The organism is Mesorhizobium sp. WSM4841, from assembly GCF_055811515.1.
The window spans coordinates 115,343-170,834 of sequence record NZ_JBVVQC010000011.1; the positions used below are offsets into that span (position 1 = coordinate 115,343).

The following is a 55,492-nucleotide window of genomic DNA, read 5'->3' on the forward strand; positions in this document are numbered from 1 at the left end:
CGGCCTGTCCGGGCTCGTTCGCCGCGATCACACCGTCGATGATGAAATGCGCGACATGGATGTTTTTCGGCGCAAGTTCGCGGGCCATGGATTGGGCCAGTCCGCGCAGGCCGAACTTTGGCATGGCAAAGCCGGCCGAACCCGGAAACCCTTTGACGCTGGCGGTGGCGCCGGTGAACAGGATCGAGCCGGAGCCGCGGGAAAGCAACCGGCGCGCGGCCTGCTGGCCGACCAGGAACCCGCCATAGGCGCCGACCAGTAATGCCTGTCTGACCGCTTCGGGTTCGAGGTCGGCGATCGGTCCGCGGGCGCGGCCGCTGGCGTTGAAAACCACAAGCGACAGCGGACCGGCCTTGTCGGCGACGTCGAACAGGTTTTCGACCGACGCAACATCGGCAACGTCCGTCTCGACCGCCAGCGCGCCCGTCTCGTCAACCAGCGCGCTCAGCTTGCCGACGTCGCGGGCAGCCAGGACCACGCGAAAGCCCTCCTTGGCGAGAAGACGTGCAAGCGAGGCGCTCAGCCCCGGCCCTGCTCCAGCGATAATTGCCACGTCCGATGTCATGGAGCTTCTCCTTTACGGATTCTGGTGTGGTACGGATTCTAGTGCGGCGATTCAGGTCCTACCACTCGTGTTTCTGAGGTAGACCATCGGTCAGATCGTAAAAATCGGATTTCGAGCCGACATACATTTGTCCGCCGAGACGAAGGCCGGTCGGCCGATCAAGGGTCGACTTGCAGCCCGCCATGACGGCAAAGTTGCCGCTTGGTGCGCGCACATTGAGCAATGCCAGGCGATCGGCTGAGCAAGCTCGCCTGCAATCTCGTAGCGCACGCCGCCGCAGAGACAACGTCCCGTCGCCATCCGGTCCTCCGTGATCCGCCGCAATCGAGTAGTGCGGTTGGATTGTTATGACATCGAGGGTTTCGGCGCCAGCACAGCCGCTGGTGTGGTGAATGGCCCCTGCGTAGCGAAAAGGACAATGCCCGCATCGCGCACGAGGTCGATGCGGACCGCTTCTTCAAACTGATGTCCGATCTGCTGCGGGATTAGGGCGAATTCGAACGGCACCCTCCTGATCTTGCGTGGATCGCAGAGGGGCGGCGCTACCGACTTGAAGGATCGGTGCGCGCACCCGCCGACGGCGCGCGATTTCGACGCCATCGGCGGCTTCCTGTGCCTCACCCCACTGCCCTCTTCCTTCGGATCAGGAAGGCGTGAATGATCTTGGGAAAGTCTTCCACGCTGCGAGCCCAACTCTATGCGTGCCGGCGGGTACGCAAATCGGTGCCATCACCCATTTTTGGGCGGCCGGTTTCCCAGTTTTCGCGGGCGTGTTCTTGCTTTTGCGGGAATTACCTACTTTTCGTGCGGTTCCAGGCGATAGGCGCCCGTCGGGAACGACGCGTTTTTGTATGCAGCGGTATCGCCATGCAGTCCGCGGTGGCTCCGATGCCCACGGCGCTTATGAAACCGAGCAGGATGATGGAAATGCAGCAAACAGCGTTGATCGCGAGCGCCGTCACCATCTGCCAGTCCCGCACCGCTACGAGGGTGTAGGCGACAATGGAAAGATACGATGCGGCGAAAAGGCTCCAGGTCCAATAAGAGACCGCAGTCGCACCGAGCGGCCGCCCATTACCGGCTCACCGGTCGAGAGCATCCTGGATCGATGCTTGTTCCATCGGATCGGCCATCGGAGTGGCAGCGGGCTCGCTCACGAGAACCGTGGCGCCGTCTCGCATAATCTCGAAATCGAGAGATGGCTGGCCGACGGCTTGAGGCAAGGAGATCACCATGTTTTGCCCCGGTCCGAGCGTGGAGACGAACCGCATCGGCTGCGCATCGGCCCCTGAAGCCAGGGTCGCAACGACCCGGTAGCCGTCCTGCTCGACCGTGTAGTAGACGACGCCTTTGACGTGGCCGAAATGGATGCTGTGGCCGTTCCCCGGCGCAAGTTCCGAAGCCGCGGCCACGATCGTGGTGGCGAGCAAGACCGTCGCAAATGCGGTAGAATATCTGATCATTGCTATTCTCTCCGATTGGCGAGCTCATGGACTGCTTCGCAGTCTGTTCCAAACTCACAAGCGCAACCTATGCGCGGGGGCATTCGCGCACATCGGTACGGTCACCTAGTTTCCCGGCAGCTGATCTCCTAGTTTTTCACGGGCTTGCCTAGTTTTCACGGACTTGCAGCGCAACTGCCGACGGCAAAAGCCAGGGCTCGCCGCGAAGGCGGAGCAGAATTTCCATCCGGTTTGCTGCGTTGAATTTGCCGAGCACGGCGGAGACCTGGTGCTCGATTGTCCGCGGCGAGCGCGACAGACGCCGTGCCGCCTCCTTGTTGCCCAAACCTTGAGCGATCATTGTGAGTACCTGTTGTTCTTGCCTCGTCAGGCCCAGTGGATGCTGCCTAGCCACGGTGTACGGCCCCCGGCGCTGCTTCGGCAGCTGATTGGCAGCTCCGATGCGCTGCGCCAGCTTTCGCGCCAGCGCTGCCGCGGGGCGCGCTTCGACGCCCTCGAATGTAGCCACGGCGCGAGCCAGCGCCGCGCCGGCATCGGTTCCGCGGACCTGCATGAGGGCGAGCGCTGACTCATAGGGAAGACCCAGGCGGGACCATTCTGCCGAGGCCGCCGTCGGGTCGCCGCGGAGTTCCAATGCTTGCGGCAAAGGAATAATGCGGCCGGCCGGCACCGGCAGCGATCCCGCCATTCCGCAGCGCTGCCACCAGACTGCCAGTTCACCGACGTCCCAGGGACGGAAATTGTCGAGGTCCATTTCGGTGAGGGCCGTCAGCTGCTCGTGACCGGCGCCGGGCTCCTCGGCAAGCCAGGCGGCCTCGGCCAGCGCCAAGCGAACCGGTATGACGCGTTGAGCCTCGCCGGTCGTCAGACCCTCCTGGAGCGCCTGCTCCAGCAGGGCCGCGCCACTGGGTTCACCCAGCCGGATCCGCGCCCTGCCGAGTTCCGTCAGAGCCGGCAGGTGCATCACCATCGGCAGGCGTTCCAGATTCATGACGCCTTGGGCAATCGTCTCGGCCTCGCGAAAGCGGCCCTGCTCGGTACGAAGCTGTGCCTGCCGGCCGAGCAGGTATTGCGCAGCCGAATCGAGGTCGTGCCTGGCGCAAAACGCAATCCCTTCCGCGAGCAGCCGTTCGGCCAAGGCGAAGTCCTTGGCCACTACCGCGCATTCGGCGAAGTTCGTATAGGCTCGCGACGCATGGTCGTGAAACCCGTGATCGAGCGCCAGGGTAAGGCTTTCCTCCAACCGCTCACGCCCGCCCGGGCGGTCGGCGAACATCAGCGCTGTGCCGACATTGTTCAGGGCGTGGACGCGTGTCTCGACCTCACCCAACCGGTCCGCCAGGCTGATCGCGCGCTCGCCCCATTCGATCGCCTCGTTGAAGCGATAATGCAGCATGTGTAGCTGCGAGCGCGTGCTGTAGGCCATCGCCAGTTCCGGCCCAGGCGGCAGGTTCTCCACTTCACGCACTGCCTGATCCGCGTAGTCTTCCGCCTCCTGACCCTCTCCGCGGCGCCAGTGGAGACGCGACAGCCAGCGCAGATTGGCCCCGACCTTGTCGATGCGCCCAAGCTCCCGCCAGATCGCAATGGCGCGATGCCGCGCCTCGATGATTTCATCGTAGACGAACAGTGACAGGCCCGCCTCGTAGGCCCAGTCTTCACAAAGCTGGGCAGCCAGCGCCGACGGAGCCTCTGAAACGTATCGGAGTGCGGTCGCCAGATGTGAAGCCGCCTCTCTATGCGCGCCCAGACGCGCGGCCTGCTCGGCGGCCTGCGGCGCGAGCTCCAGGACGCGTTCGCCGTTGTCGGCGCCGCCGGCATGGTGTACCCGTCGCGACAGTAGAGCGCTTGCCTGCGCCGCCGGAAGTTCGGAGAGTGCCGCTTCGACTTTCGCATGCAGTGACCGTTGGAGAGACGGAGCGAGGCGGTCGAGCGTCGCTTCCCTGGCAAGCTCGTGGCGAAACGTCAGCGCGCCTTGAACATCCCGCCGCAGCAATCCCCGTCCCACGCACTGATCCACGAGAACTTCGGTCTCGTCCCCGAGAAGTGCCCGGATCAGCCACGGCTCAACGCTGCCCGGCATGATGCTCATGACCTCCAGCACCTCGCGCTCTCCTGGGGTCAGGCGCGACAAGCGCGACCAGACCGCATCGCGTATGGAATCGGGCACGCGCCCCGATTCGATCTCACTGCTAGACAGGAGTTCGGTGACGAAGAAGGGATTGCCCTCGGTAATGCGATAAAGCCCGTCGGCGGAGCGGCCGGCCCGCTCGGCCAGCACCGTCACCGCCTGGGAAGACAGCGGTTCCAGGGTCACGCGGCTCACCGAGGCGGACGGAAGGTCGCCGAGCACGTGGGTCAGAGGATGATCGGCACTTATCTCGTCTCTGCGCATGCTGAGCACCAGCATCGTGCGAAGCAGGGAGACGCGGCGACCGAGGTATCTTACCAGGTCAAGTGTCGCATTGTCGGCCCATTGCATGTCCTCGAAGACGAGCACGGTCGTGCTCTTGGTGTGCTGAAGCGCATTCAACAACGCCGGAAAAAGCCGCTCCGGCGCCGCGGTCTCCTCGAGCAGCTCCGCCACGCGGGGGTCTAGCAGGTGCGCCATGTCCTGAAGAGGACCGAGCGGGCGCGGTGTGAAGAGCGCCTCGCACCAGCCCCACAGCATCCGGTAATTCCTGTCCGCGTTTTCAGCGAATTCGCGCAGGAGGGAAGTCTTGCCGACGCCCGCTTCGCCGTCCACCAGCACGGTCCCGCCGTGTCCGGCCGCAGCTCTCTCGGCGCTAGCCAACAAAGTTCCAAGCGGCCCCTCTCGCTCAAGCAGCATAAAAGCTCACGCCTCCTTAACCTTGAAGGTACAGCAGTAAGCCTCGAGTGCAACAACGTCATTTCACGCGGATTGATTGGAATGACGGCTTTCGTCTATTTCGTCTTCGATCGCATCGTGGATGGCTGCCGACGGCGCGAACGCCGTCGGATAGGCAGATAGTGTAGAAAGACCTGCTGCCGATGAAGATGACATCCTCGACCCGTCCCACCGCCGATTGCGTGGTGTCGTTGTCCCGGTTGAAGCGGAAGGATTCCGGTCGGATTGAGACGATCACCTTGCCGCCTATTCGCCTGTCGGAACGATGCTGCTGTGAAAGCGGCGCCCCGATCCGGTGCCACGACGCATCAGTCATGGAGTTCCCTCGAGATCGCCGGGCCGACCGAAAAATCGCTGAATGTGACTTCGAAACCTTCACGTTGCGGCGAACAGCACATCATGCCGATATCGACTGTTTTCGAGGGCGGGAAGTAGGCGAGCCGCACCGGCTTCCAGTGATGGTCGGAGGCATCACGATACTGAACACGGATGGTCCCGGCATGGCGGGTCAGCCGGATCCTGACGCCGTCCGGACCAGCCGGGATGCTGACCAACGACCAGTCGGAAGCATCATTGGTGACGACGACGGAAAAATATGCCAGCCCGTCGGTGAACTCGATGCCGGCCTTGACCCAGTGCGTCTCGCTCAGCCGGACCATCAAACCGGCCTGATCATAGAGCACCTTGTAGTCCCCCTTGACGGTGACCTCGGCGCTGAAGTCGCCCTCGACCTGCCGGTAGAGGAAGTGGCCATTGTCGCGCCAGAAGCCATAAAACGTCTCGCGCCAGAAATCGGTCTCCTTGCCGGTCCGCACATGCACGGAGCTGTCGCCGAAAGCATGATGCGGTGGCGGGTTGAGCCAGGTCAGTTCTGCATTCTGAGATGTCATCGACTTGCTCGTCTCTCCAGTTCGCCTTGCCTTGTCCGTCGCTCATGCGAAGAGGCGGCTACGATCTCATCCAGATCATTTGTACCCGGCTTCAACCGTTTCATTTCGGCGCTTGGTAAAGCTCGGACGCGGCCTCTCTCAGCGCGCGCCGGCTGTCTGGCCTGAAATACATCATGTGGCCGCCTTCCAGCAGGTCGACGCGGATGGGCTTTGCGCCGGGAAGCGAAGGAACCTGGCCGACCAGGTAGCGTGACACCAGATAGGGTGTCACCAGGTCGGTGTAGCCGTTGACGATCAAAATGCCGAGGCCGGGATTTAGCACGCGAGCCTGCTGAAGGTCATCCATCACGCCGACATAGCCCTGTCGCGTCGGGCTCGTCCCGTAATCCCAATTGCCGCTGACTTCACGGTTGAGAAGCCGGTAGCTTAGATCGGTGCGGAATTTCAGTTCCTCCCTGATATAGCTGACAAAGGCGGATGTGAGCGCCGGCACACTTCGGTCGAGCACCGGATCAGGGCCGCGAGGCCTTGGGCTTTCCGGAGCGATGTCTGCGGTTTCGATCGTGCCGTCATAGGCGCTGAGGACATTGCCCCTTGCCCGCGCAAACTCCTTGGCGAAGAGGGCGGTGGGAATGCGCGCAAAGTTTCGTTTGACGAGTTCGAGCGGCAGGCCGGTGATTTCGGCAACGCGCGGGCTCGCCAGGCGCCCACCCTGTTCGAGCCCGCTGGCGAGCGCGACGAGGTAGTCGCCAAGCGCATAGCGTTCGACATCGGCCAACCGCTCCTGCAGTTCGGAACCGGTGACGCCTTCGCTGCGCAGGCGCACCGCCGCTAGCGACGGCAGTTCAAGCGCCCAATGGAGCGGCTGGAACTCGTCGGGCCGCACGAGTGTGAATTCGAGCGCCGGCGAGATGAGCACGATGCCGCGAGGACTGATGCCGATATCATCCTGAAGCGTCTTGGCAAGCAGTGCCGCCCGAAACCCACCATAGCTTTCGCCGGCCAGAAACACTGGCGACGCCGTGCGGCCCGCCTGCGCCAGATAGAGCCGGATGAAGGCGCCCATCGCGGCACCGTCTTGGTTGACGCCCCAGAAGCTGCGTGCCTCGGTTCCGGGTGCTTCGCGGCTGTAACCCGTTCCGACGGGGTCGACAAAGACCAGGTCGGTCATGTCGAGCCATGTGTTCGGGTTGTCCAAAAGCCGCTGCGGCGATGGGAGAAAACTTCCATTAGCCGCCGTCGCCATCACGCGTGGACCGAGCGCGCCGAGATGCAGATAGGCGGAAGCTGCTCCGGGACCACCGTTGAATACGAAAGTGATCGGGCGCTGGGGATCAGGTTCCCGGCTTGGCTCGGGACGCAGCGTGTAGGCGACATGAAAGATTTCCGCGGTGACGTCGCCCTTGCCGGATAGCAACGACAGCGTGCCGGCCCTTGCCTGATAGTTGAGCGTGCGTCCCGCGATGACGATCGAATGATCAGAGACCTGGGGCGGCGGAAGCAGCGACAGAACGCCGCCCGAAGGCGACGGCCGCTCGGCCACTTCCGCATGGCCGGCTGGAAGGCCGCCAACCAGCAGCAGCATAGCAAGGGTGATTTCTAGCAGCTTGGTACGCATGACGACTCCGCAGCGGAACGACTGGAAGCTACCACGCCGATGGCTCAGCCGAAATCACAGGACCGTGCACGCCCTCGCTGCTGGAAGGAGACAGCGTGACTTTCAACGCACGATCTTCACGCACATCGGCGTGCCGACATCGATGGATCGCCCGGTGTTGGCCAGCCGCCCCGTGGCCGCGTCGCGCGCGAAAATCGAGATGCGGTCGGCGTTCTGGTTGGCCGAGAAGAGATGGCCGCCCGAGGGCGTCAGTGCCAGATTGCGCGGCGTGGCGCCCCCGCACGGCGCATAGTCGACGAGCGCGAGCCTGCCAGTCTGCTGGTCGACAGAAAACACCGCAACGCTGTCATGGCCGCGGTTGGAACCGTAGAGGAAGCGGCCATCGGGCGAGATCTGGATGTCGGCGCAATGATTGCCGCCGCGCGCCTGCTCTGGGACCGCCGGCTTCGTGTCGATGACCGAGAGCCTTCCTGTCGTATCGTCGAGCGCAAGCGACGCCACCGTTGAATCCAGTTCGTTCATCACGAATACGAAGCGCCCGCCTGGGTGCAGCGCCACGTGACGTGGGCCGGCGCCGGGCGCAAGCACCGACTCCGCCAGCCTGGTCAGGCTGCCGTCACGCCCGATGCGGTACGAGACAAGCCGATCGATGCCGAGATCGGCGACGATCGCCACGCCGCCGGCAATCGTCTCGGTGACGCTGTGAGCATGGGAGCGTTCCTGACGAGCTGTATCGGGGCCTGTTCCGGCATGGGTAACGCTCGACAACGGCGCGGTCAGACCACCGTCCTCGCGCAGCCCATAGACGACGACCGAGCGATCGGGACCGCCTTCGCCGATGCCGTAATTGGCGACCAGCAGCTTCGTTCCGTCGCGCGTGATGGTGTTGTGCGCGGTGATGCTGCCAAGCGTCGGCTGCTTGTTGATGTAGGAAAGCGCGGCGGTTTGCCTGTCGAAGCGGTAGGCCGAGACCACGCCTTCGCGCCAGGTGAGCACCTCGGAATTGGCATAGACGTGGGAGCCGTCCGGCGTCACCGACAGAAAGGTCGGATTGTCGATGTCACCCGTCTCAGTCAGTTTCCTCGTCTCCAGCGTCTCTTCGTCGAAGCTGTAGACGCCGAGCCCGACGCCGCGCGCGCCCTGAAAATAAGGCGCCTCGCGGTTGAGACTGCCGACAAAGACCAGACAGGCATTCCGCATAAATCCTCCCTTGTTCCGCGGCGTTGGCCGCCGCGGATTCGCGCGAAATTTCGCCTGTTCACGCTTGCAAGGCAATCCCATATGTGAAAAGTTTATTCACAAAAGAAGACTGACGGGAGGATAGATCATGCAATTCGCTGTTCCACGGTTCGTCGGCACCGGTGATCGCGAAGGAGAGCTCGTGCTTTACTGCGAGCACCTGCAGACGGTGAAGTACCGCAATCCGGCCGATTTCGCCGGCAAGACGGAGAAATAGGCGATGGCTGCCATTGCCGAATTGCCGCTGACCGGGCTCGTCGTCGTCGACATGAGCCAGTTCCTGTCCGGGCCCTACTGCTCGCTGAGACTGCTCGATCTCGGCGCCCGCGTCATCAAGATCGAACGCCCGGATGGCGGTGACCTGTCGCGCCGGCTTTATCTCAGCGACACCGAGATCGGCGGCGACTCTACAATCTTCCACGCCATCAACCGCGCCAAGGAAAGCTTTGCCATCGACCTCAAGGACGAGGCCGACCTTGCGGCGCTGCGCGGCCTGCTGGCCAAGGCCGACGTGCTGATCCAGAATTTCCGGCCCGGCGTCATCGAGCGCCTGGGTCTCGACTACGAGGCGGTGCGCAAGATCAATCCGCGCCTGGTCTATGCCTCGATCAGCGGCTATGGCGAGGAAGGCCCCTGGGTCAAGCGGCCTGGGCAGGATCTGCTGGCGCAAGCCCGCTCCGGCGTGATGTGGCTGAACGGCGACGAGGACCAGGGGCCGGTGCCCTTCGGCCTGGCGATTGCAGACATGCTGGCGGGCTCCGCCGCCGCGCAAGGTATCCTTGCCGCACTGGTGCGGCGCGGCGTGACCGGTACGGGCAGCCATGTCGAGACCAGCCTGCTCGAAGCGCTGGTCGATTTCCAGTTCGAGGTGCTGACCACGCATCTCAATGACGGCCGCCGCCTGCCGCGGCGATCGGGGTTCCGCAGCGCCCATGCCTATCTGTCGGCGCCTTACGGCGTCTATCCGGCCAAGGACGGCTATCTCGCGATCGCGATGACGCCGATCCCGAAGCTGGCCGATCTTTTGGAGCTCGAAGCGCTTGCGCCCTATCGCGATCAGCCGTCGACCTGGTTCACCGCCCGCGACGAGATCAAGGCGATCATCGCGCAAAAAACCGCGACGAAGACGGTCGACGAATGGCTTGTCATCCTCGAGCCTGCCGACATCTGGTGCGCCAAGGTGCTGACCTGGCCGGAGATGATGGCCAGCGAGGGCTTCCAGGTGCTCGACATGCTGCAGACGGTGACGCGCGAGGATGACGTCTCGATCCTCACCACGCGCTCGCCGCTCAGGGTCGATGGTGTGCGCGCCAAAGTCGAGCGGGCCGCGCCGCGGATCGGCGAGCACAGCGCAATGATCCGCAAGGAATTCGGACTGTGAGCGAGGTGACGCTCAAAGGCATGACCTGGAGCCATCCACGCGGCTACGACCCGATGGTCGCTTGTTCGGGACTGTGGAAGCAACGGACCGGCGTCACTATCGAATGGGACAAGCGCTCACTGCAGGATTTCGAATCCTTCCCGGTCGAGGAACTGGCCCGTGCCTATGATTTGATCGTCATCGATCATCCGCATGTCGGCCAGATCACCGCCGAGAATTGTTTGGCGCCGCTCGATGTAGTTGGCCGCGAAGCGGAGCGCGCGGCGCTGGCGGCGGGCAGCGTCGGCCGGTCCTATCCGAGCTACAACTGGCAGGGCCGGCAGTGGGCGTTTCCGATCGACACGGCGAGCCAGGTGCAGGCGTGGCGGCCGGACATGCTTCCCGCCGCCCCGGCGAACTGGGCCGATGTGCTCGATCTGGCACGGCAAGGCCGCGTGCTGTTGCCGATGAGGCCGCCGCATTCGCTGATGGTGTTCTACACGCTTGCCGGCAATCTCGGCCGGCCCGCCGTCGAAGAGCCTGGCGCCCACGTAAATCCTGACACGGGCAGCCGCGGTTTCGAGATGATGCGCGAGGTCGCGGCTCTCGTCGATCCGGCCTGCCTCGGCATGGACCCGATCGACGTCCTGGAGCAAATGGCCAGCTCCGGCACACGGATCGCCTGCGCGCCGCTGATCTATGGCTATGTCTCCTATGCCATCGCCGGCTTTCGGAGCAGCCGCCTTGCCTTCGCGGACATTCCGGCTGCGGGCAATGCCGATCCGGTCGGCTCGGCGCTCGGCGGAACCGGCATTGCCGTGTCGGCCTTTTCGAAGGCGAAGCAGGCGGCAATCGACTTCGCCTACTGGATCGCCAGCGGCGAGGTGCAGCGCGGCCCCTATGCGTCGGCCGGCGGCCAGCCCGGCCATGCCGCAGCTTGGGACGATGCAGCCGTCAACGCAGCCGCCGGCAATTTCTACATCAATACCCGCGCCACAGTCGAGGGTGCCTGGGTCAGGCCACGCCATGATGGCTACATGGCATTCCAACAGGCTGCGTCCGATCGCATCAATCTCGGCCTGACCGAGAAGCACGATGCTGGCCGCGTCGTTGCCGATCTCAATCGCCTGTTTGTGGAGAGTTTCCCGGCACCCGGCGCTGCCGGTGGAGGATCCTGAAACCAACTAAATGGAGGAGAACATGAACAGTCTGATCCGCGGCAACCCACGCTGCTGATCGGCCTCGGCTTCCGGCTGTCGACCGCAGGCGGCAATCGAGCGCGGTGATCGTGCTACTGGTTTCGCTCCACGGCCGCGAGCGGGACGTGCGACGACGATCTGAGGCGGCTTACAAGCTCCACAGCCGCTTCGCGTTGGCGGACAGCAGCTTTGTCCGTTCGTCGACGCTTGCACCGGCAAGCAGCGCGTGCGTCGCCGCCACCCAGGTCGCAAGCCCGCCGCCAAGCGTGCAGACCGGCCAGTCACTGCCCCACACGACGCGGTCCCAGCCGAAGCATTCGATGGTGTGCTCCACATAGGAACGCAGCGTTTCGATAGTCCACGATCCAGTGTCCGCATAGGCGACCACACCGGAAATTTTGCCGACGACGTTCGGGCGGCGCGCAATCTCCGCCATATGCTCGCGCCAGGGATGCTCACTGCTGCCCTTGATGTCGGGCACGCCGCAATGGTCGAGCACGAACTGCACGTCCGGCGCGAGATCGGCGAGTGCAATCGCCTTGGGGATTTGGTGCGGCAGGACGACGAGGTCGAAGGTCAATTGCGTGCCGGCAAGCCGTTTGATGTTTTCGCGAAACAGCGCGCCTTCCGAAAGCTCGTCCGGCATGACGTGGAGCACACGGCGAAAACCCTTGACGAAGGGATCGGCGCGCTGGCGCTCGAGATAGGCGGCAAAGCCCGGCTCTTCCGGACGACAGGAGGCGATCGCCCCGCGCAGCAAACTGTCCTTCTGATGTGACAGCGCTTTCACATGGCTGGTTTCGGCCTCGATATCAGCCGGATCGACATCGACTTCCATATGCAACGCGCCCTCTATGCCGGCACGCCGGGCCTGGATTGCATATTCGTCGTAGGAAAAATCGCGGTTGAGCGCCGGCACGCCGGAGAGCCAGGGATAGCGCAGTGCCGACTGGTCGATCAGGTGCAGATGGGTATCGAAGATCATGACGGCGCTCTCCTCCTTCGGCGTTTCAAATCAAATCTTTCATTCAAATAAGAATTTACGTCACCTGCCTGACCGTTGATCCCGCCAGTTGCGACAGCTTTTCGGTCGCCGCCAGCAACAGCTCTATCGTCCTGGTGATATCGGGCGCCTTGGGTGCGTTGACCAGGGTTATGTAGGGGATCGACAGCGCGGCGATCGCCCTGCCGTCCGAGCCAAGCACGGGTGCCGACAGGTTGAAGACACCGGCGGTCTGCATCGACGCCATCATCTCATAGCCGCGTTCACGAATCTGGTCGAGGCGGGCGAAGAATTCCGGCGATTGAGGCGGCTTGTCGGTGCTGCGCAGATGTTCGGAGATCATCATCTGCCGCTCTTCCGGTGAGCGGAACGCCAGCAACACATGTCCGGAGCCGGTGTCGAACAGGCTGATATGGGAGCCAACACGAATCGAGATGCCCCAATAGTCCGGAGCTTCTTGCTGCGCGATAACCACGGCAGAACCGCGGTCGAAGACGACAAGCTGGTTTGCCTGCTGCGAGGTTTCGGCAAGTTCACGCATCAGCGGCGTCGCATAGGAGACCAGCCGCCGCACCGGCGCGTGCAACTGCGCCAGTCCAAACAGCTTGAGCGTCAGCGAATAACGATCACCGTCGGGCCGCGTGACGTAGCCGCGTCGCACCAGCCGGTCCAGCATACGGTAGAACTCGTTGGGGCTGCGGTCGAGCTTCTTGGCGATTTCCGCCTGCGTCAGGCCGCCGTCGACGCCGGCCAGAAGCTCGAGGATGTCGAGCCCCTTGTCGAGCGCCGGGGCGCGATAACGGTCCTCGTCCTCGTCCTCCGCCATAGCACTCCCCAGTGAATTTTGACATTCATATACGCACAATGGCTGTATCCGGAAAGAACTTTCAAACTTGACGACCCCGTAAATGTTTTGTTTGTATATGAATTAAGCCTGCAAATCGGGTCGGCGCGACGGGAACCGCTTAAGGCCAGGCGACCGGGTGAAAATGAGCCTGGACCTGTCGCCGGCCCATCTGTTTTCTGCCCGATACCGGCAAGACATTGCGAGGTTGACGTCATGGCAAAGATCGAAAAAGTCGAACTGCGCATGGTCGACCTGGTGCCGAAGGTCAAGCGCACCGATGCGATCCAGAGTTTCGTCAGCCAGGAGACACCGATCGTCACCATCACCGACACCGACGGCGCGGTCGGCACCGGCTACAGCTACACGATCGGCACCGGCGGCTCCTCGGTGATGCGGCTCCTGGCCGATCACCTCGCGCCGCGGCTGATCGGCCGCGACGCCGATATGATCGAGGCGATCTGGCACGAGCTCGAATTCGCCACCCACGCCACGACGATCGGCGCGATCACGGCAATCGCGCTCGCGGCCATCGATACGGCGCTGTGGGATCTCAGGGCGAAGAAGCAAAACCTGCCGCTGTGGAAGCTGGCCGGCGGCGCCAAGGACCGCTGTCCGCTCTACACGACCGAAGGCGGCTGGCTGCACATCGAGACCGAGGCGCTGGTCGAAGACGCGCTGGCCGCCAAGGCCAAGGGTTTTCGCGGCTCGAAGGTCAAGATCGGCAAGCCGCACGGCTCCGAGGATCTCGCCCGGCTGACCGCGGTGCGCCAGGCGGTCGGCTCATCCTACGAGATCATGACCGACTGCAACCAGGGCTTTTCGGTCGACGAGGCGATCCGCCGGGCGGAGCGGCTGCGCGATCTCGACCTCGCCTGGATCGAGGAACCGCTGCCGGCCGACGACATAGACGGCCATGTGCGGCTGTCGAATGCGACGTCGACGCCGATCGCCATTGGCGAGTCGCTCTACTCGATCCGGCACTTCCGCGAATATATGCAAAAAGGCGGCTGCTCGATCGTGCAGGTCGATGTCGGCCGCATCGGCGGCATCACGCCCTGGCTGAAGGTCGCGCATGCTGCCGAGGCGTTCGACATCCCGGTCTGCCCGCATTTCCTGATGGAACTGCATGTCAGCCTGACCTGCGCCATTCAGAACGGCCGATATGTCGAGTATATTCCCCAGCTTGACGAGTTGACCGGCAAGAAAATGCGCATCGAGAACGGGCACGCATTGGCGCCCGACGAGCCCGGCATCGGCATTGACTGGGATTGGGACGCGGTCAAGGCGAAGAGCATCGCGGAATTCACGACCGAAATAATGGAGTAGGGAGCCGGAAATGCAGCGGATGGGAATGGTGCTCGGCCTCAAGCCGGAAAAGGTCGCCGAGTATGTGCGGCTTCACGCCGCCGTCTGGCCTGAAGTCCTTGCGATGATTTCGGCCTGCAACATCAGGAATTATTCGATCTATCTCAAGGAGCCGGAGCACCTTTTGTTCAGCACTTTCGAGTACCACGGCACCGACTATGCCGCCGACATGGCGAAGATGGCCGCCGATCCCAAGACGCAGGAATGGTGGGCACTGTGCATGCCCTGCCAGGAGCCGCTGCCGACCCGCGGGGAAGGCGAGTGGTGGGCATCGATGGACGAAGTCTTCCATCATGACTGACGGTGTTTTCGATCCTGCCTCGCTCTCCCAGGCGTGGGCACAGCCGTCAAAGCCCAAGCCGATTGTGATTTTCGGCGCCGGGTCGATCGTCGGCGATGCGCATTTCCCGGCCTATGGGAAAGCCGGATTCCCCGTCGCCGGGGTTTTCGATCCCGACCATGCCAAGGCGGAAAGACTGGCGCAGAAATGGGGTGTCACCGCTTACCGGTCGGCCGAGGAGGCCGCGGCGATCAAGGACGCGGTCTTCGATCTGGCGACGCCGCCGGCTCATCATGCCGGCGTGCTCAGGGCGTTGCCCGATGGTGCGGTGGCGCTGATCCAGAAGCCGATGGGCAGCGATCTCACCGAGGCGACCGAGATCCTCGAAATCTGCCGCTCCAAAAACCTGAAGGCGGCGGTGAATTTCCAACTCCGCTTTGCGCCGATGATGCTGGCGCTGAAGGATGCGATCGCCAAGGGCTGGCTGGGCGACGTGGTCGATTTCGACGCTTGGCTGGCGCTTGCCACTCCCTGGCAACTCTGGGAGTTCCTGCTGAAGGCGCCGCGCGTCGAGATCGCCATGCATTCGATCCATTATCTCGACCTGATCCGGCAATTGCTCGGCGATCCCGGAGGCGTTCACGCCAAGACGCTCGGTCATCCCGGCCACAAGGTTGCGCAAACGCGCACCAGCGCGATCCTCGACTATGGCGACACGGTACGCTGTGCGCTGTCGATCAATCACGATCATAAATTTGGCCGAAAACACCAGGCTTGCGAGTTCCGCATCTGCGGAACCGAGGGCGCCGCCTACCTCAAACTGGGACTCAATCTCGACTATCCGCGCGGCGAGCCGGATATCCTTGAAATCTATCCGAAGGGCGGCTCCGACTGGATTACGGTGCCGCTCGTCGGCGAATGGTTTCCGGACGCCTTTGTCGGCCGCATGGCCAATGTTCAGCGCTACGCGTCAGGCGAGGATGCCGAACTTGTCAGTTCCGTCGAGGACGCCTGGAACACCATGGCGCTGGTTGAAGCCGCCTACCAATCGAGCGCGGCGCCGGCAACACTGATCGCGGCGAGGCCCTGACATGGAGCAGACTGTCTATTTCGAAGACTACAAGATCGGCTCGTCGCGCACGACCAGCGGGCGCACCATTACCGAGACCGACTTCGTCGTTCACGCCGGCCATACCGGCGATTTTTTTCCTCACCACATGGACGCCGAGTTCATGAAGACGACGCCGTTCGGCCAGCGCATCGCCCATGGCACGCTGGTCTTCTCGGTCGGCGTCGGGCTGACGGCAAGCGTCATCAACCCGGTCGCCTTTTCCTACGGCTATGACAGGTTGCGCTTCATCAAGCCGGTGTTCATCGGCGATACGATCAAGACCCGCACCACCATCTCGGCCAGGGAAGACGACCCCAAGCGGCCGGATTCGGGCCGGGTCATCGAACGCTGCGAAGTGATCAACCAGCATGGCGATGTGGTCCTAGTGGCCGACCACATCTACATCGTCGAGCGCCGTGATAAGCCCAACAGCGCTTCGAACTCAGTTTGACAAAACGCGCTTTTTTAGCCAGGCCTCAAGTTCCCGGAAGTGGCTGACGGTTAGGTCAATTCGTGCCGCCAGCCTCGATCTCGCGGGCCAGTGAAAGATGGCGCCGAAACCCCGAGACAAAAACCCGCCTTGGCGGCGGCCGTCACCTGTCAAGTTGAAACTACCTACAGTTGCAATTCCATCGCTTCAGGTTTGCGCTGTCCCTTTTCCGTGCGGTCCAATCGGTTCGTCAAAGGGGAAAGCGCTTCGGTTACTTGCTCGTGGAGGCCTGCCTCGGCCGGCGGATGGCTCTCACCTTGCCGCTGTTTCCACCGCCGCAGAAGAACTGATCGCCACCATCGGACTCGAGCCCCGACACGCCTGTTCCAGGCGGCATATCGAGCTTCTCCAGAACCTTTCCGGTTTCAGGATCTATCCGCCTGACGTCGCTCTCGTCACCTTCCCAGGTGCCGTGCCAGAGTTCGCCGTCGATCCAGGTGACCCCTGTGACGATACGGTTGGAATCGATTGTGCGAAGAACTGCCCCTGTCTGCGGATCGATCTGATGGATTTTGCGACCGCGATTCTGCCCAACCCAAAGTGTCCCTTCGGCCCAGGCGAGCCCGGAGTCGCCGCCGCCACCTGGCGCCGGGATCGTGGCCACCACTTGGCCGGTCTTCGGGTCGATCTTCTGGATGCGATCTTCGGTGATCTGGAACAGGTGCTGACCGTCGAAGGCCGTTCCGGCGTGCGCGGCGACATCGATCGCGCGCACCACCTTCCCGCTCGCAGGATCCAAGGCGTTCAGTCTGTCTCCGGACGCAAACCAGACGTGCTGACCGTCGAACGTAACCCCAGCCACCTGGTCGACACCCGGAAAGGGTCCATATTCGCGGAGGACTTCGGCTGCAGATCGCTTCATGATTCTATCCTAATAGCCCGACAGCGAGCCGGGGAGTAACAAGATTGTCGGGAATCCCGGCACGGGTGGGGTCATCCAACGACGCGCTCGCCCGCGACCGAACGACTGCACCTTGCCTGCTGCCGCAAGCTGCTCGAGCGATCGCTGCACAGTGCGCGAGCTGGCTCCGAGCGCAATTGCGAGCGCCGAGCTCGACCACGACTCGCCGTCGGCGAGGAAGGCGAGCACCGCTGCATGCTGCTCGTCGACGGGCGGCGCCAGCACCATGACATCGCGTGGGCGGCGCGGCTTAAGCGCAAAGCCTCGCTTGGTCGCGCTCACATCCGCCAGTGACCGCAGCTCTGCGCGAAGCCGGCCGACTTCGACCCGCAAACGGGCGCGATGCGATTCATCGGCGTGCTTGCCGCCGAAGGCGCGGGCGACGAGCGTACTTCTCGGCACGTCTGCGGGCCAGGCTTCGCCCAGCGTGCGTGCAAGCGCGAACAAGACCGGGCGCGTCGCGAGCGAGACGATCATGCCGGCGTCCCGCACGACATTGCGGCACGCGTCGACGACGAGCGCCCCCGACGCCAGCAGCGCTTCGACCTCCTCAAGCAGGAGCGGGCGCTCCTTGCCACGCGCGATCAGGCGCGCCGCGGGCGTGTTCATCACGAGGGATGCGCCTTCAACCTCGGCCGTCAGCGCGGGAATGTCCGCCTGGCGCGCGGCGTGCTCGGCCCGCGCGAGCGCAACGCGCGCCGCCTCGGTCCGGAGGCGGCGAATCGCGAGCCCCGCAATCACCAGCTCGTGGGCGGCCCTCGACGCGGGTGGGAGCGTTGTCGGGTCGAACCCGGCGAGCCTGCTCTCGGCCTCATCGAGGCGTCCGATCAGGAGTAGGCGCCGAGCCTCGAGATTGCGCGCATGCGCGGCATTGACGTGGTCGCCGTGCTTTTCAAGCGTCGACCGCGCGGCGTCGAGTGCCTTCGCCGGCCAGCCGAGGTCTCGCGAGACGAGTGCGATCTCGGCTTCGGCGACGACGCACCTCGCCCGGGCCACGGCCTCTTTCGGACCGAAGGCGCGCGCAGCACTTTTGAGGAGAGCCTTTGCTCGAACGAGATCGCCGAGCTGCGCCATCGCGATGCCGCGCAGCGCAAGCGCAGGCGCATCGTCACGCAGGGCGACCCGCTTCAATGCGCCGAGGGGATCACCCGTTGCGAGGGCGCGCGCCGCAGCGGTGATCAGCGAGTCCATCGGAATCCCGTCACACTTGTAACTCTCACCATTCGAAATCCGGTCCTAATCTATCTCAGGACCAACAACCAGCGCGCCGTACGAAAACGGTGCGAACGAGGCAGGACATAGAGGACAGAACATAAAGGAGAAGAACGATGCCGACACACAGGACCGGAACACGTGAGGAGTGGCTGGCAGCGCGGCTTGATCTGCTCAAGGCGGAGAAGGAGCTCACGCGACAAAGCGACGAGGTGGCGCGGCGGCGGCAGGAATTGCCTTGGGTTCGGATCGATAAGGATTACCGATTCGAGACCGACGAAGGCAGCGCTTCACTGGCAGACCTTTTCAGGGGACGCTCGCAGCTCCTCGTCTACCACTTCATGTTCGGGCCCGATTATACGGCGGGCTGTCCGGCCTGCTCGGCGATCGCGGACGGATTCGACGGCTTCGTCGTCCACCTGGCCAACCACGACGTCATGCTTTCGGCGGTATCGCGGGCACCGCTCGCGAAGCTGCAGGCGTACAAGGGGCGGATGGGATGGACGTTCCCCTGGGCCTCCTCACACGGCAGCGACTTCAATTTCGACTTCGACGTTTCGTTCACCGAGGAGCAGCAGCGCGAGGAAGGCATCGAATACAACTATGTACGCGAGGCGCCTCTCGCCAAAATACCCTCACGTACGACTGCCGACGGCTCCGAGACGTTCGCTGCAATGAGCGGAACAGACATGGCCACGTACACGCGCGAGAGGCCAGGCATGAGCGCATTCGTGCTCGAGGACGGCGTCGTCTACCACGCCTATTCCACCTATGCGCGCGGACTGGACGGCCTCTGGGGCATGTATCAGTGGCTCGACCGCGCGCCCCAAGGGCGTAACGAGACGGGCGTCTGGTGGCGCCGCCACGACGAGTACGGCCAAGGCTGACGTTCGATGACACTGCACTCCAACCACACGCAGAAGATGCCGCCCGCAGGCAGCGGATCTGCCGATTTCCCAAGCGACAATGTCGCCGCCCGCGGCGCGGCCGACTGGCTATCCCTGGCAGCCGCGCCAACCTTCGCAATGATGGCGCTGCTGACGGCCGTCACCGGTGATGCGGACATGATCTGCTCGGCGGCGCGAGATGCGTCGCCGCTGAGCGGAATGGTCGTAATGTACTTGCTGATGAGCGCCTTCCATTCGGCGCCTTGGCTGAAGCTGGTTGGCAGCCGACGAAGCGCTGTCCGCCGGTCGTGATCCGGCGCTCGCCGGATCAAACGGCAACCGGCGCGCGACCTGGCGCAGCCCCGACATGGCGATGGCAGTCGATTTTGTGCAAATGTCATTCCCGGCGGAAGAGGGAATTCAGAGCGTAAATTACAGAGTTCCGCCGGATGTGCTGGCCTCGCCTGCATGACGCATCATGCGGCGAAAACTCATCGAGATATGAGCTCGCCTTATGTGCCCGATGGACTCCCAGTCGCCGATCTCGGCGGCGGCAAGCACCTCTTCCATTTCGCGGCGGAACGCAGTGAACTCCTCCACAAGGCCCAACTGCGGCATCATCTTCAGGACGACGCGCGCGACCTGAAAATACAGGCGCTCGCTGATCTCGCGCAGCGGCTGGTTGCCGGTCATCGCGGTGAGCTCGTAGAAAAAATCCATGTTGAGGCGCAGGAAAGCGCGCTGGTCGGGATTGAGCACATCGGAATCGCAGCGCGCGATGAGTGCCCTTATCCGGTCGAGGTCGTCCGCCGTGCGCGGGATCGGCGAAAGCTTGCCGACGAGGAGCGCCAGTTCCAGGCGCAAGTGATAGACCTGCTGCAATTCCTCGATGTCGACATCGGTGACGATCGTGCCGACGCCATGGACGGATTGAACCAGACCCTCGGATTCGAGGCGCGCCAGGACACGGCGAACCGGCGTGCGGCTGATCTGGAATTCCTGGGCAAGCTCTTCCTCGGAGAGATGGCTACCTGGCGCGTAGTCGAGCAGGCAGATGCGGTCGCGCAGTATCCGGTAGATACGCTCGAACCGCTCCCGCGCCGAGAGCGGACGCGGCGGTGCGGCGGTCACGGCCAGGGGCGTGGCATCCGTCTCAACCGTCATCCAGCCTCCAGGACAGCGTGCAGGAACTGCTGTGTCCGCTCGTTCTTGGGGGCGCCGAACAACTCGCTTGGCGGCCCCTGCTCGCAGATCTTGCCGGCATGGAAAAAGCAGACGCGATCGGAGAATTCCTTGGCAAATCCCATCTGGTGGGTGACCATCAGCATGGTGAGGTCATGTTCCCTGCCGAGTTTTCGGATGACTTCAAGCACTTCGCCGACGAGTTCGGGGTCGAGTGCCGAGGTCACCTCGTCGAACAGCATGATCTTGGGCCGCATGGCGCAAGCGCGGGCGATGGCGACACGCTGCTGCTGGCCGCCGGAAAGCTGCGAGGGATAGTGGTCCTTCTTCTCCGACAAGCCGACCATGTCGAGCAGCTCGGCCGCACGCGCCTCGGCATCGGCGCGCTTCATGCCGAGCACGGTTATCGGGGCCTCGATGCAGTTCTGCATAGCCGTCATGTGCGGGAACAGGTTGAACGACTGGAACACCATGCCGATCTTGGCGCGGATCTTGCGAATGTGCGCGAGATCGGCGGGAACAAGCTTGCCGTTCCTCTCCATGTGGGTGAGCGGCTCGCCTTCGACCCAGATGACGCCGTCATTGATCGTCTCCAGCGTCATCAGCATACGCAGCACCGTGGTCTTGCCGGAACCTGAAGGGCCGATGATGGAGACCTTCTCGCCGCGTGCTATTTCCAGATGGAGCCCGTCGAGAACGGTCAGCGCGCCGTAGCGTTTCGAAACATTGTCGAAGCGGACCATCGGTTGTTCCGTCATCGCATGATCCTCCGGTTGAGCAGGCCTTCGAGGGAGCGAATGAGCGCGGCAGAAACCAGGCTCATGGCAAGGAAGAACAGGCCGACCAGCGTCATCGGCTCAGTGTAGCGGAAGGTTTCGGAGCCGATGATCTTGGCCGTCTGCATCAGCTCCAGCACGGCGATTGCGGAAAGCAATGGCGTCTCCTTGAACAAGGCAACCAGATAGTTGCCGAGCGCCGGAACGATCGGCGGGATCGCCTGCGGAATGATGATGTCGCGGAACGTCGTCCAGGCCGACAGGTTGAGCGCGACCGAGGCTTCCCACTGGCCGCGATGGATGTTGTCGAAACCGGCGCGATAGACCTCGGAACAATAGGCAGCGTAGTGGATGCCGATGGCAAGCACCCCGGCGGTGAAGGCGTCGAGCACGACGCCAAATTTCGGAAAGACGAAATAGAGAAAGAATATCTGGATCAGCAGCGGGGTCGACCGGATCAGTTCGACCAGCACCGAAATCGTCCAGCCGGTCCACGGCACGGCGATGCGGACGACCGCCAGCACCAGGCCAAGCGAGGCGGCAAGCGCAAAGCCGATCAGCGTCGCCTCGATGGAAACGATGGCAGCGCGGGCGAGCACCGGCAGGATTTCAAAAGCAAATGCCCAGTCCCAGATCATGCTGCCTTCCCCCGCGCCAGTCCGAGCGAAGCCCGCCTTTCGAGAAGCCGCATGCCGATGGTCACAACCAGCGACATTGCCAGGTACATCAGCAGGACGAGGGTGAAGATCGGAATGGTCTTGAACGTGTTCTGGTTCATTTGCTGCGCCTTGAAGGCGAGGTCCGAGAGCGTGATCAGCGAGACCAGCGCTGTCGATTTCAAAAGCTCGATGAACAGATTGCCCCAAGGCGGGATCATGGCGACAAAAGCCTGCGGCAGGATGATCCGGCGCAGCATCTGGGGGCGGCTCATGTTCAATGCGGTAGACGCCTCCCACTGTCCACGGGCGACGGACTGGATCGCGCCGCGCACGACTTCCGACCCGTAAGCACCAACGTTCAGGCCGAGCGCCAGGACAGCAACCAGGAATGCGTTGAGCGTGACACCGAATTGCGGCAGCACGAAAAACAGCCAAAACAATTGCACCAGCGCCGAGGTGCCGCGGAAGATCTCGACATAGACCGTGGCCAGCCATCTGAGCGGCGCCGGGCCATACATCCTTGCCAGCGCCGCCAGCACGCCCATGACGATTGCCAGCAGGCTACCGAGGATAGCGATCTCGATCGTCAGGACCGCGCCTTGCAGCAGCCCCGGCATAAACACTTTGTAAGATTCCTGCGTTGCCAAGGCACCGATCACGACAAGCGCGACGACCAGCATGGCAACGAGCGTACGTATCCCCATGCGGATTCCCCCAGGAAAAAGGGGCGGCGCTTTCGCGCCGCCAGCAGTTGGGAACCTATTTGCCCGCGCAAAGCTCCGCGGTGGTCTTGTTGGGGAGGTAGTCCTTGCCGAAGCCGAGCGGCTCGACCAGCGCGATGTGCTCCGGCGAACCGAGGAACGTCTTCAGCTCGGCGTTGAACGCCTCCTGCAGATCGGTGTCTTCCTTGCGGAAGCCGAAGCCGCCATGGCCTTTCACCGACTTGCCGGCAACCTCGCCGAACGGCTTGGTCGATTCGACGCCGTCGGCCTTCTTGGCCATGTCGGCGATCGAAAGAGCGGTTAGTGCGGCAGCGTCGGCACGGCCCGACTGGACGGCGGCGACCAGGCTGGACTGGTCGGGCAAGGCAACGATCTGCCCTGCGGCGACGCCTGCGTCCTTGGCGTAACCGCCCTCGACGGCGCCGGCCATCACGGCGAGCTTGAGATCCGGGTTTTCCTTGAAGCTGGAAAAGTCCTTCACGCCCTTCGGATTGCCTTTTGCCACCAGCATGGCCTGACCGATGCCGTAGGACGGCTCGGAGAAATTGATCTCGGCGCAGCGCTTCGGATTGATGAACATGCCGGCGGCGATGATATCGAAGCGGCCGGCCTTGAGACCTGGGATAAGCGAACCGAATTCGGTCAGCACGCCGTCAACCTGCGCGATACCCATCTTGGCGAGCACCGCCTTGGCAACTTCCGGCGCTTCGCCGGTCAGCTTGCCGTCAGGCGTGGCGTAACCGAACGGCGCCTCGTTGGCGAAGCCGACGCGGATGTAGCCGTCCTTCTTGGCCCGTTCGAGGGTGGTTTCCGCATAAGCGGGCAGCGCCGTGAGTGATGTCGCGGCAAGCGCGAGGCAGGCGGCGGCTTTCACGACCATCCGGCGCGATATCGATGATTTGAACATGCTTTTCTCCCATTGAACAACTGACTGATGATTCCCAGGGCGCGGCCTTCTTCGAGATCGACACCTGCTTGTCAAGACGTATACAACTGCCCTAGACATTGTGCAAGCGAAGATATAAAAACCACGGAAAGTCGGTAATAATTCGTAGTCAAACCACGAATTATTGCCCTAGTTGTGCACAATTTAAGAAAAACCAGCGTACCGGTGGGTGGGATTTCGGTGGCGAGCGCGAGCGGTTTCGGGACTTTCACGCAAGCGGAGTATGCGCAGCGCCTGGTCGGCGTGAAGACGCGCATGGAGAAGGCCGGCTTCGACCTCATCATCTGTCAAGATCCAGCCAATATGTGCTGGCTGACCGGCTATGACGGATGGTCGTTCTATGTTCCGCAATGCGTGCTCGTCCATCTGGAGGAAGACCGGCCGATCTGGTTCGGCAGGGCGCAGGACGCCAGGAGCGCACGCCTGACCACCGGCCTGCCGGAGAAGAACATCGTGCCGTTCTCGGAACGGCTGGTGCAGCAGCCCGTCGAGCACCCCTATGACGAACTCGCCCAGCTGATCCGGTCGCGTGGCTGGAGAAACGCCCGCATCGGCGTCGAGATGGACGCGCATTATTACACCGCGCGCTGCCATGCCCATCTCGTCAGCGGGCTGCCTGACGCGCACTTCGCCAACAACCACGATCTCGTCAACTGGGCGCGGCTGGTCAAATCCGAAGCCGAGCTGGTGCTGATCCGCGAGGCCGGTGCGATCTGCACGCACGCCATGAAACGCGCCATCGAAAAAATGAGACCCGGCGTGCCGCAGAACCATGTCATTGCGGAAATCTATCACGCACAGATCATGGGCGTGCCTGGAGCGGGCGGCGACTATGCCGCGATCTGTCCGCTGATGCCCGTCGGCGAGGGCACCAGCACGCCGCATCTGACCTGGTCCGACGCGCCGCTGCCGGACAGCGGCCTCGCCATTCTGGAGATCGCCGGGGTGCGGCGGCGCTATCATGTGGCGCTGACGCGGACCGTACATTTCGGCAAGCCGCCGCAAGCCATCATCGACTTGGCCAAGGCGATCGTCGAGGGCGTCGACGCCGGCCTTGAGAAGGCGCGCCCCGGCTACACCGCCGAAGAGGTCGAAGCCGCCTGGCAGGCAGTGTTGAGGAAGAACGGGCTGAAGAAGGAGAGCCGCGTCGGCTATCCGGTCGGGCTCGCCTACCCGCCCGATTGGGGCGAACGCACCGCAAGTCTTCGTCCCGGCGACACCACCGAGATGCAGTCCGGGATGTGCTTCCATTTCATGGCCGGCGTTTGGCTCGACGATTTCGGCATCGCCATCTCGGAATCCTTCGTCGTCACGGATCACGGCGGCGAACGCCTCTGCGACGTGGCGCGCGAACTCATCGTCATCGACTGACCATGACGGACGGGAAGCCGGTAACTGACGAAAGATCATGCCGGCAACGAAACCGGTAACCAGCACGAGGACGCCTGATGGACCGTAATCCGTTTTCCGAGGCCGAAATCGCCGGCCGCCTTGTCAGGGTCCGCACGGCGCTGGCTGAGCGCGAGCTGGACGCGGGGGTCTTTGCTTCGCCGGAGAACGTCTTTTACCTCACCGGGCTCGATCACTGGGGATATTTTGCCCCACACCTGCTGATCGTGCCGCTCGAGGGAAAACCTGTTCTGGTCACCCGCTCGATGGAAAAGGTGACGATCGAAAAACAGGTGACGGCAGCGGAATTCCGCGGCCATTCCGACAGCGAAACGGCAGCTGATCTTGCCGCGCGGGTCATTGCGGAGACCAGCCTGTCCGGCAAGCGGATCGGCCTCGAATACTGGACGGCGGGCCTCAGCCATGGGCTTGCCGTCGCACTCCAGACGCAGGCCGATGCCAGATGGAGCGATGTTTCCGGGCTGGTCGACAAGATGCGGCGGGTGAAGAGCGCCGAGGAACAGGCGCTGATGCGTCAGGCGGCACAAGTGACCGACGCCGCCGCCGGCGCCGCGATCGCCGCGATCTCGGACGGCGCTTCCGAACAGGAGGTCGCGGCCCAGTGCGTTGCGGCGATGATCCGCGCCGGCGGTCATGCCCCGGGCTTCGGACCTTTCATCCGCCCGGCCGCCCGCCTGGGCGAGGAGCATACGACCTGGGGCGACGGGATCTATCGCAAGGGCGAACCGGTCTTCGTCGAACTGTCCGGCTGCATCTCGCGTTATCACGCGCCGCTCGGCCGGCTCGTTCGCATCGGCCATATCAGCGACGAAGACGCCGCGATGGCGGAGGTGACCGCCAAGGCGTTTGATGCTGTCGTCGAGGCACTCAGGCCCGGCGCCAGAGCGCGCGACGTCTACGCCGCCTGGCAGACCGTCGCGGACGAGGCCGGTCTTTCCCACTATCGCCGCCATCACTGCGGCTATCTGGTCGGCGCCGGCCAGCCGCCATCATGGACCGGCGGCAATTCGGTGACCGGCTTGAGGCACGATTCCGACCTCGAAATCGAGACGGGGATGAGCTTCCACATCCTGTCGTGGCTGATGGGCACCGGTCGCGGCGATGACTTCGTCTCCAACACCGTACTTCTGACCGATGCGGGCGCCGAAGTGCTTACCCGCACGCCGGCCGGCCCGATTGTCCGCTAGGCCCGCACGCATGTCTCGCTACTCGGCATTTTCAATTTTCCGCAACGCGCTGTCTGGCCAGAGGAACTGGCAGCGCGCCTGGCGGGCAGCGGAGCCAAAACCGGCCTACGACGTGATCGTCATCGGCGGCGGTGGACACGGCCTCGCTACCGCCTTCTACCTCGCCGAGAACCACGGCATCCGCAATGTCGCGGTGCTCGAAAAAGGCTATATCGGCGGCGGCAATGTCGGGCGCAACACCACCGTCATCCGCTCCAACTACCTGCTCGACGGCAACACCCAGTTCTACGAATTCTCGATGAAGCTCTGGGAGGGCATGTCGCGGGCGCTGAACTTCAACGTCATGTTCTCGCAACGCGGCCAGCTCGTCACGGCGCATTCGGCCGATCAGCTCGACGGCTTCAGTCACCGCGCCAACATCATGCGGCTGAACGGCATCGATGCCGATATCCTCGACCGCGACGAGGTGCGCCGGCTGGTGCCCTATCTCGATTTTTCCGACACGGCCCGCTTTCCGATCCATGGCGCCATCTTCCAGGGCCGGGCGGGCACGGCGCGCCACGACGCCGTCGCCTGGGGCTATGCGCGCGCCGCCGACGGTCATGGCGTCGACATTATCCAGAACTGCGAGGTGACAGGCTTCCTCCGCGACGGCGACAGGATCGTCGGCGTCGAAACGACGAAAGGCCGGATCGGCGCCGGCAAGGTCGGCCTCGCTGTTGCCGGTCATACATCCGTGCTCGGCGCCAAGGCCGGCCTGGAACTGCCGATCGAAAGCCACGTCCTGCAGGCGTTCGTCACCGAACCGCTGAAGCCGTTGGTAGACCACGTCGTCGCCTACGGTGCCGACCATTTCTACGTCAGCCAGTCGGACAAGGGCGGGTTGGTCTTCGGCGGCAATCTCGACGGCTACAATTCCTACGCCCAGCGCGGCAATCTCGGCGTCGTGCGCGAAGTGGCGGAGGCGGCGATTGCGCTGATGCCGTGCATTTCGCGCGTCCGTCTGCTGCGCCATTGGGGCGGCGTCACGGATATGACGCCCGATGCCAGCCCGATCATCTGCCCGACATCGATCGAGGGCCTCTATCTCAACGGCGGCTGGTGCTATGGCGGCTTCAAGGCAACGCCGGCTTCCGGCTGGTGCTTCGCCCACACGATCGCCACCGGCAAGCCGCATCCCTTGATCGCAGCCTACGGGCTCGATCGTTTCCGCACCGGCCACACGCTCGATGAGGCTGGCGCCGGCCCCTCAGCCTGGCTGCAATAGGAGGCGGAAGACAATGCTGCGCATCGAATGCCCATGCTGCGGTCTGCGCGACCATGACGAGTTCCGCTACGGCGGCGATGCCTCGGTCACGCGTCCGGCCCACGACGATCCCGATCCGCAGGCCTGGTACGTTTATGTCTATCTCAGGGCGAACCCGGCAGGCCCGCACCGCGAATTCTGGCAGCACGTGATCGGTTGCCGCCAATGGCTGGTGGTCGAACGCGACACGCGCAACCACGCCATCGCGTCCGTCGATCTCGCCAGGAAATTATCGGCCAGGAAATCACCAGCATGAGTTCGAACCACAAGCGGTTGTCGATGGGTGGCCGTATCGACCGCGAGCAGCCGGTCGAGTTTACCTTCGATGGCAGGACGCTGGCTGGATATCGCGGCGACACGCTCGCCTCCGCGCTGCTCGCCAACGGCGTCACCCTGGTCGGGCGCAGCTTCAAATATCATCGTCCACGCGGCATCTTGTCCGCCGGGCCCGAAGAGCCGAATGCGCTGGTCACGCTCGCAACCGCAGGTAAGCGCGAGCCGAACCTGCCGGCGACGACACTGGAACTTGCAGACGGCGTAGTCGCAGAAAGCCAGAACCGCTGGCCTTCGCTTGCCTTTGACGTGCAAAGCGTCAACGGCCTGTTGGCGCCGTTCCTTTCTGCCGGCTTCTACTACAAGACCTTCATGGGCCCGACGCGCCGCGCCTGGATGTTCTACGAGCACTTCATCCGCAAGGCGGCCGGGCTCGGCAGAGCCGGCACCGACCCTGATCCCGACCGCTACGACATCAGTCATGCCTTTGCCGATGTCGCAATCATCGGCGGCGGCCCGGCAGGATTGTCGGCGGCGCGTGCTGCCGCAGCGGCCGGCGCGCGGGTGGCGCTGATCGAGCAGGATTTCCTGCTCGGCGGCCAGCTTCTGGCGGAGCCGTCCGACAGCGCAGCGGCCGCATGGTTGAGACAGGCCGAGGCCGAGCTGGAGAGCTCCGAAACCGTCACCCTGATGAAGCGGACAACCGCTTTCGGCATCTATGACGGCAATGTCATCGGACTGGTCGAGCAACGCGACCCAACCAATCCGCAGCTGGCCGGCGAAGCGCGGCAGACGTTCACCATGCTTCGCGCCCGCTCGATCGTTTTCGCCACCGGCGCCATCGAGCGGCCAATAGTGTTCTCGAATAACGACCGGCCCGGCGTCATGCTTGCGTCGGCCGCCCGGACCTATCTCAACCGTTTCGCCGTCCTGCCCGGCAAGAAAATAATCGTCGCCACCAGTAATGACGGCGCCTGGCGCGCCGCCTTCGACCTTGCCGATGCCGGCGCAGAGGTGACGGTTGCCGACCTGCGCGCAGCACCACCCGCCGCGCTCGCCACAAGAGCCGCACGGCTCGGCGTGGTGGTGCGGGCCGCAACACGCATCATCGACTTGCGCGGCGGCCATGCCGTCAGGCGTGCAACACTCAACGGACCGGACGGCATATCCGAGGCCGCCTGCGACCTGGTCTGTGTATCCGGCGGCTGGTCGCCAACCGTGCATCTCACCTCGCACCTGGGCGTCAAACCTCAATATCGCGACGACATTGCCGGCTTCGTGCCGGGCGCGTTTACGGCGGACCGGTTCGGCGCCGGCTCGATGATGGGAGCCTATTCGACCGCCGATGTCATCGAGGACGGTCATCGCGCCGGCACCGAGGCGGCATCGTTCTGCGGCAAGTCGGCGCCGGTGCCCGCTCCGTCGAAACTCGATCTCGGCGAGACCGCCACGGCACTGCTTTTCGAAGTCCCTTCTCTCGGACGTGGAAAAGCCTTCGTCGATTTCCAGATGGACGTGACGACCGGGGATATCGAACTCGCCCATCGCGAGGGCTATGAATCGGTCGAGCACCTGAAGCGCTACACCACGCTCGGCATGGGCACCGACCAGGGCAAGACCAGCAATTTTGCGGCGCTTGCCTCGATGGCGGCCTTACGCAACGCAACGATCCCCGAGACCGGCGCCACGACCTTTCGCCCGCCCTACACGCCGGTTGCCATCGGTGCGCTTGCCGGACGCGCCATCGGCCATCATTTCAAGCCGATCCGCCGCACCCCGATGCACGACTGGCACATGGCGAACGGCGCCGAGATGCTGGAGGTCGGGCTCTGGATGCGGCCCTATTTCTACAGGCAATCCGGAAGTGACGTGAACGAAGCCTATGTCGCCGAAATGCGGAATGTGCGCCAGGCCGCAGGCCTGATGGACATCTCCACCCTCGGCAAGATCGACGTCCAGGGCCCGGATGCGGCGATTTTCCTCGATCGCATCTACGCCAACGGCTTTGCCAAACTGCCGGTTGGTCGTGCCCGCTACGGCGTCATGCTGCGCGACGACGGCATCGTCTTCGACGACGGCACCACGACGCGGCTGGCCGAGAACCGGTTCTTCATGACCACCTCGACCGCCAAGGCCGCCGACGTGCTGTCGCGTCTTGAATTCCTGCTCGATACGGCCTGGCCGGATTTGCGTGTAGCCGTGACCTCGGTGAGCGATGAATGGGCGGCGATGTCGGTTGCCGGACCGAAAAGCCGCGCAATTCTGAGTGCCGCGTTTCCCGCTCTCGATGTTTGCGACGCGGCACTTGCGCATATGGGATTGCTCGAAAGCGAATGGCAGGGCCGTGCGCTCCGCATCCTGCGCCTCAGTTATTCCGGCGAGCGCGCCTACGAAATCTATGTCGGCGCAACTGCCGGTGAACAGCTTTGGAGCCGCCTGCTCGAAGCAGGCAGGCCGCTCGACCTGAAACCTTACGGGGTCGAGGCGCTCGGCGCGCTGCGCGTCGAAAAGGGCCATGTCGCCGGACCTGAAATCGATGGGCGCACGACGCTCGACGATCTTGGCCTCGGCCGCATGGCCGGCAAGCGTACCGGCTTCGTCGGCGACGTGCTGCGACGGCGCCCCGCCTTCCAGGCGCCCGACCGCCAGCGCCTGGTCGGACTGGAATGCATCGAGGAGGGAAAACGCCTTCGCGGTGGCGCCATCCTGTTTCTGCCGGGCGAGAAACGTTACGGCCACGGGCGCGGCCGCGTGACTTCCGTCACCTTCAGCCCCGAACGCGGCCACTATGTCGGGCTGGCCTTGCTTGCCGGCGATCTCGCTAGCGAAGGAAGCGAGGTCGTGGCCGTCTATCCGATGAAAGCCGAAACGGTGCGTGCCCGCATCGTCTCGCCGGTATTCCTCGATCCGCAGGGGGAGCGGCTGCATGGCTAGCGTTATGTCTTCGCAGGAGTTCAGCCTGTCTGTGGCCGATTGTCCGCTCATCCAGGTTGAGGGTTGGGACGGGACGCTGACGCAATTCGAAAAGAGCGTCAAGGCGTCGCTCGGTACGAAACTTCCCGCCTCGGTCGGAGAGACGGTTCGCCACAAGGGTTTCCTCGTCATCCGCGTTTCACCTCGCCGTTTCTGGCTGGCTCTCGACGACGGCGCGCAAGCACCTTCGCTTGCCATCGACCCCGATCTCGGCTGTTCGGTCTCTCTCGGCGAGGGCCGCGTGCGTTTCAGAATGGCTGGGGCCGACGTCGCGCGGGTCCTCTCCAGATGCATCACAGTCGACTGGCGCGCGCCGGCGGCCGCCCCGGGCCGCTCCGTGCTGACATCCTTGCACCATGTGCCCGTGCTCTTCCTGCGCACCGGCGAGACCGCGTGCGAACTCATCGTGCCGCGAAGCTTTTCGCGAAGCCTCTCGGACTGGATTGCTGACGCCGCGGGGTAGGGAAAGGACCAGGCGCGAACGCTCCCCTCAGGAGCCGCTCCACGGTCTTGCCCCTTGGATGATCTCTTGAGCACGTGCGGCAAAGCGACCGGCGAGAGGCCACTTGCTGGCGGCATCGGCCGACGCCGCGCTGCCTGCCCGCGCCCGGTCGGCGATGCCGACGAAGATCACCGCGAAACGAAACAGCGAAAAAACCAGGTGGAAGCGTTCCAGGGGCGCAGTGGGCACGGCATGGGCGAAATAATGGTCGAGGAATTCGCGCTGGCTGGGGATACCGAGGGCGGCATGATCGAGGCCGAGGATGCCGCCATATTCGTCCGGGGTCGAATGCCAGGTCATCGAACAAAAGCCGAGATCGGCGAGCGGATGGCCGATCGTCGACAGCTCCCAATCGAGAATGCCGATCACCTCCGGCTTGCCGGGATGGAACAGCAGATTTCCGAGGCGGAAGTCGCCATGGGCGATCGACACGCGTCCATCATCGGCGGGCAGATGCTGCGGCAGCCAGTCGGCCACCGCTTCGAGTGCCGGAATTCTGTCACTCGGCGATTCCCTGAGCTGTCTGGTCCAGCGGCCAATCTGGCGCTCGAAATAGTTGCCGGGCCGGCCGTAGTCGCCGAGACCGACCTCGTCGGGACAAACAGCATGCAATTTGGCCATCGCTTCGGCCATGCCGAAATAGATCGCGCGTCGCTCCGCGGGGACAAGGCCAGGCAGCGAACAGTCGTGGAAGACGCGACCATCCAGCCGCTCCATCAGGTAGAAGGGCGTGCCGAGCGGCTCGGCACCGTCGTGATAGAGCACCGGCCCGGGCACCGGGACATCGGTCGGCGCCAGCGCTTCAAGCACGCGGAACTCGCGGTCGACGGCATGCGCCCCGCGCAGGATCGGCCCGGCCGGCTTCTTGCGCAGCACCATGCGATGCGCACCATAGTCGACGAAGTAGGTGGGGTTGGACTGTCCGCCGCCGATCCGCTCGAGCGTCATTACAGCATCGCCGAAGCGGTTCGCGAGAAAGCCCTTCAATGCCGCAGGATCGAAGTCCGCATTCAACGGCATCTTTTCCTCCTGAGATGCCACCCCGCGTCGCCTATGCCTCGCCTTCGACAGTCCAGCGCCAGAAGCTGCTCTCTTCCTCGTTGAGGAAACGGTTCAGCACCATCTTGTGGACCTCATCGGCGCCATCGACCAGCCGCGCCTGGCGCGCATAGCGGTAGATCCATTCGAGCACGGTGTCCTTGGAATAGCCCCGCGCGCCGTTGATCTGGATCGCCACATCGGCGGCGTCATGCAGCACATTGGCGACCTGGACCTTGGCCATCGACACGTCCTTGCGGGCAAAGCCGCCGCGGTCCAACTCCCACGCAGCCTTCATCACCAGGATGCGACCGATCTCGATGCGCATGGCAAGGTCGCCGAGCTTCAGCTGGACGCTTTCGCGGTCGGCGAGGCGCTGGCCGAAACCATGGCGCATGGCAGCGTAGGCGCGCGCGATCTCGACGCAGCGCTTGGACAATCCGAGCCAGCGCATGCAGTGGGTAAGCCGCGCCGGGCCGAGCCGCACCTGCGTCACCTTCATGCCCCTGCCCTCGCCGACCAGCATGTCTTCGACAGGAATTTCGAGCCCATCGAATTCCAGCTCGCAATGCCCGCCATGCTCCTCCGGGCCCATGATCTCGATACGGCGCATGATGCGCCAGCCCGGCTGATCCTTGTGGAACATCAGAGCCGACAGACCATGGCGCGGATCGTCCGAAGTTCGCGCGATCAGGATGAAATGGCTGGCCTCCTCCGCGCCTGTGATGAACCATTTGCGGCCGGTCACGACATATTTGTCGCCGCGCCGCTTCGCACGCGTCATGATCATCGAAGGGTCCGAACCGCCGCCGGGGTGCGGTTCGGTCATGGCAAAGGCCGAGCGCACCTTGCCCTCGACAATCGGCTTCAGCCATTTTTCCTTTTGTGCTGGCGTGCCGAGCGCCTCCAGAACCATCATGTTGCCATCGTCGGGCGCTGCCGAATTGAACACCACGGGTCCGAAGATCGACCGGTTCATCTCCTCGTAACAGACCGCTATGTCCATCTTGCCGAGACCGGCGCCGCCGGTTTCGGGCTTGAGCTGCAGGCACCACAAGCCCGCCATCCGCGCCTTGGCGCGAAGCGCCTCCAGCAGCGGCAAGGCAATATTTCCATGGGCGTCATAGGACATCTTGTCGGCCTCGAGCGACAGGATCTCACGCTCGACGAAGTCGGCAATGCGGACGCGGTAATCTTCGGTGCGGGCTGGAATGTCGAAATTCATGGACAAACTCTCAGCGAAGCGAGGTGGCCGCCATCGTCTAGAAATCGAGCGAGCGCTCGTTTTCCTTATTCGCCTCTATCCCCTTTTGCAGCCGCCGTCATCCGGCGAAGAGTGGTTCCGCAACGCTCTTGATGCCAAGGCCGGTTATTGCGAACAGGCTGCCGCGCAGGACGCCATCGCCGGGGAAGCGCGGTAACGGCGGTTTTGCCATCGAGGTCACATAGAGGGTGTCGAGTTTCGGTCCGCCGAACATCACGCTGGTGACCCTCTTGACGAGCATGTCGGGGCGAGCCGCCTCAGAACGCGACCTTGTCGCCGCCCTTCAGTGACAGGATCTCGCGCGCCTCGTCGGGCGTCGCCACCTCCATGCCAAGCCCCTCGATGATCTTGCGGGCAAGCACCACCTGCTCGGCGTTCGATTTGGCAAGCTTACCCTTGCCGGCCCAAAGACTGTCTTCGAGCCCGACGCGGATGTTGCCGCCAAGCGCTGCCGATTGGGCCGCGATCCGCAATTGGCTGGCGCCGGCACCGAGCACCGACCAGCGGAACTGGTCGCCGAACAGCCGGTCGGCGGTGCGCTTCATATGGGCAACGTCTTCGGGGTGCGTGCCAATGCCGCCAAGCAGACCGAACACCGACTGCACGAAGAACGGCGGCTTGACCAGCCCGCGATCGGCGAAGTGCGAGAGGTTGTAGAGATGGGCAATGTCGTAGCACTCGAACTCGAAGCGCGTGCCGTTGTCGTAGCAGGTCGCAAGAATGTATTCGATGTCTTTGAACGAGTTGCGAAAGACAAGGTCGCGCGTCGCTTCCAGATGCGGCTTTTCCCAATCGAACTTGAAAGTCTCGTATTTGTCGACGAGGTGATAGAGCCCGAAATTGATCGAGCCCATGTTGAGCGAGGCGACCTCGGGCTTGAACTCGGCGGCCGGGCGCACGCGTTCCTCGACCTTCATGTAGGGACTGCCGCCAGTGGTGATGTTGATGGCGGCATTGGTGGCCTGCTTGATGCGCGGCAGGAAGCGGGCGAAGGCCGCCGGCGTCTGGTCAGGCTTGCCGGTCTCGGGGTCGCGGGCATGCAGGTGCAGGATCGCCGCACCTGCCTCCGCTGCCGCGATCGCCTCGGACGCGATCTGGTCCGGCGTGATCGGCAGATAGGGCGACATGGTCGGTGTGTGGATCGCCCCGGTCACCGCACAGGTGATGATCACCTTGCCTTTGGTCTGCTGGGCGCCGGGATTGCGGCTTGTTTCCGTCATCTTCCAAACTCCTGATCCGATTTTTTCTTGTGCGCCGCCAGCGCCATCAGCCGGCGGTCGCGCCAAACCTGCCGTTCACCGAGTTCTTCCCGCGGCAGCCGCTTGCTGCGGTCGGCCTCTACCGTTTCGATGACCTCGCCGGCCCAGTCAACGCGGCGCAGCATCTGCGGAAAAATGTTGGCATAGATCGCTTGATAGCGCTCGACATAGTCGCGTACACCGCCCGGCGCATTGAGGTCGATCGTTTCGAACGGACCCATGAACGACCAGCGCAGCGCCAGCCCGTCGCGAATGCCGATATCGACATCCTCGACGCTGGCATAGCCGTCCGCGACAAGTCGAAAAGCCTCCTCCAGCAGCGCGCCCTGCAGGCGGTTCATGATGAAGCCGTCGAGCTCGTGCTTCATCACCAGCGGCGCGTGGCCCGCATCGACGAGGAAGGCGCGGGTCCTTTCGACCGTTTCGGAAGAAGTCCATGGCGCCGGCACGACTTCCGCGGCCGGGATAAGATAGGGCGGATTGATCGGATGAACCACCAGGCAGCGGTGCCGCCCTTGCAGATGGGCGGTGAATTTCGACGGCAGCAACGCCGAGGTGGAACTGGCGATGACCGCTTGCGGAGCGGCCATTGCATCGATCTGCGAGAACACCTTGCGCTTCACTTCGAGGTTTTCGGGCGTGTTCTCCTGGATATGGACTGCATCGGCCAGCGCCTCGCCCAGTTCTGCCACGATGGTGATGCGACCAAGCACCGCGTCGATTGCCTGTCCCCGCAGCAGATCGTTCGCCGCGAGGTCGCCGAGCACGCCGGCGATGTAATCATGCGCGCCGGTGGTCGCGGCCGGCGACTGGTCCCACATCCGCACGTCATGACCGGCGCGGGCAAAACTGATCGCCCAGGCCCGTCCGATGAACCCGCTGCCGACAATTGCTACTTTCACCATGGTCGGGCTCCTCATAGGGTTTCGACGTTGCCGTCGACGCCGAGCGACTGGCCGGAGATGTTGATCGCCGCATCGGACAACAGGAAGGCGACCATCGCGGCTACGTCATAAGGGCTGGTCATGCGGCGCAGCGAGATGTTCTGGAGATAGCGCTCCGTCATCTCCTTGTTTGACACACCGAGCTGCCTGGCCCGGTCGGCGATGACCTTGTCGATGCGTGGTCCCTCGATGATGCCGGGCAGGATAGCGTTGACCCTTATGCCGTGCGGCCCGAGTTCCTTGGCGAGGCTCTGCGTGAAACCGATGACGCCGAACTTGGCGGCCGAATAGGGGGTGCGGAAAGCGTAGCCGTGGCGGCCGGCGGCGGACGACATCGAGACGATCGAGCCGCCGCCCGCCGCCTTGATCAACGGCACGGCGCGCCGGGCGCAGAGGAACTGGCCGGTCAGGCAGACGTCGATGCAGCGCCGCCAGTCTGCCGGATCGATTTCGTCGACGCCGCCGGTCGGCCCGGCAATGCCGGCATTGTTGATCAGCGCGTCGAGGCCGCCGAGCTTTTCCTTCACCGTCTCGAACAGCCGGTCGACGTCGTCTTCGCGCGAGACATCGGCCTTGACCGCGGCGACGAGGGCGATCTTGTCCGGAGCAGCAGCCAGCGCCTCGTCGGAAACGTCGCAGACGACGATGCGCGCGCCGAGCCGCGACAGCGTGTCGGCAATGGCCAAGCCGATGCCGCCGGCGCCTGCCGTCACAAGCACGCGCTGCCCCTTCAGCCCGGTCAGAAAATCGTCCGGGGATGACGGTGCCCCTTTACTTATCGCCGTCGCACTCATCGTCCGATCCTTTCTCATTGCAGCCGCCGTTCGCGCAGCGCCATGACAGCGCCCAGAACGACCAAACCATACAGTATTGCCCTTGTGGCATAGGGCAGCTGAAATAGTGACGAAAGCATTGCCCGCTGGTGGCTTGGCGAGCAAAGGCAGCTGCTCGGGCACGCCAGACTTTCGAATTTCCGGTAAGCCGCCCTGGGTTTGCATTGATCTCCACGACCAAGCCATAGCGCGGGCTTGCTCGATTAGCCCCTAAGGCCGTCCTGGGGGCTGCTCCTGCGGAAATTTGTTTTCGTCTATGATTGCCACGGCCTGTTCGATGCTGTCTCTCACCTCGAAACCGATCCAGTGTCCGTCCATCAGATGCGTTTGCCTCGCACAGGCGAGGAAATAGCTCCCGGCCTGCTGCGCAACAAAGTTGAGTTGCCTCCTCTCATTGATTTTAATTCCCTCTGGCGGATCGGTGTACACCCCCCAGATCGCATCCTCGGCCGTCAACTTCACCGGCATCTCTGACTGAGCGTAGACCCTGGTCAGCATCAGGCTGTGCCGGAAAGACGAGGAGCCATTGATGAACTCGATCTTTACCGACCATTCCGCTGGCACGACGATGGTGAGATTGCCGCCCCAGTAACCGTTGAAGTCGATAATGTCGGTCCGGATGTTGTCCCTGCGGTACCGCTCGACTTGGTTCCAATCGGCAACAATCTCTATGGCCACTGTCTTGGCTGAAGGATCGTTCTTGATCCAGCTCGGGACGAAAGGCTCCCCAGCCAGTGCAATTCCAGGCAATAATCCCAAGGCGACGGCGAGAAGGGCAAGGTGAGCAAAGCGCGCCATCGCAATCAGAGGCTCCTCCCGAGCGGGGCGGCCGAGCGCAAGCGACCGCCAATCGAGGTCGACCCGGCTTCTGCTTTAAGGAAGAGAATATCCTCAAAATAAGATCCGCACCAGCAAACCCAGAATGCAGGTAGTGTCTCAGTTGAAATATGCGGAAACGCCTGTCACGTTTGATCCCATAGGCGAAAGCGCCTATCTGCTTAGCGGAAAGCATGGAGGAATGCGTGGCTCGTGTGAAACTCCCCGAAAGTGCGACCATAGCCGACGTCGTCAGAACACTCGACCAGCCGGTGGACTATGTCGCGGGCGTGTTTGGCAGTATGCACACCTACAAGAAAAAGCACGGCTCCGCGTTCGTGCGGATTGGGATCACCGGGCACGGGAAGCTACCGAACTATCGAATTGAGCCAGACGGCGACCGCCTATCTTTTCTGGATGACTACATCGCAGGAGGTAACGTCGATCGATATTTTGTTGCCTTTCATGGTCGCAACCACAAACAGCTCGATTGGGGCGTGGACGAACTAAAGGGGCCACATTGGAGCCAGGGCTACATGGACTATGACGCCTTGCGCGCCCTTCTAGGAGAAATGCGCGCCTTAACTGGAAAGAGTGTTCGGCATGCCAACCGGACCTAAAGGCGAGAAGCGCCCCGCCGACGTGATCGGCAACGCCGTTCGCGTCATGCGCATTGCGACTGGCTAGGAAGCCGACGACGTGATTGACGACGGCAAGGACCCTGCCGCCAAGGTGTTTGGTGCGAAGGGCGGCAAGAAGCGCGCCGTCACATGACGCCAGAGCGGCGCGCCGAGATCGCTAAGAAGGCTGCAGAAAAGCGGTGGGGAAACCGGTAATTCAGTTGACCTGAGATTAGGTTTCTGGGAATCTGGTTTACTCGAATCAGATTGGAGCCCGCTCTGCATGCCCATCATTCCCGAAATTCAGGACCGCTTGAGGCTCGCCTTCCCGCAATCAAGCGACTTGGCTCTTGCTCGCGCGGTCCAAGAAGGCAGTTTCTTGGCTGGCCATCTTTTCGAGGGCGAATCGTTCCTCAACAACGCAATCGGTAGGGACCTCCGAGGCCATATTCGCCGAATTGGGATCGCGTACCAGATTGATCTCTACTGCACTCGGGGCGATCTTCCATTTCTCACATCGATGAAGCCGATGCCGAAAGGCAGTTGGCATTGGTTGGAGGTCTCCGCGACCGGTGCGATTGCCCATGTCTGCCGGACCGATGATGTCGACGGCTTCCCAGAAGAAGCCGAGAGTAGGCAGGACACGCGGCTTTCGTTGCAGCCCGATCTCTTGAGCTGGTCAGAAAAGGACAAGGACATCAAACGGCTCGTCCGCGAGATACCAAAGCTTTACGCTTGGCTGACGTTTCGCGCGGCGCGTGATGGCAAGCTCAGCCATCTTTGCTGGGGTGCGCCGGCTCCCGACTCAGATACATGGATCGGGCACATCAATGTTCTTGATGAAGTGGCGAAGCGTGGCGCAGAGGTTCCGGTGGGCTCGACGGTCCCCGACGCTGGAGCAAAGCTCCGCCTGAAGGACCACATTGCCCAAGCGCTCGAAGAGAGCGCCAAGAAGGAAGGCGCATAAGCGCGACCCAATGAGTGATCTATTTTCATCAGACAGGCGGAATCTGCCTCGGGTTATCCCCGAGCGAATTCGCGAAGCGCGAGAAGCTCGCGGGCTACAGCTTGAGCCATTCGCCGAACTCTTGAACGTTACAAAGCAGGCTGTATCCCGGATGGAAAGCGGTCTCTCTGCTCCGAGTGGGGAAACGTTCGGTCGGATCATAGCCGTGACTGAGCAGCCGCCGGCGTTTTTTACTACCCCGAGACAACGGTCTGGGGCGGGCATCGCACCGTTCTGGCGAAGTCTAAAACGAGTCGAATTGCATCATCGTAAGCGCATTGCTCGTCGGCTTGAATGGGCTAGTGATGTCGTCGCCTATTTGGAGCGTTTCATCGATATGCCATCGGTCGATCTCCCGGCTCTTGATTTTGATCCGTCTTCTCAATCAACGGATCAAATTGAAGCGGCGGCAGATGCACTGCGATCCGCCTGGTCGCTTGGGCGCGGTCCTCTCCGAGACCTCTCAGCGATCATGGAATTGCATGGCTTCATCCTGATTCGCGAGGCGGTCGATTGTCCTGATATGGATGCCGTTTCATGCTGGCAGGCAGGCCGTCCGTATGTCTTGTTTTCAGCGGATGTGACTAGCGGACCGCGCACCGCCTATAACCTTGCGCACGAACTCGGGCACATGCTGCTGCATTCGCCTGTTGAGGTCACGTCCGACAATATCAATGATATAGAGCGTCAGGCGGATCGCTTCGCTAGTGCTTTTCTTCTACCTCAAGATACGTTTAGTCGTGAGGTCCTAGGGACATCTCTTAGTCACTTTGAATTCCTTAAACAAAAGTGGGGAATTTCGATTGCTGCAATGGCCTATCGCTGTAGGGATCTTGAAATAATTAATGGAAATCAGCACAGCTATGTTATGCGACAACTAAATATGAAACGCATTCGCACGCACGAGCCCTTTGACGAATTATTCCAAACCAGAGCGCCTGCTATTCTGGGGGCGTCTGTGAAAATGCTTTTGGATCAATCGGTGCAGACAAGAAATCAGGTTGAGCAAGCGTTAGCGTTGAACCTGAGCGACATTGAGCGCCTTTGTGGTCTACCGAAAGGCCATTTGGATACCCGCGTCGTCCCTTTCACTCCAAAGCTGCGCAATTCGAATTGAACTCTTGATGCTTGACACTAAGCATCAAAGTTCACATTCGGGGCATCAACAAGCTGTCCCTCAAGACCGGCGTCCAAATCCTCACCATGCTTTGCGAGGGAAGCTCGATGCGTTCGATCTCACGCGTTGCCGACGTGCGATCAACACGGGTTCTGCGCCGATCTGCACGACCGCGAAGTTCGCAATGTGACGGCCAAGCGCGTCCAGTGCAATGAAATCTGGTCGTTCACTGGCGCGACGCAAAGGAACGTCGCGACCAAGAAGAACCGCATTGAAGGCGCAGGCGACACATGGACATGGACCGCGCTGGACAGCGACAGCAAGCTTCTCATTTCGTGGCTGGTTGGCGATCGTGATGGCGAATATGCGCTGGCATTCATGGATGACGTCCGCGACCGTCTTGCCAATCGCGTCCAGCTTTCAACCGATGGTGACCGCGCGTACCTGAATGCCGTCGAGGAAACCTTTGGCGCGGACGTTGACTATGCGCAGGTCATCAAAATTTACGGCGATGTTCCCGAAGGCACCAAGGGCCGCTACAGCCCCGCCGAATGCACTGGCATCAAGAAGAACCGCATAGAAGGCTCGCCCGATCTGGCGCACGTCAGCACGTCGCATGTGGAGCGTCAGAACCTCACCATGCTTATGCAGATGCGCTGCTTCACGCGCCTTACGAATGGATTCTCAAAGAGTTCGAGAACCACATGCACATGGTGGCGCTGTACACTGTCTGGTACAACTTGATCCGCATTCACAACTGAAAATGTCCCCGGCGATGGCCGCCGGCCTTTCGCAGACTCTCTGGTCGATGGACGACCTATGCCAACTGATGGACGCCGTAGCGCCGAAGCCGCGCGGTCCTTACAAAAAGAAGACTTAGGTCAATTTTACTTCCGATCACCGTAGTGTGCGAAGACAGTTTCGATCATATCTCCTGCCTTCTTCTTCTGCTTGTCAGTAGCAGGCTTTGCTTCTTTGAAATCGATCTGGCTGGACAATCCGTCCTTATTAACTACTAGGAACGTAATATCTGGCGTCTCTTCGCGACTGATTTCGTCTAGAACCGGCTTCCAAGGTCCCTGAGCAGGAATGCCGACCGCCTTCCCGAGCACTCCGTAGCGAACTGTTTGGCGCTGCATCGCGCAATATTTGAGAACGGCTCGAATGGCTTCTTTTCGATCGGCATATGGGATCATCCGCCAAGCATACCGATCTGCACTAAAAATTCAAACTGAGACACTAGCCAGAATGCGCTATCGTCAACAGCCAGAAACAAAGCCATCGCTGCGAGGGCGACGGGCAATCCGTAATGTGAAGACCCGCAGCCGCCGAGTGAAAAAATTTCAAGGCGTTGTGGCCGTTTCTGCTTCAGCTGTTGCGAAGGGTCTGTTGCGCAATTCGCCAGGCCTGCTCCACATGTCGCCGGGCCGCCGCTTCGGCTTCATCGCCGTTGCGCGACTTGATCGCGTTCATGATGTCGGTCATTTCGGCAATTGCGGCATCGCGGCGGTCCACCGAAGCGATGGTCATGGAACGCAGCTGGTTGATGCGGACGTTCAGACCCTGGACGATCTCCCAGGCGATGCGCTTGTCGGCGGCATCGAAAAGCACTTCATAGAATTTTGTCGTCGCCCGCATCACCTCGATCGGATTGGCTGAGGCCCACGCCGTGAGCAGCACATCGAATGCGCGCTCAAGCGCAGCGATCTGGTCCTCAGTCGCTGTCAGCGCGCAGGCGCGCGCCGCGATGCCCTCCATCAAAGCGCGGAGTTCATAAATCTCATCGGTGCGGCTGAGATCTGGCCTGGCCACCGCGGGTCCGTGGCCTGGTATCATCTGGACAAGGCCCTCAGTCTCCAACTGCCGCAGAACTTCGCGCACCACCGAGCGACTGACGCCGAGCTGGTCGCAAAGCGGCCGCTCGACCAGCCGTTCGCCCGGCTGGAAGTGAAACCCCATGATCGCGTCGCGCATGCGCTCCAGCGCCAGCGTTCTCAGCGTCTTGGTGGATCGTTCGATCCTCAGTGTGTCGTCGGCCAATTCATCTACTCCCAGCATCCGCAAACAAACAGATTCGACGATCCGTTGACAAGGGATTTGGTCTTCAATAGTATGGTATACCATAAGATCACCGTGGCGGACGGGAGCTTTTCCGGATGCCTCGGCCGAACGACCACCGAGGATTCGATGAAGCCGGCCATCCGAAAGATCGTCACCTATGTCGAGAACACGCTGATTGAAGGCGGCAAGGTGGCCCCCCGGCCGCTGCGCCTGATCGGCGTGGCGGCAGTGCTCGACAATCCCTGGGCCGGGCGCGGTTTCACTGAGGACCTTTCTCCCGAGATCCGCGCCTATGCGCCGGTTCTGGGGGAGATGCTGACCCGTGAAATCCTCGCAGTTGCGGGATCCGGCGAAGCGATCGAAGGCTACGGCAAGGCCGCAATCTGCGGCACATCAGGCGAGATCGAGCATGCCTCCGCGCTCATCCACACGCTGCATTTCGGCAACCATTATCGGCGTGCCGTCGGCGCCAAGACCTATCTTGCCTTCACCAACCTGCGTGGCGGGCCGAACACGCCGATCATGATCCCGCTCATGGACAAGAACGACGAAGGCCGACGTTCGCACTACCTGACTGTGCACTTCCAGATCGGTGACGCGCCGGCGCCAGACGAATTGGTGGTGGCGCTTGGCGCCTCGATCGGCGGACGACCGCATCATCGCATCGGCGACCGCTACCAGGATCTCAAGGAGGTCGGCGACCTGCATGGCTGAGCTGACGAAGCCTGACTGGCATCGCGGAACGGCGCCTGACGGTACCGGCTTCATCCGTGCCGGATCCGGCGCGCCGGTCCTCCTCATCCACGGCGTCGGCATGAACGCGGAGATCTGGGTCCCGCAGATCGCGCTGATGAGGGACAGATGGGATGTGATCGCGATCGACATGCTGGGACACGGCCTGTCGCCACTACCACCTGAAGACGCGAGCCTTGCCGACTATGCCGGACAGGCAATCCGGCTTCTTGATCACCTTGGCCTGGATACCGTCTCGATCGTTGGCCATTCAATGGGGGCGCTGGTCGGGCAGGAAATCGCTCTCAACGCACCCGAACGGGTCCGCCGCATGGTGTCGCTCAACGCGGTCTTTCGCCGCCCGGCGGACCTTGCGCAGGCGGTGCGCGAACGCGCCGCCGAATTGAACGGCGCGGAAAACCCGTCAGGGACGGACGCAACGATCGCGCGCTGGTTCGGCAACCCCGTCCCCGACAGCCTGGCCGAGGCCGCAAGGACAACGCGCGCGGCACTGCAAAGCGTCAACCCGGAAGGCTATGCGCGCACATATCGACTTTTCGCCCATGCCGATGCGGCGCATGGCGATCGTCTTCCCGGTCTCGCGATGCCGGCCCTGTTCATGACCGGCTCGCAGGACAGGAATTCCTCGCCTGCGATGTCGGCGGCGATGGCGCGCCTCGCGTCGCGCGGTCGCTGCGTCGTTCTGGAGGGCGAACGACATATGATGGCCGTTGCCTCGCCTGACGTGGTCACACGGCGCATTGTCGATTTTCTCGAGAGCAACGACGGCGCAAGCGCATCGGCGCGACCGGCGATGGACACAGCCTTCGACGCGGGCGAATTCAGGCGGGCGCTCGGTTCCTTCCTGACCGGCGTTACCATCGTCACCGCGATCGGGCCGGAAGGAGAGCCTCGAGGCTTCACCGCCAATTCGTTTACATCCGTTTCGCTCGATCCGCCGCTTGTTCTGGTCTGCATCGCCAAGAAAGCGCTGGGCCATCCGGTGTTTTCGACCTCGAAGTGCTTTGCCGTCAACGTGCTCTCGGAGGAACAGCGAGCCGCATCCGGCGTCTTCGCTTCGAAATCGCAGGACAAGTTCTCGGCTGTCGAGTGGCGCTTCGGCCCGACCGGCAGTCCACTGCTCGCTGGATCGGTGGCTACGTTTGACTGTGACATGGAGCAGTTGGTCGACGCCGGCGACCATTCGATCCTCATCGGCCGCGTTCGCGAATTCTCCCACAATTCATCGCAGCCCCTCGGCTATTGCCGTGGGGCGTATGTCTCGCCCGGTCTCAGCCAGGAAGCGTTGGCGGCCGCGCCTCCGGACATGGAAGTCGGCGCCATCCTCGAAGATGAAGGCCGCGTGCTGTTCTTCGAAACCGTCGACGGCTTTTTCGAACTGCCGGCGGGCCGAGGGCTCGGAACGCCCGGCGACACGCGAAGCCTCAAGGGACGCCTCGCTGCGAAAGCCATCGAGGCTCATCTCGGATTCCTGTTTGCGGTCTGGGACGACGCCGCAAACCCATCGCGAACGCATGTCTACTACCGCGGCACGGTGGACGCGCCCCACTCCAGCGATCGCCAGGTCCGGCTCGTCGACATCGACAGGATTGCCGGACTGAACATCGCCGACGCTGCTGTGCGCTCGATGCTCGCCCGCTATCTTCGCGAATGTCGGGAGGATGCATTTGGAGTCTATGTCGGCAACGAGGTCGAAGGTGAAGTCCGTCCGCTCGCCAAGCCGGTATCCATGAACACTTCTAATCCGGGTCAACAGATATGAAGTTCTCGCTCTTCGTCCATATGGAACGCTCGGACCCGACAAAGCCGCATGCCGAGCTCATCGACGAGCTTGAGGAACTGGTCCTGATGGCCGAGGCGGCAGGCTTCGAGATGGCCTGGATCGGCGAACACCACGGCATGGAGTTCACCATCTCGCCAAACCCGTTCATCAACATCGCCTATCTCGGCGCCAGGACGAAGCGCATCCGGCTCGGCACAGGAACGGTCATCGCGCCGTTCTGGCATCCGATCAAGCTCGCCGGCGAGGCAGCAATGACCGATGTCGTCACGGCTGGCCGGCTCGACATCGGTATCGCGCGCGGAGCCTACAGCTACGAATACCAGCGCCTGTTCCCGGGGCTCGACGCCTGGGGCGCGGGCCAGCGCATGCGCGAGATTATCCCGGCCATCAAGGGCCTCTGGGAGGGCGACTTCGAGATGTCCGGGGAGTTCTGGTCGTTTCCCTCGACCACCTCGTCGCCCAAGCCGGTGCAAAAACCGCACCCGCCGATCTGGGTGGCGGCGCGCGATCCGAACTCGCACGACTTCGCCGTCTCCAACGGCTGCAACGTCCAGGTGACGCCGCTCGCCTCCGGCGATGACGAGGTAACCAGCCTGATGGAGCGCTTCAACGCGGCGTGCGCGGCGCATCCCGACATGGCCCGCCCCGAAATCATGCTGCTGATGCATACATTCGTTGCAGAAGACGCCGCCGATGCGGAGCAGCTGACGAAGGACCTGTCGCTGTTCTACTGCCAGTTCGGCGCCTGGTTCCAGAACAAGAAGCCTGTTCGTCAAGGCATATTGGAGGCGCTCACCGACGACGAGATCGCAGCCATGCCGCAATACGCGCCGGGAAAAATCCGACAGAACCTGGTCATCGGCGAAGCCGAAGAGGTGATCACCCGGCTGAAGGCATATGAGGCGCTCGGCTATGACCAGTACTCGATCTGGATCGACAGCGGCCTGCCACACGAGCGCAAGAAGAAGTCGCTGCAGCTGTTTGTCGACAAGGTGATGCCGGCCTTCGGGCATGGGAGGCCGCAATGACCCTTGTGGCTTTCAGCAACTTCATAGATGGGGCGTTCGATACGCCGACAGCCACCTTCGAAAGCATCGATCCATCAACCGGAGCGCCCTGGGCGACGATGCCCGCCGCAACCGAGGCCGATGTCGACCGCGCCGTCGAGGCGGCGCACCGGACGCTGCACTCCGCCGCGTGGGCCTCGCTGACGGCGACGGCGCGAGGCAAGCTGCTGGTGCGCCTCGGCGACCTGGTCGTCGCCAATGCCGGCCGCCTGGCCGAACTGGAAACGCGCGACACCGGCAAGATCATCCGCGAGACCCGCGCCCAGATCGCCTATGTCGGCGATTATTACCGCTACTATGGCGGGCTTGCCGACAAGCATGAAGGCTCGCATGTGCCTATCGACAAGGCCGATATGGACGTCACCATCAGGCGCGAGCCGATCGGCGTCGTCGCTGCCGTCGTGCCGTGGAATTCGCAGCTCTTCCTTTCGGCGGTCAAGCTCGGCCCGGCACTGGCGGCCGGCTGCACGGTCGTCTTGAAAGCCTCGGAAGACGGCCCAGCGCCGTTGCTGGCCTTCGCCGAACTCGTTCACGAGGCCGGATTTCCCGCCGGAAGCGTCAACATACTAACCGGGTTCGGGCACGATTGCGGCCGGCGCCTGACAAGTCATCCGCTGGTTTCACGCGTCGCCTTCACCGGCGGACCTTCGACCGCTCGCGCTATCGTCCGCAACACGGCGGAAAATCTCGCCTATACGACGCTGGAGCTGGGCGGGAAAAGTCCCGTTGTCGTTTTCGCCGACGCCGACCTGGACAGTGCGGCCAACGCGGTCGTGGCCGGGATTTTCGCGGCGTCTGGACAAAGCTGCGTCGCCGGCTCGCGGCTGCTAGTCGAGCGTTCGATAAAGGCCGAGTTCCTGGACAGGCTGAAGCACAAGGCTGAGGCCATCAAAATTGGCGATCCGCAGGATCCGGCCACCGAAATGGGACCGCTGGCAACGCCACGTCAGCGTGAATGGATCGAGAAGATCGTTGCTGAGAGCCTCGCCAATGGCGGGACGCTGGTCACCGGCGGAAAAAGGCCCGACGATCATCCGCACGGCTTCTACTACGCACCGACCATCATCGATGCCGAGGATTCAGCGCTGCCCTGCGTGCGGGAGGAATTGTTCGGTCCGGTGCTCAGCGTTCTCACGTTCGACACGGAAGCCGAAGCACTGGCGCTTGCCAACGATACGCCATTCGGCCTGGCCTCGGGCGTGTTCACCACCAATCTCGCCAAGGCGCACCGCATGGCGCGCGACATCCATGCCGGCGTCGTCTGGGTCAACACCTACCGCGCGGTTTCGCCGCTCGTGCCGTTCGGCGGCTATGGTCGGTCGGGGCTCGGCCGTGAGGGCGGACTTGACGCCATCCGCGATTACACGCGCTCGAAATCCGTCTGGATACGGATATCCGACGAGCCAATCCCGGACCCGTTCGTCATGCGATGAGGGCAGCGCGCCAATCGCGCAATTTCATAAAAACAAGAAACCAAGCACCAACAGAGGAGAATGACATGAAACTGATTTTGACCAGCATTTTGGCCGGACTCTTGGCAGCCACTGCCGCGCACGCCGATGAGATGGTGTTCACCAGTTGGGGCGGAACCACCCAGGAGGCGCAGACCAAATCCTGGGCTGCTCCGTTCGAAGCGAGTTCCGGCATCAAGGTCCTGCAGGACGGCCCGACCGACTACGGCAAGCTGAAGGCCATGGTGGAAGGCGGCAGCGTCGCCTGGGATGTCGTCGATGTCGAAATGGATTTCGCCATCAAAGCGGCCAAGGACGGCCTGCTGGAGCCGATCGATTTCAACGTTGTGCCGAAAGCCGATCTCGATCCTCGCTTCACCACCGAGCATGCGGTCGGCAGCTTCTACTACTCCTTCGTTCTTGCCTGGAACAAAGGGGCGGTGTCGGGCGAGCCAGCCGGCTGGGCCGACATGTTCGACCTGACGAAATTTCCCGGCAAACGCACGTTTTACAAATGGTCGGCACCGGGCGTCATCGAGATTGCGCTGTTGGCCGACGGCGTGCCTGCAGACAAGCTCTATCCGCTCGACCTCGACCGGGCGTTCAAGAAACTCGACGCGATCAAGTCGGAAATCGTCTGGTGGGACAGCGGCGCGCAGTCGCAGCAGCTGATCGCCTCCGGTGAAGCAGCCTTCGGGCAGCTCTGGAACGGGCGTGTCTTCGCCCTCGAGCAGGACGGCGCTGATGTCGGCGCATCCTGGAAGCAGAACATGACTGCCGCCGACGTGCTCGTCATCCCCAAGGGTTCGAAAAACAAGGCAAGCGCGATGAAATTCCTGGCCACAGCGACAAGCGCGAAAAGCCAGGCAATGTTTGCTGAAGCAAGCGGCTACGCACCCATCAACACGGCAGCCAAGGCCGAAATGCCGGCCGATGTCGTCAAGTCGTTGCCGGACGCCTATGTCGACGGGCAGATCAACCTCGACATGAACTACTGGGCTGAAAACCGCGACGCGATCGCGGAGCGTTGGTACGCCTGGCAGGCCAAATAGCCGCCGACCTCACCCATGAACCGGCGGGGCGTCGCTAGGCGTCCCGCCTGAGCTGCCGGGATCATCGTCATGTCGGGCAATTTGCTTCATCGACAGCCAATCCTTCGAAGGCCAGATGGCGTCGGCGGCGCCTTGCCGGCGCTGACCCTCATCACCCTGTTCTTCGTGGTGCCGGTCGTCGCGTTGCTGTTGCGCAGCGTGACCGAACCCGTACCGGGCCTGCAGAACTACGCCATCCTGTTTGGCGACGGCACCTATGCGCGGGTCTTCTTCAACACCTTTCTGGTCGCCACCGTCGTCACCGCCGTCACCGTGATCGTGGCGTTTCCGGTCGCCTGGATGCTGGCGATCATGCCGCCTGCCCTCGGCTCGATCGTCTTCGGCATCATCATCCTGTCGATGTGGACCAATCTGCTCACCCGCACCTATGCCTGGATGGTGCTGCTTCAACGCACCGGCGTCATCAACCGGACGCTGATGGATATTGGCCTGATCAGCGAGCCGCTGCCGCTGATCAACAACCTGACCGGCGTCACCATCGGCATGGTCTACATCATGCTGCCCTTCATGATACTGCCACTGGTCGGAACCCTGCGCGCCATCGATCCGATGACGCTGCGCGCCGCCGCCCTGTGCGGTGCGAGCCCCTTCGACGCCTTCCGCCGCATCCTGCTGCCATTGTCGCTTCCCGGAATCGCTGCAGGCGGCCTGATGGTTTTCGTCATGTCGCTCGGCTATTTCGTGACGCCGACGCTGCTCGGCGGCACCTCCAACATGATGCTCGCCGCAATGATCGCCCAGATGATCCAGTCCTTGCTCAACTGGGGGCTCGGAAGCGCGGCGGCTTTCATCCTGCTTTTGGTGACCATGGCACTCTACGCGCTGCAACTGCGCCTCGTCGGCGCCAAGCGCATGACAGGAGGCATGTGAGATGCTGCTCGACTACGACCGGCTGGGCTGGCTGCGCGCGGCACTTCTGGGTTTCACCGGCCTGGTTACCGCGTTTCTGCTGCTGCCGGTGGTCTTCATCGTGCTTTTGTCGTTCGGATCGTCGCGGTGGCTGGCTTTTCCGCCGCCCGGCTGGACGCTGAAATGGTATGAGGGGCTCTTCGCCGATCCGGCCTGGCTCGAAGCGGCGCTGACCAGCGCGCGCATTGCCACCATGGCCGCGATTCTCGCCGTCGTCATCGGGCTCCTGGCTTCTTTCGCCCTGGTCCGGGGACAGTTTCGCGGGCGCAACACGCTTCGCGGCCTGCTGCTGACGCCAATGGTGCTGCCGGTCGTCGTCTTCGCCATCGCCATTTATGCATTCTTCCTGCGGATCGGGCTCGGCGGCACCACGGCAGGCTTTGTCATCGCACACACAGTCCTGGCACTCCCCTTCGCCATCATTCCCATCACCACGGCACTCGAAGGTTTTGACAAATCCATCGAGGATGCGGCGATCGTCTGCGGCGCAAGCCCATTCGAAGCAAAACTCCGGGTTACCTTGCCGGCTATCAAAATCGGGATCTTCTCGGCGGCGATCTTCGCTTTTCTCGCCTCATGGGACGAGGTGGTGGTCGCGATTTTCATGGCCAGCCCCACCTTGCAGACCTTGCCGGTCAAGATCTGGGGCAGCCTGCGCCAGGATCTGAGCCCGGTCATCGCCGCCGCCTCCAGCCTCCTGGTACTTCTGACCTTGAGCCTGATGATCGTAACCGCACTCATTCGGCGGAAATTGTTGAAATGACCGAACCGTTCCTCTCCATTCGCGACCTGCGCAAGGCGTTCGGCGGATTCGTCGCCGTGCACGATGTCACCATCGATATACCCAAGGGCGAATTCCTGACCTTCCTCGGCCCTTCCGGCTCTGGCAAATCGACGACGCTCTACGCGATCGCCGGCTTTCAGCAACCGACATCCGGCAACGTTCTTCTCGAAGGCAGGTCGCTGCTGTCGGTGCCGTCGCACAAGCGCAATATCGGCATGGTGTTTCAGCGCTACACGCTGTTCCAGCATCTCACCGTCGCTGAGAACGTTGCCTTTCCGTTGCGCGTGCGCCGTCGGCCGGACGCCGAGGTGAACCGAAAAGTCGACGAGATGCTGTCGCTGGTGCGGCTCGAGAGTTTCGGCGGCCGATATCCTGGCGCGCTATCCGGCGGACAGCAGCAGCGCGTGGCGCTTGCCCGGGCGCTCGCCTACGATCCGCCGATCCTTCTGATGGACGAGCCGCTTTCGGCGCTCGACAAGAAGCTGCGCGAGGAGATCCAGGCCGAGATACGGCGCATCCACCGCGAAACCGGCGTAACGATCCTGTACGTCACCCACGATCAGGACGAGGCGCTGCATCTTTCGGATCGCATCGCGCTGTTTCGGGACGGACGCATCGAGCAGATCGGCACCGGTGAGGACCTCTATCTGAGACCTGCGAGCGAATTCGTGGCCAGCTTCATCGGAAATTCCAATTTCCTGCCGGCAGAGCATCTTGAAACCGTCAACGGCTCCGCCACGATCCGCCTGGCCGATGGCTCGGTCGTCTCTGGCGTCAGGATCGATCAGGACTTCAGCCATGGCCAGAAGACCCGGCTGATGGTGCGGCCGGAAGCGTTTCGGCTGAAACCCGGCCCGGCCACTGCCGGGCTTGCGGTCGAGTTCATCGACACCGCCTTCTTCGGCGAGCGGCGGCGCGTCATCGCGCGCACGGCCGCCGGCCAGGAGATCGACGTCAGGCCGACATCCGACATGGCAGAAGCACAGGAAGGTAGCGCCTCGAGCAGACAGCAGATTTTTTTCGAGCCCGCCGCCGCATTTCTGTTTCCAGCCTGACAGACGACAGTTTGATCTCAGCGCGGCGGATCAGCCGGCGGCTCGATGGTGACTCCGTATTTGGCGGCGATGGCCACGAGCTTTCCCATTTCCGGTATGCCGGCAGCGGTCGCGGCATCCAATTCCGCGAACATCTGATCAAGGCCGCAACTCGGCGCGCAAAGGACGAGCACGCGGGCCGGCTTGTCGCCGAAATTGCGGATGGCATGGCGCCGGCCGCGTGCGCCGAAGAAGAAGCCGCCGGGCACAACGCGATGGGGCGCGGAGTCGCCCTCGAATTCGATGACGAGTTCGCCGCTCAGCACATAGAAGGCTTCATCCTCACGGGCATGGGTGTGCGGTGGTACTCCCGCGCCCGGCGGAACCACGGACTCCCAAAGCGAGAAGGACCCGGCGGTCTCGGCGCAGGTGGCTTTGTAGATATGGGTGATGCCCAGAACGTTGAGCGTCGAGCCGGCCGCCGGCTCGCGAACGAACGCTTCGGCTGCTGTTGCTTTGGCATCCATCGTCGATCTCCTTCGTGGTTCGGGTCGCTCACCAAGAGATAGGCCGTTCTCGTCCGTCGATTAGCCGGAATTCTATGGACATGCCGTCTGGATTTCAGGACAATCCGATGATGGACCCGCTCGATGGCATCGCGGCGTTCGCTCGCGTCGTGGACAGCGGCAGTTTCTCGGCTGCGGCTCATCGGCTCGGACTCTCCAAATCCGCCGTCAGCGCCCATGTGCAGCGGCTCGAACAGCGCCTGGGCATTCGCCTCCTCAACCGCACCACGCGTCGGCTGTCGATGACCGAAGCGGGCGCAGCCTACTACCGCCACTGCGCCCGGATTCTCGCCGAAGCTGAAGCGGCGGAACAAGAGGCGAGCGCGCTGCAGCGCGAACCGCGCGGCACGCTTCGCATATCGGCGCCCGACAGCTTCGGCTGGATGCATGTGGCGCCGGCCGTCCCGGAGTTCCTGAGGCGCTATCCGGAGCTTTCCGTCGACATTGCCTTGAGCCCGGCGCATGTGAGCCTGGTCGATGAGGGGCTCGATCTGGCGATCCGTATCGGCGTGCTCCAGGATTCGCCGCTTGTCGTGCGCAAGCTCGCGCCATCCCGGCTCGTCGCCTGTGCTGCGCCCGCCTATCTCACCAAGCATGGAGTGCCGCACGAGCCGGGCGATCTTGCCAAGCACAACTGCCTCTGCACCAGCCTTTTGCCTTGGGGCGATGAATGGCGCCTTGCCGGCAAAATTGGCGAGGTGCAGGTGGCCGTGGGCGGCAACTTTCGCAGCAATAATTCGGAGATGCTGCGCGTTGCGGCGCTTGACGGCATCGGCGTCGCCCTACTGCCCACATGGGCGGTGGCGGAGCCGCTGCGTACTGGCGCGCTGCGACGCGTGCTGGATGCCTGGGAGCCTCCAGCCAGCACGATTTATGCCGTCTATCCCAGCAACAGGCTCATGTCGATGAAGGTCCGTGCCTTCGTCGACCACCTTGCGCGATGCATAGGGCGCACGCCGTATTGGGACGAAGGCCTTTGAGAGGAGCGCCCGTTTTGGATCGTTTTTGAGCTACGGCAATCCATTGATCCAGCCGCGCAACTGAATGCCGTAACAACCGTCTCCCATCGGTCAGAAAACTTGCGATCTAGACTTCAACAGGGAATTTGGGCGGCGGCTTGAAATTTCCCCGGTTTCGCCCAGGTACCGAGGGTTACGCCGGCTGCGAAGTGAGTTTTTTGGCTGCAAAAGCGTCGCTTATAGGGCCATCAAACCGGCAGCCCCGCAGCGCTCAGTAGCGGAGGCCGCCGGCGTTGCGCCGGTCTTCTCACTCGCGATAGCTGGAGCATCTGATGCCGACCCGCCCCTATGCCATCCTTGAAGCGCCGTCCGCACTGGGTCTGGCGACCGACGGCGTGGAGCGCTTGCCTGGTCGGCTGCTGGAACTGGGCCTCGCCGAACGCATCCATGCGCGCCATGCCGGGCGGCTGGCGGTCCCGCCGAAAGACCCGAAGCCCGACCCTGCCACCCTAACGCTGAATGCCAACGCGATCGCGGCGTGGTCGCCCAAGCTCGCCGACGCCGTGGAGGAGGTGCTGGACGCTGGCGAATTCCCGGTGGTGCTGGGCGGCGACTGTACGATCTTGCTGGGTCCGATGCTCGCGCTGCGCCGGCGCGGTCGCTACGGCCTGTGCTTTATCGACGGCCACGCCGACTTCTTCCAGCCCGAGGCCGAGCCCAACAGCGAAGGCGCGTCGATGGACCTGGCCTTCGTCACCGGCTACGGGCCGGCGCTGCTGACCGACCTGGAGGGCCGCCGCCCGTTGGTTCGCTCCGAGGACGCTGTCGCCTTCGCATTTCGCGACCACGAAGACCAGGCCGAGTTCGGCAGCCGGCCTTTGCCAGCGGAGCTCATGGCCTACGATCTCCACGCAGTCCGCCGCCTGGGCGTCAAAGCCGCCGCCCGTGCGGCCGTTGACCACCTGACGCGGGCGGAACTCGACGGCTTTTTCATCCATCTCGACGCCGATTGTCTCGACGATGCGATCATGCCGGCGGTCGATTTCCGCGTACCGGGCGGGCTGTCGTGGGACGAACTGTCGGCGGCGCTCCGGATCATCCTGGCGAGCGGAAAGGCGGTCGGACTCGAGGTCACCATCTACAATCCGCGCCTTGACGAGGACGGCAGCGCCGGCCATGGCCTTGCTGATGTCCTGGCCGCAGCTCTCGGCACAGCCGCGCCCGCTTAAGCGGATGGGAGCTAGCGGCTATCGGGTGGCGTTGAAGCGCCACATGCAACCACTTGTCCGCCGAACGAGAACCCCGCGCCTTGTCCGCCGCCTGGATGATGGCAAGCAACCAGGCGACCGTTTCGAGCCGGAGCATTGAGGCTCTCCACCTGACGGCCACCGCCCCCTGACAGGGCAAACCTATAAATAGTGCTAGCTGTAAATGCGCCGGGCCGCTTAGTACCGTTCGGCCGCAAACAAGGCTTGGGAGGGTCCGTCACTTTGGTTCCTGCCGCGCCATGACGCAGAGCTTGGAACTGTGACGGCACATGCGACCACCGAAGGATTTAGCGACTACCGGGATTACCGCACCTGGTATCGCGTAATCGGAGATCTCAACTCGGGCAAGCTGCCTTTGGTCGTCGCTCACGGCGGGCCGGGTTGCACCCATGACTATGTCGATTCATTCAAGGAGTTGGCCGATACCGGGCGGGCCGTCATCCACTACGATCAGATCGGCAACGGCAAATCGACCCATCTCCCCGACAAGGGCGGCGACTTCTGGACCGTCGATTTCTTCCTGGGCGAACTCGATGCGCTGCTCACTCACATTGGCGTAGCCGACCGTTACGCCCTGCTCGGCCAATCCTGGGGCGGCATACTCTCGGCCGAACATGCCGTGCGACGCCCCGCCGGGCTCAAGGCATTGATCCTGGCCAATTCGCTGGCCTCAATGGCGCTATGGGTGGAAGGCGCGCTGCAATTGCGCGCCGGGCTGCCGGCCGATGTGCAAAGTGCGCTTGACCGGCACGAGGCAGCCGGAACCACCGGTCACCCGGACTATGTTGCGGCAACCAAGGCCTTCTATGACCGCCACGTCTGCCGTGTCCTTCCGACGCCGCCGGAAGTAGCCCGGACATTCGCGGCAATCGAGGAGGATCCGACGGTTTATCATACCATGAACGGACCCAATGAATTCCACGTGATCGGCACCATGCGGAACTGGACCATCGTCGAGCGCCTGCATCTGATCGAGGCGCCAACCCTGGCGTTCCGCGGATTTTACGACGAAGCGACCGAGGCCTGCGTCCAGCCCTTTCTCGATCATATTCCCGACGTCGAAGGCATGGTCTTCCCGAATTCCAGCCACATGCCGCATGTCGAGGAGAAGGACGACTGCCTCGCCGCCGTCGGACGCTTTGTGGCCAAATACGATTGAGGTCCGCGCCCCACAGCAGCCTGTCTTTGCACAAGCTTATCGTGCAGGGCCTGGCCATTGCATTCATCCTGATGCGTTCCGTCGTTCCTTGAGCGCCTGGGCCAGGAAATCCTTGACCGGATCGAGAACCGCGTCCCGTTCGTGGGCTACCCCGGGCAGCAAATCAAAGCGCACCCGCACACCCGCTTCCTCGAAAGATCGACACAACGTCCCGAGGCGTTCCGGCCGCGTCCGTCCGGCATCGTTGGCGCCCGGCATCCAATGGGTGCTGCCCTGGACATGCGTGATTTCCCAGGTCTCCAGGTCGGCATCGCCAACGATCATCTGGACCGGCACTTTTGCCAGCGCTGGGGCATCGAAGGTGATGCCGAACTTCTCCGGCAGGTCGCGAATGCCCACCCACCAATCCCGCGCGGGATCGAGCAAGGTCACAGAGCCCGGCGCGCCGATCGAC

57 protein-coding genes and 2 pseudogenes (2 of these 59 cut by a window edge) are annotated in these 55,492 nt (G+C 62.8%); 30 read left to right on the top strand and 29 right to left on the bottom strand.

The features are described from left to right. The 9 genes from AC0L14_RS15715 to AC0L14_RS15755 form a co-directional block, all read right to left on the bottom strand. Nucleotides 1-565: the 5' portion of an SDR family NAD(P)-dependent oxidoreductase gene (locus AC0L14_RS15715; RefSeq protein ID WP_473527480.1), read on the bottom strand. It extends 131 nt beyond the left edge of the window; 565 of the gene's 696 nt are visible here — the first part of the coding sequence; its start codon is at nt 563-565; the stop codon falls past the left edge of the window. Between the two features lie 90 nt (nt 566-655). Further along, nucleotides 656-865, bottom strand: coding sequence for a GFA family protein (locus AC0L14_RS15720; protein WP_473527481.1), 210 nt, complete (start codon nt 863-865; stop codon nt 656-658). Between the two features lie 45 nt (nt 866-910). Next, complete coding sequence (locus AC0L14_RS15725; protein ID WP_473486116.1) at nt 911-1,165, bottom strand: hypothetical protein; 255 nt, start codon at nt 1,163-1,165, stop codon at nt 911-913. 482 nt (nt 1,166-1,647) lie between these two features. Further along, entirely contained in the window at nt 1,648-2,028 is a 381-nt protein-coding gene (locus AC0L14_RS15730; RefSeq protein WP_473527482.1) for a hypothetical protein, read from the bottom strand. A 148-nt stretch (nt 2,029-2,176) separates the two neighbouring features. Continuing rightward, nucleotides 2,177-4,858 carry an ATP-binding protein gene (locus AC0L14_RS15735; RefSeq protein ID WP_473527483.1) on the bottom strand — a complete coding sequence of 894 codons (2,682 nt, stop codon included), beginning with the start codon at nt 4,856-4,858 and terminating at the stop codon, nt 2,177-2,179. 58 nt (nt 4,859-4,916) lie between these two features. Continuing rightward, nucleotides 4,917-5,213 carry a TOBE domain-containing protein gene (locus AC0L14_RS15740; RefSeq protein ID WP_473527484.1) on the bottom strand — a complete coding sequence of 99 codons (297 nt, stop codon included), beginning with the start codon at nt 5,211-5,213 and terminating at the stop codon, nt 4,917-4,919. Continuing rightward, the gene (locus AC0L14_RS15745) at nt 5,206-5,787 is read right to left on the bottom strand and encodes a DUF1349 domain-containing protein (protein WP_473750058.1); all 582 of its coding nucleotides are present in this window, start codon (nt 5,785-5,787) and stop codon (nt 5,206-5,208) included. Before AC0L14_RS15745 ends, AC0L14_RS15740 begins: the two co-directional genes overlap by 8 nt. Nucleotides 5,788-5,887: 100 nt before the next feature. After that, nucleotides 5,888-7,405 carry a S10 family peptidase gene (locus tag AC0L14_RS15750; protein WP_473750059.1) on the bottom strand — a complete coding sequence of 506 codons (1,518 nt, stop codon included), beginning with the start codon at nt 7,403-7,405 and terminating at the stop codon, nt 5,888-5,890. A 102-nt stretch (nt 7,406-7,507) separates the two neighbouring features. Continuing rightward, the gene (locus AC0L14_RS15755; RefSeq protein WP_473527486.1) at nt 7,508-8,605 is read right to left on the bottom strand and encodes a lactonase family protein; all 1,098 of its coding nucleotides are present in this window, start codon (nt 8,603-8,605) and stop codon (nt 7,508-7,510) included. Between the two features lie 169 nt (nt 8,606-8,774). Between AC0L14_RS15755 and AC0L14_RS15760 the strand changes: the two are divergent. From AC0L14_RS15760 to AC0L14_RS15770, 3 genes and pseudogenes are all read left to right on the top strand, one after another. Next, nucleotides 8,775-8,861, top strand: a pseudogene (locus AC0L14_RS15760) (amine oxidase); the annotation flags it as partial. Nucleotides 8,862-8,864: 3 nt separating this feature from the next. Next, on the top strand, nt 8,865-10,025 hold the full coding sequence (locus AC0L14_RS15765; protein WP_473636470.1) for a CaiB/BaiF CoA transferase family protein: 1,161 nt from the start codon (nt 8,865-8,867) through the stop codon (nt 10,023-10,025). A 20-nt stretch (nt 10,026-10,045) separates the two neighbouring features. Then, nucleotides 10,046-11,182, top strand: coding sequence for an extracellular solute-binding protein (locus AC0L14_RS15770; protein ID WP_473750095.1), 1,137 nt, complete (start codon nt 10,046-10,048; stop codon nt 11,180-11,182). A 169-nt stretch (nt 11,183-11,351) separates the two neighbouring features. Here AC0L14_RS15770 and AC0L14_RS15775 read toward each other — a convergent pair whose 3' ends face one another. Both AC0L14_RS15775 and AC0L14_RS15780 read right to left on the bottom strand, forming a co-directional pair. After that, a complete protein-coding gene (locus AC0L14_RS15775) occupies nt 11,352-12,188 on the bottom strand; it encodes an amidohydrolase family protein (protein WP_473750060.1) in 837 nt (278 codons plus the stop codon). 55 nt (nt 12,189-12,243) lie between these two features. Continuing rightward, nucleotides 12,244-13,032: an IclR family transcriptional regulator gene (locus AC0L14_RS15780; RefSeq protein ID WP_473750061.1), complete on the bottom strand. Its 789-nt coding sequence runs from the start codon at nt 13,030-13,032 to the stop codon at nt 12,244-12,246. 234 nt (nt 13,033-13,266) lie between these two features. On the opposite strand from AC0L14_RS15780, the gene AC0L14_RS15785 reads away from it, so the two are divergent. The 4 genes from AC0L14_RS15785 to AC0L14_RS15800 are packed head-to-tail and all read left to right on the top strand — an operon-like array spanning nt 13,267 to nt 16,260. Continuing rightward, complete coding sequence (locus AC0L14_RS15785) at nt 13,267-14,379, top strand: mandelate racemase/muconate lactonizing enzyme family protein (RefSeq protein ID WP_473486126.1); 1,113 nt, start codon at nt 13,267-13,269, stop codon at nt 14,377-14,379. A 10-nt stretch (nt 14,380-14,389) separates the two neighbouring features. Continuing rightward, nucleotides 14,390-14,719, top strand: coding sequence for an L-rhamnose mutarotase (locus AC0L14_RS15790; RefSeq protein WP_473486128.1), 330 nt, complete (start codon nt 14,390-14,392; stop codon nt 14,717-14,719). Continuing rightward, nucleotides 14,712-15,788, top strand: coding sequence for a Gfo/Idh/MocA family protein (locus AC0L14_RS15795; RefSeq protein WP_473486129.1), 1,077 nt, complete (start codon nt 14,712-14,714; stop codon nt 15,786-15,788). The genes AC0L14_RS15790 and AC0L14_RS15795 overlap by 8 nt, the downstream gene beginning before the upstream one ends. Nucleotide 15,789: 1 nt before the next feature. Further along, the gene (locus AC0L14_RS15800) at nt 15,790-16,260 is read left to right on the top strand and encodes a MaoC/PaaZ C-terminal domain-containing protein (RefSeq protein ID WP_473486130.1); all 471 of its coding nucleotides are present in this window, start codon (nt 15,790-15,792) and stop codon (nt 16,258-16,260) included. 250 nt (nt 16,261-16,510) lie between these two features. On the opposite strand, the gene AC0L14_RS15805 is transcribed toward AC0L14_RS15800, so the two are convergent. Continuing rightward, nucleotides 16,511-17,161, bottom strand: a complete 651-nt coding sequence (locus AC0L14_RS15805) for a Vgb family protein (protein WP_473750062.1) — start codon at nt 17,159-17,161, stop codon at nt 16,511-16,513. Nucleotides 17,162-17,170: 9 nt separating this feature from the next. Next, nucleotides 17,171-18,391 (bottom strand): helix-turn-helix domain-containing protein, encoded by a 1,221-nt coding sequence (locus AC0L14_RS15810; protein WP_473527489.1) that lies wholly within the window; start codon nt 18,389-18,391, stop codon nt 17,171-17,173. A 137-nt stretch (nt 18,392-18,528) separates the two neighbouring features. Here AC0L14_RS15810 and AC0L14_RS15815 point away from each other — a divergent pair, with 137 nt between their 5' ends. Beyond that, nucleotides 18,529-19,299: a DUF899 domain-containing protein gene (locus tag AC0L14_RS15815; protein WP_473486135.1), complete on the top strand. Its 771-nt coding sequence runs from the start codon at nt 18,529-18,531 to the stop codon at nt 19,297-19,299. Nucleotides 19,300-19,305: 6 nt separating this feature from the next. Next, nucleotides 19,306-19,611: a hypothetical protein gene (locus AC0L14_RS15820; protein ID WP_473486136.1), complete on the top strand. Its 306-nt coding sequence runs from the start codon at nt 19,306-19,308 to the stop codon at nt 19,609-19,611. Between the two features lie 120 nt (nt 19,612-19,731). Here the strand turns inward: AC0L14_RS15820 and AC0L14_RS15825 are convergent, their stop codons facing one another. The 5 genes from AC0L14_RS15825 to ehuB are packed head-to-tail and all read right to left on the bottom strand — an operon-like array spanning nt 19,732 to nt 23,545. Next, complete coding sequence (locus tag AC0L14_RS15825; RefSeq protein WP_473486138.1) at nt 19,732-20,463, bottom strand: GntR family transcriptional regulator; 732 nt, start codon at nt 20,461-20,463, stop codon at nt 19,732-19,734. Next, complete coding sequence (gene ehuA / locus AC0L14_RS15830; protein ID WP_473527490.1) at nt 20,460-21,239, bottom strand: ectoine/hydroxyectoine ABC transporter ATP-binding protein EhuA; 780 nt, start codon at nt 21,237-21,239, stop codon at nt 20,460-20,462. The genes AC0L14_RS15825 and ehuA overlap by 4 nt, the downstream gene beginning before the upstream one ends. Then, nucleotides 21,236-21,895, bottom strand: a complete 660-nt coding sequence (gene ehuD, locus AC0L14_RS15835; RefSeq protein ID WP_473750063.1) for an ectoine/hydroxyectoine ABC transporter permease subunit EhuD — start codon at nt 21,893-21,895, stop codon at nt 21,236-21,238. Before ehuD ends, ehuA begins: the two co-directional genes overlap by 4 nt. Further along, complete coding sequence (ehuC, locus tag AC0L14_RS15840; RefSeq protein ID WP_287049344.1) at nt 21,892-22,620, bottom strand: ectoine/hydroxyectoine ABC transporter permease subunit EhuC; 729 nt, start codon at nt 22,618-22,620, stop codon at nt 21,892-21,894. Before ehuC ends, ehuD begins: the two co-directional genes overlap by 4 nt. Before the next feature lie 55 nt (nt 22,621-22,675). Beyond that, nucleotides 22,676-23,545 (bottom strand): ectoine/hydroxyectoine ABC transporter substrate-binding protein EhuB, encoded by an 870-nt coding sequence (gene ehuB, locus AC0L14_RS15845; protein WP_352951645.1) that lies wholly within the window; start codon nt 23,543-23,545, stop codon nt 22,676-22,678. A gap of 219 nt (nt 23,546-23,764) precedes the next feature. Here ehuB and AC0L14_RS15850 point away from each other — a divergent pair, with 219 nt between their 5' ends. The 6 genes from AC0L14_RS15850 to AC0L14_RS15875 all read left to right on the top strand — a co-directional run bounded on the left by AC0L14_RS15850 (nt 23,765) and on the right by AC0L14_RS15875 (nt 31,196). Continuing rightward, entirely contained in the window at nt 23,765-24,955 is a 1,191-nt protein-coding gene (locus AC0L14_RS15850; protein WP_473486142.1) for a M24 family metallopeptidase, read from the top strand. A 77-nt stretch (nt 24,956-25,032) separates the two neighbouring features. Then, nucleotides 25,033-26,181 carry a M24 family metallopeptidase gene (locus AC0L14_RS15855; RefSeq protein ID WP_473527492.1) on the top strand — a complete coding sequence of 383 codons (1,149 nt, stop codon included), beginning with the start codon at nt 25,033-25,035 and terminating at the stop codon, nt 26,179-26,181. 10 nt (nt 26,182-26,191) lie between these two features. Beyond that, nucleotides 26,192-27,448, top strand: a complete 1,257-nt coding sequence (locus AC0L14_RS15860) for a sarcosine oxidase subunit beta family protein (protein ID WP_473750064.1) — start codon at nt 26,192-26,194, stop codon at nt 27,446-27,448. A gap of 13 nt (nt 27,449-27,461) precedes the next feature. After that, nucleotides 27,462-27,743: a sarcosine oxidase subunit delta gene (locus AC0L14_RS15865; RefSeq protein WP_473486145.1), complete on the top strand. Its 282-nt coding sequence runs from the start codon at nt 27,462-27,464 to the stop codon at nt 27,741-27,743. Beyond that, on the top strand, nt 27,740-30,694 hold the full coding sequence (locus AC0L14_RS15870) for a sarcosine oxidase subunit alpha family protein (RefSeq protein ID WP_473750065.1): 2,955 nt from the start codon (nt 27,740-27,742) through the stop codon (nt 30,692-30,694). Before AC0L14_RS15865 ends, AC0L14_RS15870 begins: the two co-directional genes overlap by 4 nt. Then, nucleotides 30,687-31,196, top strand: a complete 510-nt coding sequence (locus AC0L14_RS15875) for a sarcosine oxidase subunit gamma (protein WP_473750066.1) — start codon at nt 30,687-30,689, stop codon at nt 31,194-31,196. Before AC0L14_RS15870 ends, AC0L14_RS15875 begins: the two co-directional genes overlap by 8 nt. 27 nt (nt 31,197-31,223) lie before the next feature. On the opposite strand, the gene AC0L14_RS15880 is transcribed toward AC0L14_RS15875, so the two are convergent. The 7 genes from AC0L14_RS15880 to AC0L14_RS15910 all read right to left on the bottom strand — a co-directional run bounded on the left by AC0L14_RS15880 (nt 31,224) and on the right by AC0L14_RS15910 (nt 37,371). After that, entirely contained in the window at nt 31,224-32,255 is a 1,032-nt protein-coding gene (locus AC0L14_RS15880) for a phosphotransferase family protein (RefSeq protein ID WP_473750067.1), read from the bottom strand. A gap of 31 nt (nt 32,256-32,286) precedes the next feature. Next, entirely contained in the window at nt 32,287-33,498 is a 1,212-nt protein-coding gene (locus AC0L14_RS15885; RefSeq protein ID WP_473549275.1) for an acyl-CoA dehydrogenase family protein, read from the bottom strand. Nucleotides 33,499-33,595: 97 nt separating this feature from the next. Continuing rightward, nucleotides 33,596-33,778, bottom strand: coding sequence for a hypothetical protein (locus AC0L14_RS15890; RefSeq protein WP_473750068.1), 183 nt, complete (start codon nt 33,776-33,778; stop codon nt 33,596-33,598). Between the two features lie 16 nt (nt 33,779-33,794). Then, nucleotides 33,795-34,757, bottom strand: coding sequence for a 3,5-dioxohexanoate:acetyl-CoA acetone transferase (kce, locus tag AC0L14_RS15895; RefSeq protein WP_473750069.1), 963 nt, complete (start codon nt 34,755-34,757; stop codon nt 33,795-33,797). After that, the gene (locus AC0L14_RS15900) at nt 34,754-35,701 is read right to left on the bottom strand and encodes a 3-hydroxyacyl-CoA dehydrogenase (RefSeq protein WP_473750070.1); all 948 of its coding nucleotides are present in this window, start codon (nt 35,699-35,701) and stop codon (nt 34,754-34,756) included. Before AC0L14_RS15900 ends, kce begins: the two co-directional genes overlap by 4 nt. Before the next feature lie 11 nt (nt 35,702-35,712). Next, nucleotides 35,713-36,534 (bottom strand): SDR family oxidoreductase, encoded by an 822-nt coding sequence (locus AC0L14_RS15905; protein ID WP_473750071.1) that lies wholly within the window; start codon nt 36,532-36,534, stop codon nt 35,713-35,715. Between the two features lie 249 nt (nt 36,535-36,783). After that, nucleotides 36,784-37,371, bottom strand: a complete 588-nt coding sequence (locus AC0L14_RS15910; protein ID WP_473750072.1) for a sulfocyanin-like copper-binding protein — start codon at nt 37,369-37,371, stop codon at nt 36,784-36,786. Nucleotides 37,372-37,595: 224 nt separating this feature from the next. Here AC0L14_RS15910 and AC0L14_RS15915 point away from each other — a divergent pair, with 224 nt between their 5' ends. The 4 genes and pseudogenes from AC0L14_RS15915 to AC0L14_RS15930 all read left to right on the top strand — a co-directional run bounded on the left by AC0L14_RS15915 (nt 37,596) and on the right by AC0L14_RS15930 (nt 41,012). After that, nucleotides 37,596-38,009, top strand: coding sequence for a hypothetical protein (locus AC0L14_RS15915; protein ID WP_473750073.1), 414 nt, complete (start codon nt 37,596-37,598; stop codon nt 38,007-38,009). Between the two features lie 283 nt (nt 38,010-38,292). Then, a complete protein-coding gene (locus AC0L14_RS15920) occupies nt 38,293-38,976 on the top strand; it encodes a hypothetical protein (protein WP_473750074.1) in 684 nt (227 codons plus the stop codon). Nucleotides 38,977-38,986: 10 nt separating this feature from the next. Continuing rightward, nucleotides 38,987-40,132, top strand: a complete 1,146-nt coding sequence (locus tag AC0L14_RS15925; RefSeq protein WP_473750075.1) for an ImmA/IrrE family metallo-endopeptidase — start codon at nt 38,987-38,989, stop codon at nt 40,130-40,132. A gap of 44 nt (nt 40,133-40,176) precedes the next feature. Then, a pseudogene (locus tag AC0L14_RS15930) lies at nt 40,177-41,012 on the top strand (IS1 family transposase). A 7-nt stretch (nt 41,013-41,019) separates the two neighbouring features. On the opposite strand, the gene AC0L14_RS15935 reads toward AC0L14_RS15930, so the two are convergent. Both AC0L14_RS15935 and AC0L14_RS15940 read right to left on the bottom strand, forming a co-directional pair. Continuing rightward, nucleotides 41,020-41,328 (bottom strand): hypothetical protein, encoded by a 309-nt coding sequence (locus AC0L14_RS15935; RefSeq protein WP_473750076.1) that lies wholly within the window; start codon nt 41,326-41,328, stop codon nt 41,020-41,022. A 172-nt stretch (nt 41,329-41,500) separates the two neighbouring features. Beyond that, nucleotides 41,501-42,172 (bottom strand): GntR family transcriptional regulator, encoded by a 672-nt coding sequence (locus AC0L14_RS15940; protein WP_292074459.1) that lies wholly within the window; start codon nt 42,170-42,172, stop codon nt 41,501-41,503. A gap of 147 nt (nt 42,173-42,319) precedes the next feature. Here AC0L14_RS15940 and AC0L14_RS15945 point away from each other — a divergent pair, with 147 nt between their 5' ends. The 8 genes from AC0L14_RS15945 to AC0L14_RS15980 all read left to right on the top strand — a co-directional run bounded on the left by AC0L14_RS15945 (nt 42,320) and on the right by AC0L14_RS15980 (nt 51,107). Then, on the top strand, nt 42,320-42,907 hold the full coding sequence (locus AC0L14_RS15945; RefSeq protein WP_287316430.1) for an amino acid synthesis family protein: 588 nt from the start codon (nt 42,320-42,322) through the stop codon (nt 42,905-42,907). Next, complete coding sequence (locus AC0L14_RS15950) at nt 42,900-44,708, top strand: alpha/beta fold hydrolase (RefSeq protein WP_473750077.1); 1,809 nt, start codon at nt 42,900-42,902, stop codon at nt 44,706-44,708. The genes AC0L14_RS15945 and AC0L14_RS15950 overlap by 8 nt, the downstream gene beginning before the upstream one ends. Next, complete coding sequence (locus AC0L14_RS15955; protein ID WP_473750078.1) at nt 44,705-45,757, top strand: LLM class flavin-dependent oxidoreductase; 1,053 nt, start codon at nt 44,705-44,707, stop codon at nt 45,755-45,757. Before AC0L14_RS15950 ends, AC0L14_RS15955 begins: the two co-directional genes overlap by 4 nt. Then, nucleotides 45,754-47,229, top strand: a complete 1,476-nt coding sequence (locus AC0L14_RS15960; RefSeq protein ID WP_473750079.1) for an aldehyde dehydrogenase — start codon at nt 45,754-45,756, stop codon at nt 47,227-47,229. The genes AC0L14_RS15955 and AC0L14_RS15960 overlap by 4 nt, the downstream gene beginning before the upstream one ends. Before the next feature lie 65 nt (nt 47,230-47,294). Beyond that, a complete protein-coding gene (locus AC0L14_RS15965; protein WP_473750080.1) occupies nt 47,295-48,299 on the top strand; it encodes an ABC transporter substrate-binding protein in 1,005 nt (334 codons plus the stop codon). Between the two features lie 69 nt (nt 48,300-48,368). Then, nucleotides 48,369-49,229, top strand: coding sequence for an ABC transporter permease (locus AC0L14_RS15970; RefSeq protein WP_473750081.1), 861 nt, complete (start codon nt 48,369-48,371; stop codon nt 49,227-49,229). A gap of 1 nt (nt 49,230) precedes the next feature. Then, nucleotides 49,231-50,031 (top strand): ABC transporter permease, encoded by an 801-nt coding sequence (locus tag AC0L14_RS15975; protein WP_473750082.1) that lies wholly within the window; start codon nt 49,231-49,233, stop codon nt 50,029-50,031. Next, nucleotides 50,028-51,107: an ABC transporter ATP-binding protein gene (locus AC0L14_RS15980; protein WP_473750083.1), complete on the top strand. Its 1,080-nt coding sequence runs from the start codon at nt 50,028-50,030 to the stop codon at nt 51,105-51,107. The genes AC0L14_RS15975 and AC0L14_RS15980 overlap by 4 nt, the downstream gene beginning before the upstream one ends. Before the next feature lie 17 nt (nt 51,108-51,124). On the opposite strand, the gene AC0L14_RS15985 is transcribed toward AC0L14_RS15980, so the two are convergent. After that, entirely contained in the window at nt 51,125-51,613 is a 489-nt protein-coding gene (locus AC0L14_RS15985; RefSeq protein ID WP_473750084.1) for a cupin domain-containing protein, read from the bottom strand. A gap of 80 nt (nt 51,614-51,693) precedes the next feature. On the opposite strand from AC0L14_RS15985, the gene AC0L14_RS15990 reads away from it, so the two are divergent. The 3 genes from AC0L14_RS15990 to AC0L14_RS16000 all read left to right on the top strand — a co-directional run bounded on the left by AC0L14_RS15990 (nt 51,694) and on the right by AC0L14_RS16000 (nt 55,038). After that, nucleotides 51,694-52,632: a LysR family transcriptional regulator gene (locus AC0L14_RS15990; protein WP_473527510.1), complete on the top strand. Its 939-nt coding sequence runs from the start codon at nt 51,694-51,696 to the stop codon at nt 52,630-52,632. A gap of 311 nt (nt 52,633-52,943) precedes the next feature. After that, a complete protein-coding gene (locus tag AC0L14_RS15995) occupies nt 52,944-53,840 on the top strand; it encodes an arginase family protein (protein WP_473750085.1) in 897 nt (298 codons plus the stop codon). Nucleotides 53,841-54,138: 298 nt separating this feature from the next. Next, nucleotides 54,139-55,038, top strand: coding sequence for a proline iminopeptidase-family hydrolase (locus AC0L14_RS16000; protein ID WP_473486168.1), 900 nt, complete (start codon nt 54,139-54,141; stop codon nt 55,036-55,038). Nucleotides 55,039-55,101: 63 nt separating this feature from the next. On the opposite strand, the gene AC0L14_RS16005 is transcribed toward AC0L14_RS16000, so the two are convergent. Then, nucleotides 55,102-55,492: the 3' end of an alpha/beta hydrolase gene (locus AC0L14_RS16005; protein ID WP_473750086.1), read on the bottom strand. It continues 470 nt past the right edge of the window; the window shows 391 of its 861 coding nt (coding positions 471-861); its start codon lies beyond the right edge, outside the window; its stop codon occupies nt 55,102-55,104.

Coding starts and splice junctions, on each gene's coding strand:
- AC0L14_RS15720 (WP_473527481.1), bottom strand. CDS start 865: ATGGCGACGGGACGTTGTCTCTGCGGCGGCGTGCGCTACGAGATTGCA.
- AC0L14_RS15725 (WP_473486116.1), bottom strand. CDS start 1,165: ATGGCGTCGAAATCGCGCGCCGTCGGCGGGTGCGCGCACCGATCCTTC.
- AC0L14_RS15730 (WP_473527482.1), bottom strand. CDS start 2,028: ATGATCAGATATTCTACCGCATTTGCGACGGTCTTGCTCGCCACCACG.
- AC0L14_RS15735 (WP_473527483.1), bottom strand. CDS start 4,858: ATGCTGCTTGAGCGAGAGGGGCCGCTTGGAACTTTGTTGGCTAGCGCC.
- AC0L14_RS15740 (WP_473527484.1), bottom strand. CDS start 5,213: ATGACTGATGCGTCGTGGCACCGGATCGGGGCGCCGCTTTCACAGCAG.
- AC0L14_RS15745 (WP_473750058.1), bottom strand. CDS start 5,787: ATGACATCTCAGAATGCAGAACTGACCTGGCTCAACCCGCCACCGCAT.
- AC0L14_RS15750 (WP_473750059.1), bottom strand. CDS start 7,405: ATGCGTACCAAGCTGCTAGAAATCACCCTTGCTATGCTGCTGCTGGTT.
- AC0L14_RS15755 (WP_473527486.1), bottom strand. CDS start 8,605: ATGCGGAATGCCTGTCTGGTCTTTGTCGGCAGTCTCAACCGCGAGGCG.
- AC0L14_RS15765 (WP_473636470.1), top strand. CDS start 8,865: ATGGCTGCCATTGCCGAATTGCCGCTGACCGGGCTCGTCGTCGTCGAC.
- AC0L14_RS15770 (WP_473750095.1), top strand. CDS start 10,046: ATGACCTGGAGCCATCCACGCGGCTACGACCCGATGGTCGCTTGTTCG.
- AC0L14_RS15775 (WP_473750060.1), bottom strand. CDS start 12,188: ATGATCTTCGATACCCATCTGCACCTGATCGACCAGTCGGCACTGCGC.
- AC0L14_RS15780 (WP_473750061.1), bottom strand. CDS start 13,032: ATGGCGGAGGACGAGGACGAGGACCGTTATCGCGCCCCGGCGCTCGAC.
- AC0L14_RS15785 (WP_473486126.1), top strand. CDS start 13,267: ATGGCAAAGATCGAAAAAGTCGAACTGCGCATGGTCGACCTGGTGCCG.
- AC0L14_RS15790 (WP_473486128.1), top strand. CDS start 14,390: ATGCAGCGGATGGGAATGGTGCTCGGCCTCAAGCCGGAAAAGGTCGCC.
- AC0L14_RS15795 (WP_473486129.1), top strand. CDS start 14,712: ATGACTGACGGTGTTTTCGATCCTGCCTCGCTCTCCCAGGCGTGGGCA.
- AC0L14_RS15800 (WP_473486130.1), top strand. CDS start 15,790: ATGGAGCAGACTGTCTATTTCGAAGACTACAAGATCGGCTCGTCGCGC.
- AC0L14_RS15805 (WP_473750062.1), bottom strand. CDS start 17,161: ATGAAGCGATCTGCAGCCGAAGTCCTCCGCGAATATGGACCCTTTCCG.
- AC0L14_RS15810 (WP_473527489.1), bottom strand. CDS start 18,391: ATGGACTCGCTGATCACCGCTGCGGCGCGCGCCCTCGCAACGGGTGAT.
- AC0L14_RS15815 (WP_473486135.1), top strand. CDS start 18,529: ATGCCGACACACAGGACCGGAACACGTGAGGAGTGGCTGGCAGCGCGG.
- AC0L14_RS15820 (WP_473486136.1), top strand. CDS start 19,306: ATGACACTGCACTCCAACCACACGCAGAAGATGCCGCCCGCAGGCAGC.
- AC0L14_RS15825 (WP_473486138.1), bottom strand. CDS start 20,463: ATGACGGTTGAGACGGATGCCACGCCCCTGGCCGTGACCGCCGCACCG.
- ehuA (WP_473527490.1), bottom strand. CDS start 21,239: ATGACGGAACAACCGATGGTCCGCTTCGACAATGTTTCGAAACGCTAC.
- ehuD (WP_473750063.1), bottom strand. CDS start 21,895: ATGATCTGGGACTGGGCATTTGCTTTTGAAATCCTGCCGGTGCTCGCC.
- ehuC (WP_287049344.1), bottom strand. CDS start 22,620: ATGGGGATACGTACGCTCGTTGCCATGCTGGTCGTCGCGCTTGTCGTG.
- ehuB (WP_352951645.1), bottom strand. CDS start 23,545: ATGTTCAAATCATCGATATCGCGCCGGATGGTCGTGAAAGCCGCCGCC.
- AC0L14_RS15855 (WP_473527492.1), top strand. CDS start 25,033: ATGGACCGTAATCCGTTTTCCGAGGCCGAAATCGCCGGCCGCCTTGTC.
- AC0L14_RS15860 (WP_473750064.1), top strand. CDS start 26,192: ATGTCTCGCTACTCGGCATTTTCAATTTTCCGCAACGCGCTGTCTGGC.
- AC0L14_RS15865 (WP_473486145.1), top strand. CDS start 27,462: ATGCTGCGCATCGAATGCCCATGCTGCGGTCTGCGCGACCATGACGAG.
- AC0L14_RS15870 (WP_473750065.1), top strand. CDS start 27,740: ATGAGTTCGAACCACAAGCGGTTGTCGATGGGTGGCCGTATCGACCGC.
- AC0L14_RS15875 (WP_473750066.1), top strand. CDS start 30,687: ATGGCTAGCGTTATGTCTTCGCAGGAGTTCAGCCTGTCTGTGGCCGAT.
- AC0L14_RS15880 (WP_473750067.1), bottom strand. CDS start 32,255: ATGCCGTTGAATGCGGACTTCGATCCTGCGGCATTGAAGGGCTTTCTC.
- AC0L14_RS15885 (WP_473549275.1), bottom strand. CDS start 33,498: ATGAATTTCGACATTCCAGCCCGCACCGAAGATTACCGCGTCCGCATT.
- AC0L14_RS15890 (WP_473750068.1), bottom strand. CDS start 33,778: ATGCTCGTCAAGAGGGTCACCAGCGTGATGTTCGGCGGACCGAAACTC.
- kce (WP_473750069.1), bottom strand. CDS start 34,757: ATGACGGAAACAAGCCGCAATCCCGGCGCCCAGCAGACCAAAGGCAAG.
- AC0L14_RS15900 (WP_473750070.1), bottom strand. CDS start 35,701: ATGGTGAAAGTAGCAATTGTCGGCAGCGGGTTCATCGGACGGGCCTGG.
- AC0L14_RS15905 (WP_473750071.1), bottom strand. CDS start 36,534: ATGAGTGCGACGGCGATAAGTAAAGGGGCACCGTCATCCCCGGACGAT.
- AC0L14_RS15910 (WP_473750072.1), bottom strand. CDS start 37,371: ATGGCGCGCTTTGCTCACCTTGCCCTTCTCGCCGTCGCCTTGGGATTA.
- AC0L14_RS15920 (WP_473750074.1), top strand. CDS start 38,293: ATGCCCATCATTCCCGAAATTCAGGACCGCTTGAGGCTCGCCTTCCCG.
- AC0L14_RS15925 (WP_473750075.1), top strand. CDS start 38,987: ATGAGTGATCTATTTTCATCAGACAGGCGGAATCTGCCTCGGGTTATC.
- AC0L14_RS15935 (WP_473750076.1), bottom strand. CDS start 41,328: ATGATCCCATATGCCGATCGAAAAGAAGCCATTCGAGCCGTTCTCAAA.
- AC0L14_RS15945 (WP_287316430.1), top strand. CDS start 42,320: ATGAAGCCGGCCATCCGAAAGATCGTCACCTATGTCGAGAACACGCTG.
- AC0L14_RS15950 (WP_473750077.1), top strand. CDS start 42,900: ATGGCTGAGCTGACGAAGCCTGACTGGCATCGCGGAACGGCGCCTGAC.
- AC0L14_RS15955 (WP_473750078.1), top strand. CDS start 44,705: ATGAAGTTCTCGCTCTTCGTCCATATGGAACGCTCGGACCCGACAAAG.
- AC0L14_RS15960 (WP_473750079.1), top strand. CDS start 45,754: ATGACCCTTGTGGCTTTCAGCAACTTCATAGATGGGGCGTTCGATACG.
- AC0L14_RS15965 (WP_473750080.1), top strand. CDS start 47,295: ATGAAACTGATTTTGACCAGCATTTTGGCCGGACTCTTGGCAGCCACT.
- AC0L14_RS15970 (WP_473750081.1), top strand. CDS start 48,369: ATGTCGGGCAATTTGCTTCATCGACAGCCAATCCTTCGAAGGCCAGAT.
- AC0L14_RS15975 (WP_473750082.1), top strand. CDS start 49,231: ATGCTGCTCGACTACGACCGGCTGGGCTGGCTGCGCGCGGCACTTCTG.
- AC0L14_RS15980 (WP_473750083.1), top strand. CDS start 50,028: ATGACCGAACCGTTCCTCTCCATTCGCGACCTGCGCAAGGCGTTCGGC.
- AC0L14_RS15985 (WP_473750084.1), bottom strand. CDS start 51,613: ATGGATGCCAAAGCAACAGCAGCCGAAGCGTTCGTTCGCGAGCCGGCG.
- AC0L14_RS15990 (WP_473527510.1), top strand. CDS start 51,694: ATGCCGTCTGGATTTCAGGACAATCCGATGATGGACCCGCTCGATGGC.
- AC0L14_RS15995 (WP_473750085.1), top strand. CDS start 52,944: ATGCCGACCCGCCCCTATGCCATCCTTGAAGCGCCGTCCGCACTGGGT.